A 57671-nucleotide genomic window follows, 5' to 3' on the forward strand; every position below is an offset into this window, starting at 1 on the left:
GCGCTTCTACGTATTCGTCGTGCAGGGCAACCTGTGCATCGCGTCATCGCTCGCCAGCAGCGGCGGCACACTGTGGGGACGTCCGCCGACCGCCTATGGCCAGCTCGACGACAGCCCGCACCGCTTGCCGTGGGAAACCGATCCGGGCACCGCGCGGCCCGCGGCCGCCGACCTGCCGCTGCAGCCCTTCCCCGCCTGGCCGCTGCCGGTCCGCGTGCTGCACGCGCTCGGCGCGCCCGGCATGCGCGGCTGGTATCTGCAGGTACGCGAGTGGTATCGCGACAACCTGATGCGCGTGTTCTTCCGCCTGCATCACGCGATGCCGGCCGCCGACCGCGACACCTGGTTCGCGCCGCATCCCGAACGCCGCGACCGCAACGGCAGCTTCTGGCAGGACGGCGGCGAAGGCACCGACGAGGCAGCCGGCTTCATGATCTATCCGGGACACGCGCAGGGCGTGCTCGGTCGAGACATCCTGCTCGAAGACGCGCTCGACCCGGGCCGGCACGCGCAGTACCAGGCCGCCCGCGCGGTGATCGCGCGCATGGGCGGCCGGCTGTCGCACGGCGCAACGCTGCTGCGCGAACTGCGCAAGCCGTCGGCCGTGCTGCCGCGCGTCGATGCGGCGTGGATCGGACGCGAAGTGCGGCTCAGCGACGGCCGGCTGACGCTGGCCGACTGAGCGGCCGGCGGCGTGTTGAAGGGGGTACCCCGGATCGCTACACTGGTCCGGCGAATCCCGGAGACCTCACATGAAAGAAACGCTTGCCGGACTGTCGGCGGACCTCGAGCGGCTGCTCAAGCTGCGCAGCATCCCGTTCGGGATGAAGCTGTTCGAACGGCGCGAGGACATGGAAGCCGTCCCGCGCATTCGCCGCCCGAAGGCGATTCACTCGCTGGACCAGATCGTCGGGCAGACGGCGCGGCTCGGCTTCACGGTCGGCATCACGGCCGACGACCTCGTCGGCGCGCAGTGCCGGTCGGTCGTCGGGCTCGGTCACGCGAAGGACGCGGAGTGGGCATCCGGCCAGCAGATGGCCGGCGTCTGGTACGCGACGCAGGAAGATTCGCGCGCGCACCAGGCCGCGATGCACTGCGTGGCCGACGGCCAGTACGAAGCGCTCGTCGTGTCGCCGCTCGCGGCCGGCCGCATCGTGCCCGACATCGCGCTGTTCTACGCGACGCCGGGCGCGATGATGTACTTCATCAACGGGCTGCAATGGTCCGGATACAAGCGCTTCGACTGGAGCGTGGTCGGCGAATCGGCATGCGCGGATTCGTGGGGCCGCGCGCTGTCGACCGGGCAGCCGAGCCTGTCGATTCCGTGCTACGCGGAACGCCGCTACGGCGGCGTGCTCGACGACGAGATGCTGATGGCGCTGGCGCCCGACGCGCTGGAACAGGCCGTTGCCGGAATGGAGGCGCTGTCGCGCAACGGGCTGCGCTATCCGTTCGCGCAGTACGGCATCCAGCAGGACGTGCGCGCGGGCATGGAAGTCAGTTACCCGAAAGCGACGTGACTTGACGCGTCGCCGCTGCGGCGCGCTGGAAGCAGCACTCAGCGCAGCGGCGTACGGACCTTGCCGTCGACCTTCAACGTGCGCCTGTCGCGCGCGGCCTCGTATTCGACCGTCTGCGCGGGCGTGACGGCGCCGTACGACCGTCCGTTCACATAGACGATGCCGTCGCGCAGTTCGATCCGGTCGCCGTTGACCGTCGCGGTGGCGCGGTCGCCCTGCAGCACCGCGCCCGAACACCCGGCGGTGGAGAAGCCGCGGACCGACGCGCCCGGCATCGCCGCGTTCCCGCCCGGGTCCGCCGCATGCGCGGCACTGCACGGCGGCGCATCCATGCCGCCGGCGGCATGGAGCGGCCCGGTACTGATGCCGCATCCGGCAAGCAACCCGATCGTCATCGGCAACAGCTTGTTCATGGTGGCCTCCGTGGTCCGCGAACCTGGATCGATGCCCGGGCACGCGCTCGCCCGTCGCCCGATACGCGCAGTATGCGTCCACGTGCCGGCACACCGCCATCCGCGCCAATACCACTTCTACTCGCCACACATTCGCCTTGACAAGTTGCGATCCGCAACTATTATCGATTGCGATACGCAACCATTTGGGGCAAACCATGGACCTCATCGACGCGCCCGCGAAGCCTCGCGACGCGACCATCCTCGAATTGCGCGACTTCTCCCGCAAGCTGGTGCGCGAGCTCGGCTTCATGCGCGCGACGCTCGCCGACAGCGACTGGGCGCCGTCGGCCGTTCACGCGATCCTCGAGATCGGGATGGCGCCCGGCATCAACGCGAAGGATCTCGGCAACATCCTGCGGCTCGACAAATCGAACACGAGCCGGCAACTCGCGCGGCTCGAGGCGGCCGGTGTCGTGGAGCGCCGCGTATCGAGCGAGGATGCGCGGGCGATCGAGCTGTACCTGACCGCCGAGGGGAAAAAGCTGCAGAAACGAATCGACACGTTCGCGACCGACCAGGTGTCGAATGCGTTGCGTCGCATGATTCCCGCCGACCAGCAGGCGTTGCTGCGCGCCCTCGCGCTGTATGCCGATGCCCTCGCGCAAGACAACGCCGCCAGGGCGCCCGCGACGACCCTCGATGCGCCGCCGATCCGCGAAGGCTACCAACCGGGTTGTATCGGCGACATCGCGAGCCTGCATGCACGCTTCTATGCGGAGCACTGGGGGTTCGGCGTCTTTTTCGAAAAGCGGGTGGCGACCGAGCTGGCCGAGTTCGCGGGCACGTTGCCGGCCGACGGCAAGGCGCTGTGGCTCTGCCAGGAAGACGGGCGGACGCTCGCGTCGCTCGCGATCGACGGCGATCCGGCGACCGGCGTCGCGCACCTGCGCTGGTTCATCGTGAACGACGCGCTGCGCGGGTCCGGCATCGGGCGCCAGATGATGACGCTGGCGATGCGCTTCGTCGACGAGCACCGGTTTCGCGAGACCTACCTGTGGACCTTCAAGGGACTGGATTCGGCACGCCACCTGTACGACGCGTTCGGCTTCACGCTGACCCACGAGTCCGCGGGCACGCACTGGGGCACCGAGGTCGTCGAGCAGCGGTTCAGCCGGCCGGGGCCCGCCGCCAGCTGACGTTCGACGCACCCGATTCACACTGAAGGGCGTCATCACGCTCACCACGACAAAGGACGCTGCCCATGCTCGAACGTCTCGCGGCCCTCGCGCTTTGCGCGGTCGTCACCGCGCCTGCCGCCGTTGCCGCGCAACCCGACGCCGCGACCGGCATCGATCCGATCGACCGGACGATGACGCAGTGCCTGAACGATCCCGAACATGCGTCGACGGCAGGCCAGGACGAATGCGTCGTCGACGCGGGTCGCGCATGGGACGCACGGCTCAACGCGAGCTATCGCGCGCTGCAGGCATCGCTGCCGGCGGCGGACCGGCCCGCGCTGCTGCGCGCCCAACGCGCGTGGCTCGCGCGCCGGGATGCCGACCTGAAGCTGATCGGCGCCGTCTACGCGACGACACGCGGCACGATCTACGCGCCGATGAATGCAAACGACGTGATGGAACTGACACGGCAGCGCGCGCTGTCGCTGCAACGGTTCGAAGCGGATCGCGCGGCGCACGGCTTCAGCCTGGCCACACGCCTGCCGCCCGCGACGGACGACCGTCCCGAACGCGTCGACGCCGTACCGCGACGCGGCGCACGCTTCGAACGGGCGCACTGCGCGGCGCTCGCCGATCTCGACGCAAAGGGCCGCTGCGCGGCGCAGGCCGCGCCGCTGTACCTGCAGGATATCGACGACGTGACGGCCGCGATCGAACGCCGCCTGCCGCGTGCATCGCGCGAAGCGATGCGCGCGTCGTCGCAGAAATGGCGCGCGTTCATCGCCGCCCAGCCGCCGCTGATCGGCGCGCTTTACGCGCCAGCGGATGTTTCCGGCGTGCCGCCGCAGGTTTCGATCGAGATGCGCGATGAAGCCGCCGCGCGCCTGCAGCAACTCGTGTACGCCGAAGACAAGATCGGCGCCGATTGAGGCGGCGGTGCACGGCCGCCGCGTTCTTCAGCGCCAGCGTCGCGGCATGGAGGGCTTCGGCCGTCATCGGGTCGCTGCCGAATTGCTCGGGCAGTTCAGCGGGAATGGCCGGTAGCTCAACCGGCGGGGTCTTCGGTTGACGAGGCTTATTCAATGAGCGCCACCGATACCGGGATCACCCCGGTGGCGCTCGTTCATCGCGATCGGCCCCGAAAAGTCAGCACCGCGTCCCTACCGCTCCCCCAACCCGCTCCACCAACTTCACGAAATCACTCGCCCCCACCGGCAGCGTTGTGCCGACGGCCAGACCTCCTGCGTCGAGAAACACCCTCTTCACGCTCACAGCTCACGCGCTGGCGATGCCTGGGGCGCTGACGTCACAGCGGGCGGCAAGGGACGATTCGCAATCTCCATCGCTTCAGTTCGCGGCACACCGAGCGTCTGCAAAAGGGATGACGCTGCGCGCTCGGCAAAGCCGTTCTGACTGTACCCGATCATGTTCAACATGTCGGTGACGGGCTTCTCGTCTGCATCGAATCGTAATTCGATTGCAATGGCGGTCAGTACCGCGCCGCCGACCGTGACAACGCTCATCAGCGGGTCATTTGCCGAGAATCTCCCGGCGAGGATCCCTTTCTGGATATCCCTCAACAACCGAGGTCCGAGGCCGCGGCTGAGTGCTCGCATCGACAGCCCTTCGCGGAGGAGAAATTGTCCCCAAACCGGTTCACCTCTGGCTCGCAGCAAAGTATGACGCAACGACACCGAAATGATCTCGGCAGGGTCGGTGAGGTTGGCGGCGATGCGGTCCAGGGTATCCGCGAACTCCTCGAACACGATTTCCAGAACCGCGGCATGAATCGCTTCTTTCGATTCGAAGTGGTTATAGAACGAGCCGAACCCCACGTCCGCGGCTTCAGTAATTTCATTGATCGCGACGCCTTCCATCCCCTTTTGCGCCATGAGTACGAAGGCGGCATCCAGCAGGCGCGCCCGCGTCTCGCGCTTTCGACGCGCGCCTCGAGGCTCGCGAACCTCGGGGCCTGACGGCGCTTGCCCGTTCGAGACGGCCGGCGACGGTGTTCTGGTGCGACGGGAAGAAGTGCTGGGCATCGGCGTGCGCGTAGGTTCGATGTTTCGAGTATACGTTCGAACATCAAAATTGACAAAATAATCAGTTATGATTTTAATGTCATCAAAGCAGTCTGCAGCGGCCTGCCTGAAGAATGGGAGACAGAACGGTGGCGGAGACAAAACTGACGTGCGAGTCGGGCGTCCATGAAGGCAACGACACCGCGAGCCGTGCCGGCGGGCGCGACTTGCCGTCGGACGTCGACGTGCTGGTCGTGGGCTGCGGTCCCGTCGGCGCGACGATCGGCGCGTTGCTTGGCCGGGACGACGTGCGCGTGCTTGTCGTCGACAGGGCGGCGGAGATCTTCATGGCGCCGCGTGCGATCGCGCTCGACAACGATGCGCTTCGCATCCTGCAGTACGTCGGGGTGAACGAAGCCGACCTCGATACGGTGGCGATTCCGTACGTCCGGATGCGCTCGCCGTGGTTCGGCGAGTTCGGGCGCATCAATACGCTCGGGAGCATCGATGGCCATCCGAAGCTTGTGACGTTCTATCAACCGGACCTCGAGCGATGCTTGCGTGCCCGACTGACCGCACACCGCACCGCCCGAATGGCGCTCGGTGTGACGCTCGTCTCGCTCGACGAGAACGCCGATCACGTCGCCGCCACGCTCGACAGCGCGCAGGGCGTGCGGCACGTCGTGCGCGCCCGCTACGTCGTCGGTGCCGACGGTGCCAGCTCGATCGTGCGCCAGTTGATCGGACAGGAGTTCAAGGGCAAGACGTTCGCGGAAGACTGGTTGATCGTCGACGCGCGAAACGTGCGCCGACCGATCGACCATGTCGAGTTCCTCTGCGACCACCGGCGGCCGACGCCACATATGACCGCTCCCGGCGGGCGCGAGCGTTGGGAGTTCATGCTCCATCCCGACGAGACGCGAGAGGAGATGGAATCCGACGAACGCATCCGCGAACTGCTCGCACCGTGGGGCGGCATCCAGGACATGGTGATCGAACGCAAGGCCGTGTACCGTTTTCATGCCCGAACCGTCAGGACCTTCAGCAAAGGACGCGTTTTCCTAGCGGGCGACGCCGCCCACATCACTCCGCCGTTCGTCGGCCAGGGGCTCGTCGCCGGCCTGCGCGATGCCGCGAATCTCGGCTGGAAACTGGCGTGGGTCGTCAAAGGCCACGCAACCCCTAAAATTCTGGACTCCTATGATCAGGAACGCCGACCTCACGCCAAGGCAATGATCGGCGTCGCGAAATTCATGGGGAAGCTCGTGATGCCGCGAAATGCCGGGATCGCGTTGTTCACGCACGGTCTGATGCGATTGACGCGGCTCGTTCCGCCGCTACGGAATCACTTCGACGAGCTCGGGATCAAGCCGAAGAATGCGTTCCGCAGAGGCCTGTTCGTCCCCGGCTGCTCGACCACGCGGCTCGTGCGCGGCGCCGTGCTTCCGCAGGGATGGCTGCGCAAGCACGATGGGGCGATCCGCCTGAGCGACGACGTGTTCGGCAGCGGTCTTGCGTTGATCGGATTCGGGCGGGATCCAGACGTCGAACTCGACGCCGGCGCGCGAGCCGCGTTGATTGCGGCGGGTGGTGTCGTGGTGCAAGTCGTGCACCGCGGGCAGCGCCTTCATCGCATCGAGAACGACGGCTGGGAGGACCTGGACGGTACGTTCATGCCGGGTGTCGTGCGGTTTGGCTGGGCGGCCGTGATTCGGCCGGACAAAACGGTCCTGCACGAAGGCCCGGTGGCCAACTCGACCCGCCTCGTTCTCGAATCCCTGCAATTGCTGGGTGCGCGCACCTCCTTGTCGTCGCTATCCGGTCACATTGCCCAGCCGACTTCCTGAGGCCCCCATGAAGCTCACGACTGCACAACCCGCACGGAACCCCCGACCAACGACGAAGGCTCGGGCACTGTCCTATTTGATGTTCGAGCGTCCCGATCTCGAACGGGCCGAACGATTTCTCAACGATTTCGGCCTGCGGACCGTATCCCGTGACGGCGAATATCTGTTCCTCCGGGGCACCGCCGCCACGCCGTTCTGCTACGTCGTCCGGCGCACTGAAAAAAACCGTTTCGTCGGCTTCGGGCTTGAAGTTGACGACATCGACGCACTGCGAAAGCTTGCCCACGTGCCGGGCGCATCGGACGTGGAGCCGTCACCGTGGCCCGGCGGCGGGCATCGAGTCACGCTCGTCGATCCATCGGGTTTTCGTGTTGACGCAGTCGCGGGACAAGCGCGGGCCGGCGCCCTGCCGCACCGGTCGGCGTTACCGTTCAACTCACCCGATTCCATCGTTCGTGTGAACGATACCCAGCGTCCGCCGCCGGAGGTGCCGGAAGTGATTCGCCTCGGTCATGTCGTGCTCGAACTCGCCGACTTCCAGGCGACCTGTGCGTGGTACACGTCTCACTTCGGCTTCATCCCGAGCGACGTTCAGGTGTTGCCTGATGGATCGCCCGCCGTCGCGTTCCTGCGACTCGATCGCGGGGCGATACCCGCGGATCACCATACCCTCGCGTTGGCACAGGGATTCGCAGCGCTCTACAGCCACTCGGCATTCGAGCTGGTTGACGCGGACGCGGTGGGGATCGGGCAGCGTCTGCTGAGCGAAAAAGGATGGACGCACGCATGGGGGATGGGGCGCCACATTCTCGGTAGCCAGGTCTTCGACTATTGGCAGGATCCTTGGGGCGACAAGCACGAACACTATTGCGATGGGGACATGTTCACGGCGGACGTGGCCACGGGCATCCACGAAGTCAGCCGCGAAGCGATGTCGCAGTGGGGCCCCCGGATGCCGCGCAGCTTCACCAAACCGAAGATCACTGCCGCAAGCATCGCATCGCTCATCCGAAACCTCCGGACCAGTCCGGACGTCACCTTCGCGAAGCTGCGCACGCTCGCGAAACTGTTTGCGTGACTTTCATCTTCACTCAGACCTGTTCGAGGCATCTTCATGGCATTGCACGTCTTGCACTATCGGCATCAGGGGCGCGCCCAATGGGGCGTGGTGAGGAATCACCGGATCACACCGATACCGGGCGACTACCCGACGACCGGCGAATTCGTGCGGGCACATCGGATCGATGAACTCGCCGCGCTCGGCGGAGAAACGATTCCCGAGTCGGACGTGGAGTGGCTGTCGCCGGTCACGCACAATCAACAGTTCGTTTGTCAGGGCGCCAACTATCGCCAGCACATGATCGAGTCCGGCATGAATCCGGACGCGAAGTCATTCAACATGATCTTCACGAAGGCGACCAACTGCATCGTCGCCGCCGATTCCGACGTCATCCGGCCGCAACATGTGCAGTTTCTGGATTACGAGATCGAACTGGGGCTCGTGCTTCGCCGCGATATCACGTCCCGGCAAGCCATCACGGAACAGAACCTGCACGAGTACGTGGCCGGCCTCGTGATCGTCAACGACTATTCCGCACGCGATATCCAGATTCCCCAGATGCAGTTTTACAAAGGGAAAAGCTATCGAACGTTCGGGCCGGTGGGGCCGTATCTGTGCCTGCTGGAGGCAAGCGATATCGCACGGCTGCGCACGCTGACGCTGACACTGACCGTGAACGGGGAAGTCCGGCAGAGCGATTCGACCGGGAACCTCGTATACGGTCCAGCCGAAACACTCACCGAGCTTTCGGGTGTTCAGGATCTGAACGCCGGTGACTTGCTTGCAACGGGCACGCCTTCCGGATGCGCGCTCAGCATTCCGTCGCCGGCGAAGCAACGAATTGCCGCGTTGCTGCCCGAGCACGTGAAGTGGCGGATTTTCACGAAGGTTCAGGCCGCGCGTCCGCAGTATCTGAAGGCCGGGGATCTGGTCGAATCACGGATCCGGAGCAGGGACGGGGCGATTGACCTCGGTGTGCAACGCAACCGAATCGTGGACCAGCTCGCATGAACGCCATCGCAACCGAAGCGGACGTGCTGCGGATCGAAAACCAGGGGCCGCCCGCCGACCTCCCGGCCAGCACCTACGAGATGATCGGCCGTGGTGCGACGATCGACCCGACCGCGCCGGCCTTGTCGTTTTTCCTGCGCGCCGACGATCATCGCAAGCCATCGCGCTGGACTTATTCGGAGCTTATGCGGGATATCACCCGGACCGCGAACATGTTTTCGCGCCTGGGCATCGATCGCCACTCGGTGGTTGCCTACGTGCTGCCGAACTTGCCGCAGACGCATTTCGTCATCTGGGGAGGCGAAGCGGCCGGGATCGTATGCGCCATCAATCCGTTGCTGGAGGGGCCGGCAATCGCATCGCTGCTCAAGGCCGCACACGCAAAAGTGCTGGTGACGCTGACGCCCTTTCCGGGAACGGATATCTGGTCGAAGATCCAGCCCATCCTGAGCCAGGTGCCGTCGCTGCAAAGCCTCGTCCTGATCGATCTGGCCGAGCGCGTGCAGGGTTGGCGCCGAATGGCGGCGCGCGTGATGGGGCGCCGCGAATGCAAACGGCTGCACGGGCGCGCGGGTCTGCGCGGCGCCGTTCCGCGCCACATCGCGATCCACGATTTCGACGCTGCGATGGCGCGCGAATCCGGTGATGCGCTGCTGGCCTCACGGCGTTTCGAAGCCGACGACATATCGTCCTACTTCTGCACGGGCGGCACGACGGGATTGCCGAAAATCGCGATTCGCCGGCACGGCAACGAGGTGGCCAATGCCTGGAGCGTCGGGCAGGTCGTCGGTGCCGGGATGGGCCCGGGGAAGACCGTTTTCTGCGGACTACCGCTGTTCCATGTCAATGCCGTGCTGGCAACCGGCCTGGTGCCGTTCTCGCGCGGCGCACATGTGGTGCTCGGTACGCCACAGGGCTATCGCGGCGACGGAGTCGTCAAACGATTCTGGGAAATCGTCGAGCAACACCGGATCAATTTCTTCAGCGCGGTACCGACCTTGTATTCGGCATTGCTCGACGTGCCCGTCGACGGCTGGAATATCGACTCGCTCGAGTATGGGCTCTGCGGTGCCGCGCCGATGCCCGTGGAAGTATTCCGCACGTTCCAGGATCGCACCGGGGTCCGGATCCTCGAAGGTTACGGGCTCACCGAGGGCGCATGCGTAAGCAGCGTCAATCCGCCAGGCGGCGAACGGCGTCTCGGTTCGATCGGTTTGCGCATCCCCGGCCAGATGATGAAGGCGGTGATACTCGACGACGCCGGCCGCTACATGCGCGATTGCGTCGAGAACGAAGTCGGTGTGCTGACGATTTCCGGGCCGAACGTTTTCGCGGGCTATCTTCAGGAAGATCAGAACAAGAGCTTGTGGCTCGATCTCGACGACGGCCGGCAGTGGCTCAACACCGGGGATCTCGCGCGGCGCGATGCGCAGGGCTACTTCTGGCTCACGGGCCGCCGCAAGGAACTCATCATCCGGGGCGGTCACAACATCGATCCGGCGACGATCGAAGAGCCGCTGCACCGCCACCCGGCAGTGCAAATCGCTGCGGCAATCGGACGTCCCGACGTGCATGCAGGCGAGCTGCCCGTCGCGTACGTGCAGTTGAAAGCCGGCGCAACCGCAACCGAGACGGAGCTGGACACATTCATACGCGGCTTGATCGGCGAGCGTGCCGCGCTACCGAAGCGGATTCATATCGTCGAGGCAATGCCGCTCACGGCGGTCGGCAAGATCTTCAAGCCCGAACTCAAACGACGGGAGACGCTCGACGCGCTGATCGCCGCGCTGAACGATGCCGGCATCGAGGGTGCCCGAGTGAGCATGGCGGACGACCCGTCGTGCGGGCTCGCCTTGCATGTGGCGCTGAGCGATCGCGCGCAGATAGCGAAGACCCATACGGTGATGGGTCGCTTCCCGTTTGCCTTTTCGACGTCGGTCGAACCCGAACATCAGTGACTGTCGATTCTCGGAATGCTTGACGTTGGATTAAACAAATATGTTCGGAATCCGAAATTACTGAAAGATCTTTTGATTACCGAAGAAGAACCCGATGCCCTTGGCGTCGCGCTTCATCCGCGCAGGACCCGCCCGCGCGTCACGTCTGGCGCACGGGGATGAAGACAGGTTTCACGATTCCTGAACACAAACACCAAAATCTGGAGACAATCATGAAACGAATGAGCGCAGGAACCGTCGTACTGCTCGCGGCCATCTCTGGCGCGCACGCGCAATCAGCCGGCCAGTGGGTAGTCAATGCCGGCTGGTCGCACTTTGCCCCGCAGGGGTCGGCTGATCCGCTGACCGTCAATGCGCTCGGCCGGTCACAAGTGATGACCGGCAGCGGTGGGGAGATCGCAAGCGGCGATACGTTCGGGCTGACCGCAACGTACTTCTTGACCGACCATATCGCGGCGACGATGGTCATGGGCGTTCCGCCGACATGGCGCCTGAACGGTGCGGGCACGCTCAGCGGTATCGGGGAACTGGGCACTGCACGCGCGTGGAGTCCCGCGATCCTCTTCAACTACTATTTCGGCCAGCCGAATGCGCGGTTCAGGCCGTATCTGGGCGCCGGCGTCACCTATACGTGGTTCAGCAACATCAAGCTGAGCAATCCTGTCTCCACCGGGCAGATCTATTTTTCGCCGACCGCTGGGACAGCGCTCGAGGGGCCGACGTCCGTGTCGCTCAGCAAGTCCTTTGCGCCCGTCGTCAGCGGCGGCCTGACCTACAACATCGACTCTCGCTGGTCGATCAACGCGTCGGTGGCGTATTCGTGGGTATCGACACGCGCCACGCTGACGACCCGGTCGTCCGTCGGCACGGTCACGAGCACCAGCAAATTCCGGGTCAATCCGATCGTGACGTTCCTTTCGGTCGGATACCGCTTCTGATCGCGGGCGACGTCGGCGGCCGAACGCGTGCTCCGGTCGGTACCGGCCTTACCCGACTTCACATTGCGGAACACGGCGGCCTTGTCGCTGTGGAACGCCCCAGATTTGCCGTGCCATTCGATGTACGCTCGTGTCGCTTCGAAGTAGCCGAAGGTCGATTCGGTTTGCGTAAAGTGCAACATCGTCAGCCGGCTCGTCGCGTCGTCGACGTACACCAGCAGCGTGCAGGCCGGCGCCCGTTCCTCGCACCATCGATGATCGCAGCCGTCGATCTGGATCAACGCCCCCAGGCACCCGCCGATAGCCGCTCGGGATTGGACACTTTCTCCCCTCGCACTGGACTCGGCGACTGCATATTGAGCCGCCCCATCATCATCTTGCCAGGCAAGGTCGAGCTCTTTAGGACGTCGCCTCACGCGCAAGCAAGTCCTGCCGCGCCGCGCGCCAGTCAGAGCAGCTGCGGCGTGCCGGCCCAGACCAGCACGGCTTCGTCGTCGCGCGTGTTGGTCCAGAGATGCGGAATTGTCGATTCATAGTGCGCGCTGTCGCCTGCGCCGAGCACGAACGATTTGCCTTCGAGCGTGATCGTCACTTCACCACTGAGCACATGCACGAATTCCTCGCATGCGTGCGTGGTCACTTTGCTTGGTCGCTCGCCGGGCGGCATGCGCACGAGAATCGCTTCGAGTTGGCGGCCGCCCGACTGATTCGACAGGCGCGCGAGCAGATCGGCTGAACCGGCGAAGGCGAAGTACTGCAAATCCTTATGGCGGCGCACACGGCCTTCCTCGGTCGGCGTATCGACGAAATAGCTGACGGACACGCCCAGCGCTTTCGCGATGCTCGCGAGCGAAGTGATCGACGGGCTGGCGTGATCTCGCTCGACCTGAGAAAGAAAGGATTTCGAAAGATGTGAGACGATCGCGATGTCATCCAGCGTGCGGCCCTGGCGCTGGCGCAGCGATCGGATCTTGCTTCCGACGGAGACGACGCTCCGAGTTTCGACGGGTTTCGATGCCATGACCAGCCTCATTTCTTCGGTGACCGTATCGCCGCTTAACGCGTTGCCGTCCACCGATACCGACCGCCCTCAGTTAGTCGGGCCTAGTGCGACCATGCATCCGTTTGCTCGCCCAGCAACAACCTCCGCGCCAGGGCCAGCGCCTCGTCTTTCGTCGCAACCGTGAGCATGGGATAGCCCCAAAATTTTTCGTAGACCAGAGCGAACGCCTTGGCCGCCAGTCGCTTGGCGGTATTCGGTTCGATGTAGATCCCTGCCTTGACGAAGGTTCGCAATTCGCTCTTGTGGCGTTTCATCCAAAGCGAGGTTTGCTTCCTTTCTTCCGGCGAATGTTCGTGTTCGCCTTGATCAAGCCCCTCGTCGTTGAGTAAAACGAAAACTTCCTTCCGTGCGAGCAATCCCTCGAACTCGGCAAAAGGCGAGGCTGCGGGGTCGGTGCCTGGCGCGTTCAGCCGCATCCAGACCAAGGGGAACTTCGAGGCGTCAATCAACATGCCAATACTCCTTCGGCGCTTCACGGGAAATAGCTGGCGGCCCTACCTCGTCAAGAAAATGGGATACCCCTCCGGACCGGAAGCGCAATAGCCCTGGCGAGCAGAACGACCAGCATGGTCAATCACACGATACCGACGGAATGGCTGGACGTCATTGCACAAGTTGGCCATAATGTTTTTCAATTAGGCCAGCGCCTCATCTTGGATCCGAAGCCCGATACGCATCATGTCAAGCATTGCCATCACCGATCCGACCGTGGCCAAGGACGTGGACAACCTGCCCCGTCCCGTTGTCGCCCTGAGTGCCATGTCGGTAGCCAAGGGCTGGGAACATGCGAGGCATCGGCACCGCAGGGCGCAACTGCTTTACTCCGTCCGTGGCATCCTCAACTGCGAAATCGAAAACGGTGTCTGGATCGTGCCGCCGCAATGCGCGGTATGGATACCGGGAGACTTGCCCCACTCGGCACGGGGATCCGGTGAAACCGAATGTCATTGCCTGTTCGTGGAGCCTGATGCCGCACCGGATCTTCCGAAAACCTGCTGCACGATCTCCGTCTCGCCATTGTTGCGCGAGTTGCTTCTGAAGGTGGCCGGCTTCCCCGCGTCATACCCGTCGGGCGGCCGGGAGGACCGACTGATTGCCGCGTTGCTAGATGAGTTGGCGGCGGCGCCGGTAGAAGACCTGCATTTGCCGATGCCGCGTGATCCGCGATTGCGCCGACTCGCGGAAATGCTGTTGGCCGATCCTACCGACAAAACCTCAAAGGGCGATTGGGCTACCCGCATTGGCATGAGCGAACGAAGCATGAGCCGGCTTCTGCTGCACGAAATCGGCATGAGCTTCGGACGCTGGCGCCGGCAATTGCATGTGATCCTTGCGCTTCAACGCCTGACCATCGGCGAAAGCGTGCAAACGGTGGCGCTGGAACTGGGCTACGAAAATGCCAGCGGATTCATCACCATGTTCCGCAAGGCGGTAGGCAAGCCGCCAGCACGATACCTTTCCGATCGAACGACAACCGCGCAGTCTGCCGCCGTACGCGGCATCATGCTTCCCGATTAAGTCTCACCTTGACGGGAGCGTGCCGTCGTCCACCGAGCATGGACGCTTGGCAGCAAAAAGCGGCGAGCCGCCGTCAGATCGGGCGACCTCGGTTTAAAGTCGCCTACTCTCTTCTCCTGCGGAACGACCGACATTCCGCACACGTCACGGTGATGGTAAAAGCTGGCTCCTTGTCGAGATCGAAGCCTTCCTTGGTCGCCAGCGATCGAAGATGCTCGTGCAAAGCCCGGTCCTCGATAAAAACCAACCGCGCGCCACAGTGGCAGCGCACGGTGTCGTTCTGAAGGTTCTTCCTGTCCGGCTTGAGCGCGTAGAGTGCGCGGCCTTGTGCGCCCTCCGTACGGACCAGCAAGCCGGAGGTCCATAAATCATTCAGCGCACGGTAGATCGAGGCCGGTTTGAGGCTGTCGAGTTGCGTGCAGAGGATGCGATACATTTGACTGGCATCGAGACAGCGCGGCGCCGCCTGTTCCAGTACGGACAGGACACGGGTACGAGCGATCGTCGGTCGCAGTCGGCTGGCCGCCAATCGTTGTTCCTGAGACGACATCGGCGGTGTGGTCGCCGGACAGGCTGCTGTGGTGTGCTTCATCGTGTGTTTGCCAGACGGCGGGCTCTTGCCGCCGAATGATGTAATCAGGTCAATGATCCGAGGCGGGTCGTCGTGCGGGTCCATATCCGTCTTCCTTCGCTATGCCGGACCTCCGGTCGTTCGCGACAACGCGGAGCCGCGTGGCTAATGGTTGGCATCAGACATCGGCGCGACGGTGAGATCGCCCACGCGCCGATGCCCTCGAGCATTACTGCGTACTGGCCTGTTCCCAGCCACCGCCGAGCGCCTTGAATACGCTGACTCGCGCAGAACCGACTCGCTGGTCAGCAGCGGCCACCTGGGCTTTCGCGTCGATCAGACCGGTCTGTGCCACGATCACGTCGAGGTAGCTGATGGAGCCGGCGCGGTAACGCTGGTCGGCCAGCCGGAAGGCATTCTCGGCACGGTCACGCGCCTCTGCCAGCGCATCGCGCTGCTGCATCGCCGCGCCATAGGCGCTCAACGATTGCTCCGACTCTTTCAGTGCATTCAGCACGGCACCGTCGAAGCTGGCCAGCGACGCCGCGCTTTGTGCCTTCGCCTGCGCAATGCGACTGCGAGCCACCATCATGTTGGGGAACGTCCACGAGATGAGCGGCCCGAAAGAGAAGGACAAGGTGCGATTGCCTTTCAGGTAGTCGTTGCGCAGGTAGTTACCCGAGGTGCCCAGCGTGACACGTGGATAGAGATCCGCCACGGCCACGCCGATGCGGGCGGTATCCGCCGCCAGTTGGCGCTCGGCCTGCCGCACGTCGGGACGACGGCGCAGCAGCGCCGTGCCATCGCCGACCGGCAACGCACCGGAAATCTCGGGAGCCTTGGTGCAGGCACGCGCCGGTTCCGGCACTTGCGAGGGCGTGCGCCCCGTCAACGCGGCCAGCTCGAACAGTGCGGCTTCGCGCTGGCCTTGCAAGGGCGGCAAGGCGGCCCGGGCCTGGGCCAGCGTGACACCCGCCCGTTCGACATCCAGATACGACGCCGAGCCCGCGCGCGCCTGGCTGTCGATGAGATCCAGGCTGCGCTGTGCCAGTTCGACGGACGAGCGCGCCACGCCGATGGACTCACCGTAGCTGCAGGCGTCCACATAGGCCCGCGTCGTCTCCGCAACAACAACTACCCTGGCGGCATCGTAGGCGGCGGCGATTGCATCGGTGTCGTCGCGAGCAGCCTCGATGTCGCGCCTGACCCGACCGAACAGATCGAGTTCATAGGAGACGTCGAGGCCGGCGCTGTAGCTCCATTGCGCGGGGGCCTGGCCGGTGCCGGACCACGCGGTCTGATCGCGCCCGTATCCCACGCCTCCTGACATACGGGTCGAAGGGAATTGCCCGCTGCGCGCTTCCGTGTAGATGGCCCGCGCGCGATCGAGGTTGGCCATCGCCACGCGCAGGTTGGGATTGGCCGACAAGGCCTCCTGCACCAGCTTGTCGAGCGCGGGGTCGTCATACAGCTTCCACCAGTTCGCGGGCAGTGCTTCGGCAACATCCGTATTGGACGGGTGACTGACGAACGGGCCTGCTGCGGTTTCCGGTAAGGCCGGCGCGTGGTAATCGGGGCCGCTGGCGCAACCTGCGGTGATAAAGGCAACGGCCATCGCCATGAAGGCTGCGCGTGGAGAGAGAAGCGTCGCCGGACGCGACACAACAGGCATCGCGGGAACCGGTTTAAAGAGCGACATCGGGAGCCTCCGCAGTAGCGAGTTCACGGGCGCGAGAACTTTCCGCTGTTCCCCGGTGATCCTTGGCGATGAAACTGTAGATGGTGGGGAGTACGAACAGCGTGAAGAAGGTGCCGACCATCATGCCCATCACCACCACGATGCCGATGGAGAACCGGCTGGCCGAGCCTGCGCCGTCTGCAAACAACAGCGGCACAAGGCCGGCGACCATTGCCGCGGTGGTCATCAACACGGGACGCATCCGCACCGCCGCCGCCTTCTCGATCGCCTCGATGCGGCTCAGGTTTTCGTGGTGCTGGATATGGTTGGCGAAAGTGACCATCAGGATGCCGTGCTTCGAGATCAGGCCGATCAAGGTGACCAATCCGATCTGCGTGTAGATATTGAGCGTGGCAAAACCCAGCCACAGCGGCACCAGCGCGCCGCAGACCGCCAGCGGCACCGTCACCAGGATCACCAGCGGATCGCGCAGGCTCTCGAATTGCGCGGCCAGCACCAGGAAGATCACCACCAATGCGAAGCAGAAGGAGACCAGCAGGCGGTTGCCTTCCTGCACGAACTGGCGGCTGTCGCTGAGCCAGTCCACACTGGTGCCGGGCGGCAGCGGCTGCGATTGCAGGAACTTCACAGCCTCGCCCATGCTCACGCCCGGCGCCGGCAGCATTTCGAGCGTGGTCGAATTCATCTGGCCGAACTGGGTGAGCTGGTTCGCTTGCGGGCGCATCTCGACATGCGTCACGGTCGACAATGGCACCAGTGCGCCGGAGGTCGTTTTGACATAGAAGCGCCCGAGGTCTTCCGGTGTCATACGCTCGGCGCCGCGCACTTGCGGGATCACGTCGTAGGAGCGGTCGTGGAAGTTGAAGCGATTGACGTAGTTTTCGCCGACCAGCACGGCAAGGGTATCGGCGACAGACTGCATGGTCACCCCCATTTCGCTGGCCTTCGCATTGTCGATCGTGATGTGTGCCTGCGGGCTGTCGTAGGACAGGTCGTTCTGCACGTAGAGGAACAGACCGCTGGCATAGGCCGCTGCCTTGATCTTCTCGCCGGTCTCGTACAGCGTCTTGAAGTCGTCAGGCGAGCGCAGCACCATCTGCACCGGCAGGCCGCCGCTGGAACCCGGTAGCGGGGGCAACTGCACGGCGGTCAACGTCTCGCCGTCGATGGCGCCGCCGGCGGCTTGAATCTGCCCCTGGATCTCGGTGGCCGACCGCTTGCGCTTCGACCAGTCCTTGAGGATCGCGCCACCGAGCATCATGTTCTGGCCACCGGCGGAGTCGCCGATGTTCATGAAGCTGCTGTCGAACTCGGGAATCTGCTCGAACAGCTTTTCGATCTGCTGAGCATAGCGGGCGGTGTAGCCGACGCCGGCATATTGCGGGGCCTTGGTGACGACGATGACGGCGCCCTGGTCCTCGGTCGGCGCCAGTTCGCGGCGGGTGCCGGTGAACAGCACCGCGATGGCGGCCAGCACGGCCACACCAACCAGCAGCACCGCACCGCGAGCGGCGAGCGTGCGGGCCAGCAGGCGCCCGTAGAACGCCGTCAGCCCTTCCATGTAGTGTTCGACCCGCTTCGCCAGCCGCCCCTCTCCCTGCCTGGAACTGAGCAGCATCGAGCTCATCACCGGCGAGAGCGTCAGCGCGACCACGCCGGAGACGATGACCGAGCCGGCCAATGTGAAGGCGAACTCCTTGAACAGCGCGCCGGTCAGTCCACCCATCATGCCGATTGGCGCATAGACCGCCGCCAACGTGATAGTCATGGCGATCACCGGCCCGACGATTTCGCGTGCGCCGAGCAGGGCCGCGCGCACCGGCGTCAGCCCCTCCTCAATGTGTCGATGGATGTTCTCCACCACGACGATGGCATCGTCCACCACCAGACCGATCGCCAGCACCATCGCCAGCAGGGTCAACAGGTTGATCGAAAAACCGCAGACCAGCATCAACGCAGCGGTGCCGACCAGCGACAACGGAATGGTGACGACCGGAATGATCACCGCGCGGAACGTGCCGAGGAACAGGAAGATCACCGCGATCACGATCACGATGGCTTCCACCAGCGTGTGTTTCACTTCCTCGATCGAAGCATTGACGAAGCGCGCTACGTTGTAGTTCGGCGCTACCGTCAGTCCCGGGGGCGCCATTGCACGAATCCTGGTCAGCAGTTCGTTGGCCTGCTTGACGATCTCCAGCGGGTTCCCGGCCGGCGTGGGCTGGATGGCGACGAAGATCGCGGGTATGCCGGTAGCGAACGAGAGGCTATTGTAGTTTTGGCCGCCTATTTCCACGGTGGCGACATCCGACAACCGCACGACGCCACCGCCGGGGCTCGACTTCACGACCATCTGGCGGAAGTCCTCGACGCCGCGCAAATCGGTGGCGGCGCTGATGTTGGTGACGGTCAGCGCGCTCTTGAGCTGGCCCGGCGCGGCCTGCACGTTGTTGGCGCGCAGCGCGGCCGATATCTCGCCGGCCGACAGCCCGCGCGCGGCCAACCTCACCGGGTCGATCCAGATGCGCATGGCCAACGTCTGGCCGCCATAGACGTCCGCCGAGGCCACCCCCGGAATGCTGGTGAGCAGAGGCTGCGCAACCCGCGATGCGAAATCCGTCACTTGCGGGATCGACAGCGTCTTGCTGTAGAAGGCGATGTACTGCACCGCTGTACCGCCCTCGGTGGACTTGCTGATGACCGGATCGGTAATGCCCGCCGGCAACTGGTACTTGACCTGCTGCACCTTGGCAAGGATTTCGGTCATCGCGCGATCGGCGTTGGCGTTGAGCACCAATCGCGCCTTGATCTCGCTCTTGCCTTGCGTGGTGGTCGAACTCAGGTATTCAATACCGCTGGCCGTGGCGATGGACCGCGCGATCGGCGTGGTCACGAAACCCTGCATCACGTCCTGGGTTGCCCCGGGCAGCGTGGTACTGACCGTGATGGTGGCGTTTTCGAGATAGGGGTATTGCCGCACCGGCAACAGGAAAATCGACGTGGCACCCATCAGCAGAATGAGCAGGCTGACGACCAGTGCCAGGATGGGTCGACGGATGAAGATGTCTGTAAAGCGCATGGCGTGGTTTCCTTTACCGCGCGCTGGCGCTGGAGGACACAACGGCCGGGGCGTCAGGTGTCGCCGTTGCCGAAGGGGGCGTGCCGTTGATTTTTACGGTCGCACCGGGCGGAAGACGGTTCTGGCCAGCCATCACCACGATGTCGCCAGGCTTGACGCCTTGGGATACGAGAACCTCCTCCCCGAGCCGGCGGCCGGTGACGACCGGCACGGCAACCGCCTTGCCGACTCCCTGCGCGTCGGCCCCTTTCACGACCACCACGCTGTCACCAGAGGCCGAAGTCTGGATCGCCGTCAGCGGCAATACGATATTGTCGGTCGTGGCAGGCAATACCAGCCGCGCCGTCACGTACATGCCGGGTTTCAGCACCCGGTCGGCATTGGGCAACAGCGCCTGAACGGCCACATTGCGGGTTTCTCCATCGATACGCGGTTCGATGGCGCTGATCCTGGCGGTGAACACCCTCCCCGGCACAGCATCCACCGTGACCTGAACCGGTGCGCCCGACGTCAGCCTGGGCATGTCCTGCTGCGGCAACGTGAAGTTGACATAGAGCGGGTCGAGCTGGGTCAGCGTGGCGATCGCGTCACCGGCATTGAGATACTGACCCAGGTTGATCCGTCGGATACCTAACTGACCGGAGAACGGCGCGCGAATCGCCTTTTGCCGAATGCGTGCGTCCAGTTGCCGGACTGCCGCGGCAGTCTGGGCAGCGTCCGCCTTATGTTGTTCGAGCAATTCGCGCGGTTCCGCGCCGGTAGGTGCCAACGCTTGCGAACGCCTGAGTTGCAACTGGGCGAAATCGGCTTTGGCCACGGCGGCGGCACGATCCGCTTGTTCGGGGGCATCGTAGAGCTGAATCAGCACCGCCCCTTCCTTCACGGACTGGCCTGCGTTGAAATTGACGGCGGTCACCCGCCCCGAGGTATCGGGAGCCAGCAGCACTTCATGCACGGCTTGCAGGCTGCCAACGGCCTGCCACTCGTCGGCCACACTGCGTGGCGCTGCGCGGATCGTCGAGACAGGCATCGGCGGCATGGCCTGTTGTTCCGCGCCGCCGCTTCGAACAGCGCGCCAGGCATACAGCAGGCCGAAGACCACGGCCAGCCCAACAACGCTTATGACAATGGGTTTGGTACGGGAGAGAGCGGCGGTGCTCATGCGCGCCCCGCTTGAGCAAAGGGGCTCGAGATGGCGCTTGAACGGCCGCGCATGGCCGATCTACCGATGATATGTGAGTGCACGGGTATTCCTCGGGAAGGACGAAGTACTCGGCCGGCCAGAGAACAGGCATGGCAGGCCACGATGAGGCGCAGCCTACCCGTGCAGCCACACTTCTACATTGCGAAATCTAGTCAATTTATTTCGCAATACGGCCATCTCGATGGAAAGACATCCACTTGGCCTGATTGAACAAGGAATTGGCCAAATCTCGCTACGGAGGTGTGTCGGCGAATCGGTAAATTGACGGTCCCGATAATGCAAATGAGTCTCGTTTAATGTCTAGCACGCCTCATATTGAAGGGCAATGCGCGGTACGTCGCTCTCCCTTTCATCAATCCCTTGGCAGAAGTTCAGGCTCGATCGACGCGATGCGCGAAAGGCTCCCGGCGTGTGGCTTGCGTACCGTCCGACATACATTGCTCAACGCAACGATTGCCGCAGCCGTCGCCGTCGCTGCTCCGGACGTGTTCGCTACCGAGGGAAAGCAAGCGCAATCAACCACTGAGTCGCCGGATGGCGGCACGTCGGCATCGAGCGCAGAGAGCACCGTCCTTGAGCCCGTCACGGTCACCGCCCGGAAAACGACCGAACGCCTTCAGGATGTGCCTGAAAGCATCACGGTTCTGCAAGCGAAGACCTTGAAGGAATCGCCCTTCGATCCAGGTGTGGCTATCGCCGGCCATTCGCCCAATGTGCAATGGGTCAGCCGCGCCACAGGCTCCCAGTGGTTCTCGATTCGCGGTGTCAGTTCACTTGGGACGCCTGCCAACTACGCCGATGGCACGATCGCATTCAATGTCGATGGTGTGCCGAACAGCATGATGAGCGCGTCGAACATGTTGCTCGACGTCGACCATATCGAAGTGCTGCGCGGTCCCCAAGGCACGCTATGGGGAACCAATGCGCTGGGTGGCGCCATCAACGTTGTCACGAAGCAGCCTGACGGAACTCGGGATGTTCACGTGACAACCGAGGTCGGCGAACACGGCTATCGCATGGGCGAGGCAGTTCTTGGCGGCAATATCGTGCCCGGACAACTTGACGGACGGATGGCGATCCGTTACGGCCACGAGAATGGCGATATACGCAGCCTATACACCGACAAGCTGGGCAAGCGCGACATCGGTGCATTCCGTGGAGGACTACGCTTCACGGGGCTGGACGACACGCTCATCACAGTGACGGGCAACTATCTGCATGATCAGGCCAACTCCCCGCTCTATATCCTGCGTAGCGCCAGTCAGTTTCCGACCAGTGGCATCCTGACCGAGCCGGACTTGAAGACAACGCAAGCGGGCGCCACCGTGACGGTCGAGCATTTTTTCAAGAATTTCCAGCTCACGTCCATCAGTTCCTACCAGCACAACAAGCTGGAAAGCGAACTCGATCTCGTGGACAAACTTGTCTATGACGCGATCGGGTTTCCCGCATCCAGTAACGTGGGCCACTCGACGGATCAGGAGAACATCTTCAGCCAGGAGATTCGGCTGAATTCAATCGAGGGTGCCCCGGTTCGCTGGGTCGTCGGTGCCAGTGCCATGCGAACCAACGGCATACGCTGGTGCAGCAGTACGCAGTGCGCGCCGCCTCCGTATTCCGGCTCAGTCGCGATGAAAAGCAATCTCGACACGACCAATCTAGGACTGTTCGGGGACGTTTCGATCCCCTTTGCGAACCGCTGGGAGTTCTCGATCGGCGGTCGGGTAAGCCATGACAATATCGAGATGAAGCAGGACAACTCCCTGGGCTTCGCTTCGCTGACCGGCTCCAACTCCACGTCGCAAACCTATCCGACAGGTCGGGTAGCCCTGTCCTTCAAGTGGACGAACGACATTCAAAGCTACGTGTCGGTGGCTCGTGGTCACGCGTCAAGGGTGTACCCGCTCTTTAGCTATCCGGTCGACGGCATCGTGGGCAACCCCTATCCGGCCGCTTTGGGGTGGACTTACGAAGCGGGCGTCAAGGCCGATCTTCTTGACCATCGTCTTCAGATCGATGCCAGCGTCTATCACAACGACATCAAGAACGGTGTCATGTCCTATCTCGATCCTTCGCTTGGCGCCTTTCGGACGACATACCAGGACTACAAGACCAGTGGTTTCGAGTTGCAGGCGCGCGCGCTCGTCGCTGAAGGCTTGAGCTTCTCCGGGGGCGTCGGCTACATCCATAGCGAACTCGGCGCCAACGGCGCCGCGGTCAATACGGTCACCGGCAATCCCGTTCCGAACACACCGAATTGGACGGCGACGGCCGGGCTGCAATACGAAACCTCAGCCAAGGCAATTCATTTGCCGGGCACGCTCTCCGCCGACCTTCAATACCAATATACAGGCAAGCGCACCGCAGATATCGACAAATCTTATTACCTTGACGCCTATAGCCTGGTGAATGCCCGGATTGGATGGAAGAACAAGGATCTCGAAGTCTATCTGTTCGGCCGCAATCTTTTCGACAAACGCTATGAAACCTTCGGCAACCTGTTCAACGGCATGCAACTGGTTTCGGTCGGTCGCGGCCGCACCTTGGGGGCAGGCCTGACAAAAAACTTTTGATTGCCGCCAGGATGGGCATCTCGTCATCTAGCCGCCGCAGCTCATCATCTGAGTACGTTACTGACCTGATCTTGAAACGCTCACCTCGGATTGGAACCATTCCGAATCTTTCCATGGCATATCTCGCCGATTTGTTGATTCCTTCTCGCGACCGGACCCGTTCAATCAGGTCTCTCGTTGTTGATGCCCAAGCAGAACTGATCCACCTCGACGCGGCGCTGAAATGGATCAACTTACGGCAGGATCCGAAGGTCAACGCGGGCATCCCCAACGCGGCGTTCTACGCGACCGCGAACAAGGCTGCCCGCCAGTACGTCAAGCCGGCCGTCGCGCGCGATCCGTTGGTGTATCCGGCCGACGAGGTGCCGGGCAGGATGACGCGGCTCAAGCCGATGCCGCACGAGATTCGCCGGCTGCGGAACCGGCTGTGGGCGCGGTTGAAAACGGGACGTGGACGGCACCGAACCGTGCCTGCGGCCGCATGCGCCGCAGGCACGCCCGCATCGAAAGCGCAACCCGCCGCCGTCGAAGCCGCTCGCGCGAGCTATCTCGTCGCCCGCGCGCGCTCCGCCGCAAACGCCGCCTCCACGAACCGGATCACGTCGTCGAGCGACGACGTGCATACGGCATCGACCGCGAGCGCCTGAAACGCGCCGTCCGGCCCGAAGCAGACGAGCGGCTTGCGCCAGTGTTGCGCCAGCGAGATTTCCTGCGCCGTGCCGGGCCCACCCGGCAACGCGACGATCAGGTCGCTGCTCAACACGTTCACGTGGTTGCGGTTGATCGTGTGCGGATCGGCATCGGGTTCGCGGCGCGGCAGCGGCGTGAGGATCGGGATGTCGACGAATGGATGCGGATAGCCGTCGAGCGGCACGAAACCCGCGACCGGATCGGCCTGCGTCGGCAGGATGCCGATCGACCGGCCGGCCCGCCCCGGCACGCCGGCGAACGCGCGCGCGACGGCCAGCATCACGCCCTGCCCGCCGCCCGTCAGCAGATTGAAGCCGGCCTGTGCGAGCCATGCGCCGAGCGGCTCCGAAAACGCCAGCCACGGCTCCTTGCCCGAGCCCATCACGCCGATCGTCCTGTTCTTCTGTTGCATCGTGGTTTCCGGTGAAATCGTCGCGGTGCGCGCGAGCGCCACGCTCATTCGAGTTCGACGCCCTTGAGCTCGGGAATCAGGAACAACGTCGCGACCATGTCGAGCACGTAGAGCCCGGCGAGCAGCGCGATGGCCGTCTGGAACGAGTAGTGCGCGGCGAGCGCGCCGACCGCGACCGGGCCGAAGCCGCCGACCGCGCGGCCGATATTCCACAGCACGTTCTGCGCGGTGGCGCGCGCGGCCGTCGGATAACCTTCCGACATCAGCGTCCCGTAGCCGCCGACCATCCCGTTGACGAACAGGCCCATCAGCGCGCCGGCCCACAGCATCGCCGTCGGGTCCGTCAGCCGCGCATACGCGATGACCGTGACGACTGAACCGAGCTGGTACAGCAGGAACGTCGGCTTGCGCCCGATGCGGTCGGCCAGCTGCCCGAACACCCACACGCCGATCATCATCCCGACGACCGTCGCCGCCGTCCACAGCCCCGACTTCGTCAGCGAGAAGCCCATCTGCTTCGACAGGAAGGTCGGCAGCCAGATCATGATTCCGTAGTAGCCGAAGTTCTGGACCGAACAGAGGATCACGATGCCGAGACTCGTGCGCGCGGTGCGGCCGTCGGCGACGAGCATGCGGAACGCATTGGACGTCGGCTGCGTCGCGCGCTGCACGAACGCTGCCGGCTCGTGCAGCTTGTTGCGCATCGCCCACGCGAGCAGCGCGGGCAGCACGCCGACCAGGAACATGCCGCGCCAGCCGAGGTGGAGCAGCAGGAGTGGCGTCAGCAGCGCGGCCAGCAGCACGCCGGCCTGCCAGCCGAGCGCGACGTAGCACGACACGCGGGCGCGCTTGCTCGCCGGCCACGCTTCCGCCGCGAGCGCCATGCCGATCCCGAACTCGCCGCCCAGCCCGATGCCCGCGATGGTGCGGTAGGCCAGCAGATCCCAGAAGCCGCGCGCGAACGCGCACAGGCCGGTGAAGATCGCGAACAGCAGGATCGTCCAGGTCAGCACGCGCACGCGCCCGTAGCGGTCGCTCAGCGCGCCGAACAGGATGCCGCCCGCGACCGCGCCGATCAGCGTCCACGTGACGAGCGCGCCGCCCTGCCCGGGCGTCAGTTGCAGCGCCGCCGTGATCGCCGGCAGCATGAAGCCGAGGATCAGCAGGTCGAAGCCGTCCATCGCATAACCGATCGCCGACCCGGCCAGCGCTTTCCACGCGTACGACCCGACCTGCTCCACGCGCGGGGCCGACGGGCCGTCGAGCGTCGAAGATTTCATGTTTGCTGCCATGGTGTCCTGCCACGAATGTCCGGCGACATTCTAAGGCCTGTGTGCGCCGACGACGGGCGCGGGCGCGCATCGGCGCCGCTGCCGCAACGGCAAGCGGGACATGGCAGGCAAGGCGGGAAAACGGAGGAAACGTCGATCCGGTGTCGGCGGCGAGGCCGGCGATGTCGCGGCCAGGCCGGACACCGGATGAAAAAGATTGACGGACGGGGGTTACCGGCGGGCCTGCCGGCCCGAGCCGGACGGCGCCGCGCCGCCGGGCGGCTCGACCGGCTTCAGCCCTGGTCGTCGCCGGGCCACCAGGCCTTGGCCTCGCGGTCGACGGCGAGCGATTCGAGATCCTTGCCTTCGAGCCATTTCGGCCGCGGGCCGCGCCCCGACCACGAGCGGCCGGTCGTCGGATCGTAGTACTTGGCAGGCGCCTTGCGTTTTCGCTGGACGATGTAGCCGAGCGCGCTCAACACTTCCTGCTGCGAAATGCCCAACAGCTCGACTTGCTCCTTGAATGCCGCGAGCGCGGCCTGCTTCTCCTTCTGCTTCGCATCCGACAGCTTGATGTTCAGGTCCCGAAGTTGTGCTTCGAGTTCCTGCAGGGCCTGGGTCATGTATTCATCCTCTTTGGGCATGTTTTTGCAAAAAACTCCGATGGTCGAACCTATCACGAAGTTCCGCCGATCGGTGCTGTCAAATATGTGAATCGTCCGCCCGAGCCGGCATGCTTTGCGCGATGCGCACTAAACGACGTCGCGCGTCATTGACAGGCAGGACCGGGCCGGCGTCGCGCACGAACAGGCACGGCGAACGGCTGCGGCAAGTCAGGCGCCGCCCCTGGCACGGGTGCGGCATGGCGCGAATGATAGCAGTGCGCGACATCGTATTGCAGAAGTCGCGTAACGGAATCGATGCGCAGCGAGCGGCTTACCGCCCGGCGTCGTGCGCATCCCAGGCGATCCGGTCGAACAGCGCGCGCAGCTTCGCGCCGCGTGCCGCATTCAGCGCGGCGGCATGCGCGACGCGCCCGGCGAGATGCGCGCGGAAATCCGGATGCGCGTCCCGATTCTGCGAGGCCGGGCCGTGCCGGATGCAGTTGGTCAGGATGGCCTTCAGCCGATCGAACTCGTCGCGCGCCAGATTCGGATGACGATTGACGACCACGCCGGCCAGTTGCTGTCGCGCCCCGCGCCGCATCACGCGCGTCTTGCGCAGTTGCAGCGCGAAGCCCTCCTCGAGCGCGATCGCGGCAACCCTGATTTGCAGCCGCTCGATGTCGCGCGCAAGCGCGCCGCCGCCCGAGAACGCGAGATCGTCCGCATAGCGCGTGTAGGTCGCGTCGAGCGAACGCGCGAGCGCGGCGAGCCGCATGTCGAACCGGAACGCGCTCAGGTTCGCGAGCGCCGGCGACGTCGGCGCGCCCTGCGGGAGATGCCGTTCGCGATAGCGCTGGCGGCCGATCCAGTCGAACCGGTCGCGCAGGTCCGGCGCGAGCAGCCGCGCGGAGGGCACGCGATTCGTGCACAACCCGGTGAGCGTGCGCGCGACTTCGACCGGATACCCGAGCGTGGCGAACAGCGCATGGACGCGTGCGGCGCGTACCGACACGAAGAAATCCGCGAGATCGAAGCGGACGACGACATCGCGGCCGGCATGCGGCGCCGCGAACGACACGATCCCGTGCCCCTTGCGAAAACCGTGCACCGCGCCGTGCGGCGCGATGCGATCGAGCAACCCGTGCAGGATGCGGCGCTGTGCCTCGCGCAACCTTCCCTTCGGGATCTCGACCAGCCGGCACCCGCCGCTGCGCTTGTCGACCGCGACGTACGTGTAGTGATGCAGCGGCGTGGCGCCGCTGCGCGCGTCGACGCGCCAGTGATCGGACAGCCAGTCGAGCGCCGGCACGCTCACGCCGAGCCAGTCGGCGAGATCGCCGGGCGTCGCCCATGGCGGTACCTCGCAGCCGGCGAGCGGCGCCGGCAACGGCCGCTGGACTGGCGGCCGCCGCACGACGCGAATCACGGCCGGCCGAGGGTCGCCATACCACGCGCGCACGAATCCGGGCGCCTCGGCCACGACGGCCGCAAGTGCATCGATGGCGGTGTCGGCCCAATGCGCGCCGAAGCGCGCGAGCGATGCATCCGCGACTTCATCTGCCCAGACCGGCGCGCCGCCGAGCACGGCCGCCACCCGCGCGACGACGCCGTCGCGTTCGGGCGAACCGGCGAGCATCGCCTCGGCAATCGTGCGGGTCGTGTCGCGCAGGGATGCATGCATGGCCGGGAATGGGCGAGAATGGGCGGGACGATGAGTCAACGTGGCTGGTGCTGCGAGGGGAGGCGTTGCGCCGCGCGCAACCGGGCCCCTTGCGACGCATCGGTGTGTCGATCCGATCCACGGGGTAGCCCCGTGGTCCTGGAACATCGGCTGCCTGTTCCGGGTGTGTGCTTGACCCACCGGCCCGCGTCGCGACTGTAATGGGCGCACGCGCCGGGTGTCAAATCAGGGGGACGACGCGCGATAGGCGGCGGGCCGAGCACGTCGCCGGCCCGCGTGCCTCACTCCGTTGCCGCGCTTACACGCCCCGCGCGAACAGCGCGCTGTATGCGATCGGCGCCACGCCGATACCGGCCATGCCGTTCAGCATCGTCGCCCAGGTCGCGTCGGCCACGCTCACCGGAAACGACCGCACGTGATTGGCGAGCAGCCAGAAGGTCCGCGTCATGCCGTCGCTCATCGCGACTTCGTACCCGCTTCCCGCGGGCCAGTAGCCGACCGGCGGCAGCGCCACCGGCGCCTCTCGGCCGCCCCTGAACCCGGCGGCAGCCATTGCGAACTTGCCGTCGAGCGGCATGGCCCGGCGCGGTACGCAGTCCTGCGAATCCTGTTTCGGGAACGCGGGGCTCGTTTCGAGCCAGCGGCGATAGAACGCGTCGGCGTCGAGATGGACGACGAAACGCTCCACCCCGGCCGGCTCGGCCGCCAGATAGCAGTCGGCCTGACCGGGCACGGGAACGCGCCAGATCGCGCGTTTCGCGCTCAGGTCGACCAGTTCGCACGCCGTCGGCCGGTGCGCAAGGGTTGAAGCGGGTCCGGATCCGCGCAAGTCGCGCGCGCGGTCGAGTCCGTTACGAAGACGTGTCAGCATGGGCCCTCTCTTTCTCTCTCTCTCGATTTGTTCGAATGAGTCAGGGAATGTGGCGCGATCCGCGCCATCGCTGCCGGTTTGCCCGGTGCCCCGACGCTCCCGGCTGGGTCGGGAACCCGCGCAGTGTATCGCCTTTCGATGACGGCACGACAGCGCATGCCGCCCTCTGCCGGTGGGTGCGGAACCCGCCCCGTCGAACGAAAACCCGCTTCGTCCCGGGCTTTCCGCGCCGGTGGCACGGCCCGCCGCAGCACATCGTCGACGGCCTTACGGAATCGGCGGCGCGCCGCGCAGGACCGTGCGCAAGGCCACGTCGAACGGCGTCGCGTGGTCGATGCCGAGCGCGCGCAGGCTCGACGCGTCCAGATGGCAATCGTATGGGCGCGGCGTCGCGTCGGTCGGCTGCTCGATCGGCGTGAGCGACGCGGCGACGCCGAGCGCGGCGGCGATCCGTTGCGCGATCTCGTATTTCGTCATCGGCTCGTCGCCGGACCAGTGACGGATGCCCGTGACGGTCCGGCCCGACAGGTGACGCAGCGTCAGGTCGCGGATCACGTCCGCCACGTCCGGCGTGTAGGTCGGATAGCGGATCGCCCAGGCGTCCATGCCGACCGCTTGCGCGCCCGTGCGCGCCGACGCCGCGGTCGCCGGAACCAGGCTCGTGACCGCCGATTCGCTCCAGTCGGCGATCGGGCCGTAGAGCAATGGCAGGCGCAGCACGCAGGACAGCGACGACGCGGCGAGCAGCGCCGCCTCGCCTTCGAGCTTGGTGCGGCCGTAGATGTTCAGCGGGTTCGGTGCCGCGTCTTCACGGTACGGGGCGGCCTTGCCGTCGAACACGTAGTCCGTGGAAATGCCGAGCGTCCATGCGCCGTATCGGGCAGCCAGCGCGCCGACGCGGGCCGGCGCGTCGACGTTGATCGCGCGGGCGGCGGCCGGGTCGCGTTCGCAGATGTCGGGCCGGCGCTCGGCCGCGCAGAGGATGACGGCGGCCGGCCGATGGGTCGCGAACGCCTGCTCGAGGGCCGGCTGGTCGAGGACGTCGAGCAGCGCGAGGTTTTCCGGCGGCAGCGCGAGCAGTCTTGCGCCAGCGGTGTGCGGGTTACGGCGGGTCGCGATCAGGTTCAGCGACGGTTCGCGGGAGAGGGAGGCGGCGACGGCTCGGCCGAGCAGGCCGGAGGCGCCGATGAGGAGGATGGTGGGGAGTTCGGTCGGTGACGTCGTGCTTGGCATCGGATACGAATGGCTTGGAGGTTTGGAAGCATGAGGTTACAACGAGTACCCGGATGCCATTCTCGAAAATTCGGATGCCTGCGCTGCCGGCCCGCGGTTTCGTGCAATGCCTGCGGCCGCGAACGGGGGCCGCAAAAGTCCGCAACAAACAAGGCCCGGCGCACCTCGGTGCACCGGGCCCATGAGACCGGGCAAAACTTCGCCCTGCGTTACTTCCGGTCCACCGAGTACCGCCCCGGCCCGGTCAGCGCGAGCAACAGCAACCCGCCGATGATGCTCACGTTCTTGTAGAAGTTGATCATCGCCATGTACTGCTCCATCCCCTGCAGCGCCCAGTAGCGATGGCCGATCAGCGCGGTCGCGAGCGTATAGGCGGCGAACACCAGCGCGAGCGGACGCGTGTAGAAGCCGATCGCGATCAGCACGCCGCCGGCCAGTTCGACCGCCACCGCGATCGCGGCCGCCAGTTCGGGCGCCGGGTTCCCCGTCGACGCCATGTACGCGACCGTGCCCGAGAAGCCGGTCAGCTTCTGCCAGCCGAACAGCACGAACAGGATCATCATCAACACGCGAGCCGCCAGCAGCAGCTCGTCCTTCTTCGACTCCAGCGAAACGTAACGCATAACAATCACCCTTGAATTGACGGTTTGATGCGGCCGCCGCCGATGCACGCCGAAGCGGCGCGCGTGGCCGGCAACGGACCACGCCTCGCCCGACCGGATCGCCGGCCGATACCGTGGCCGGTTGCCGAAGAATCCGTCCGGTCGCGCCGTTCGCGGCGCGCTGCGAACCGGTTCTGGCGAAGCACGGGTGCAGTCTACTGTCTCGCCGCAAATCATCAATCTGTCAAAATATGATTCGCTGTCTCGATTTAGTGGACAATTGAGTCAAACAAGGGCTTGTTAAGCATCAAGGTGCGTGCAAAACGGCACGGCAAGCGGTGACGCCGGGCCGCACATGCGGCCCGAATGCATCGTCCGACCCGCCACCCCGGGCGCCTACGCCGCGATCCGCCGGCGGAAATGCTCGGTTCCCGCGACGATCTTGTCGAGCACCGCGTCGAGCGCCCAGAATCGCTCGCGCACGTCGTAGTCGATCGCACGGCACTTGATCGACCCGAACGTGCCGATCCGCTGATGGTAGAGCTTCGCGAGTGCCGGGTAGCCGAGCGCCTCCGACACCGCCGACACGACCAGGAACGTCGACAGTTCGTCGGCCAGCGCCGGATTCGTGTCGCCTTGCGTGCGCAACCACCGGTAGAGGTCCGGGTGGAAATTGGTGAACACGCCATTGAAGCCGGCGGACCCGGCCTTCATCGCGTCCCACGCAATCGCGGCGTTGGCGTTCAGGATCTTCAGCGGCGATCCCGCAGCGATCCCGACACGCCGCTTCACCGTCTCGAGATCGCAGCTCACGTCCTTGAGCATCACGAACCGGCCCGTGTCGATGCACGCACGCAGTTCGTCATCCGAGAGGAGCCGCCGGTAAGGCGCCGGACATTCATACAGGCCGAGCGGAAGATCCGACGGCAGTCGCGCGAGCAGCCGGTGCAGATGATCGAGCAACGCGGCGCTGCCCTTGCGCTGCGGATCGAGGCGGTTGGTCACGAGCACGACGCCCTGCGCGCCCGATTCGGCCGCCGCGCACAATTCGGCGACCTGCGCATCGAGATCGTCGCTGATGTGCCCGGACGCGACGACGGGCACCCGGCCGGCCACCCGATCGACCACGAAACGCGCGAGTTCCGCGCGTTCGGCCGGGCTCAGGAACTGCATCTCGCTCGATTGCGCGACCGCGAACAACGCATCCGAGCCGTGTGCCAGATACCATTCGATGAGCCGTTCGAGCCCGGCGTAGTCGATCGCGCCGGCGTCGTCGAACGGCGTCAGCATCACCGGCACGATCCCCTCGATGGTCACGTTCGATTGCTGCGGGTGTTGCATCTGTTTCTCCTTGCTTCAGTGAATGCGGGGGGCAGGCCGCGGGTCATGCCGGCAACGGTCCGGGCGCGGCGTTCGCGGCCTGCTCGGGAATCGGCTTGCGCACCAGCAGCAGGTACGCCATCGCACCGGCGAACGCAATCGCCGCGGCCGTCAGCAGCGCCGGCACGAACGACCACTTCTGCGCAATGATGCCCGTCAGGATCGGCGCAAGCGCGCCGCCGATGAAACCGCCGAAATTCTGGATCGCGCCGAGCGACGCGATGCGGCTCGGCGGCGCGGCCGCCGTCGCGAGCGCCCACGAGCTGGCCGACGCGGCGTTCGCGAGAAAGATCACGACCGATATGCATGCGAGCGCAACCGTATTGCTCTGCACGAGCGCGGCCGGGATCGTGAACGCGACCATCCCGAGCATCGCGACCACCACCGCGTTGCGTCGGCTCACGACCGGCGAACGGCTGCGGCGCGTGACCAGGTCCGACAGCCAGCCGGCGACCAGCGAACCGACGAACCCGCACAGAAACGGCACCGACGCGGCGAAGCCGGTGCGGATCAGGCTCATGTGCCGCTCCATCGTCAGGTAGCCCGGCAGCCAGGTCAGGTAGACCCAGTTCAGGTACACGGATCCGAAGAAGCCGATCAGCATCCCCCAGGTCGTGCCGTGCGAGAACAGGCTGCGCCAATCGGCGAAGGTCAGTTTCGGCGCCGCGGCCACGTTTTGCGCGTCGGCATCGAGATAGCCGCGCTCGGCGGCGGACAGTTGCGCACGCACCGGATCGCGATACAGCGCGAACCAGACGACCGCGACGACGAGACCGAGCGCACCGGTCACGATGAACGCCCAGCGCCAGTTGAACGATGCCACGAGAATCGACAGCAGCAACGGCGCCAGCGCGGTGCCGAGCGGCGACGCGGCGTTGAAAATGCCGGTCGGCGTGCCGCGCGCACGCAGCGGAAACCAGTTGCTCACCACGCGCGCGGCCGACGGAAACTGCGGCGCCTCGCCGATACCGAGCACGATGCGCGCGACGATGAACCAGCCGAAGGTCGACACGATGCCGCCCGCCGCCTGCGCGAACGACCAGACGATCAGCCCGATGCCGAGCAGCCGGCGCGGGCCGATCCGGTCGACGAGGCCGCCCACCGGAAACTGGCACAGCGCATAGCTCCACGAGAACGCGGACAGCAACAGCCCCATCTGCGCGAGCGACAGGCCGAGATCGCCGCGGATCGCCGAACTCGCGACGGCCAGCGTGCCGCGATCGAGGTAGTTGACGATCCCGCTCGCCATCAACAGCGCGAGCGCGATGCGTTGTCCGCGCCGGATGCGTGGCGGTGCGGGCGGAACAGGTTGGTTTTCGTTCATGTCGGTTGTCTCCATGTCACTGGTGTCGGCCGGTGATGGCCGTTCCGTCGTGTGCGGAATTCAGGTATCCCCGCGCATGACTTCGTCACGCGTCGGGATCGAGGTTTGCGCGCCGTGGCGCGTGACGCTGATGGCCGCCGCGCGCTGGCCGAAGCCGATCGCATCGTCCATCGATGCGCCGCCGGCGCGGGCGGCCGCGAACCCGCCGACGAACGTGTCGCCGGCCGCGGTCGTATCGACGGCCACCACCGTCATCGCCCGATGCCGGCCGTTCCCCGCGCTGCCGCGCCAGCAGACGCCGCGCGCGCCGAGCGTGACCAGCACGTTGCCGACGCCCTTCGCGCACAACGCATCGGCGGCGCGCACGGCCGACGCGTCGTCGCCGACGGCGATGCCGGTCAGCGACTCGGCCTCGGTTTCGTTGACGACGAGATAGTCGACCCGTGCCAGCAACGCGTCGGACAGCGGCTGCGCGGGCGCCGGATTGAGCAGCACCGGTGTGTGGTGCTCAGTGGCACAGGCAATCGCGCACGCGACGGCGGCAACCGGCACTTCGAGCTGACACACGAGGAGTGCCGCCTCCGCGATCGCGTCGCGCGCCGCGTCGATCCGGCCGGCATCGAGACACGCATTCGCACCGGGCACGACGACGATGCTGTTCGCACCGCCGTCGTCGACGGTGATCGCCGCCACACCGGTCGCCGCCCCGCCGATCCGATGCAGGTGCGTCACGTCGATGCGCTCCGCCGCGAGCGCGCCATGCAGGCGCGCGCCGAACGCGTCGTCGCCGACGCAGCCGATCATCACGACCGATGCGCCCAGGCGCGCGGCCGCGACCGCCTGGTTCGCCCCCTTGCCGCCGTGAACGGTCTGGAATGCCGTGCCGAGCAACGTTTCGCCCGGCACCGGCAGGCGCGGCGTGCGTGTGACGAGGTCGATGTTGACGCTGCCGACGACAGCGATACGCGACGAGGCGATGTCGTTCATGCTCGAATGTAATCGCTTACATTTGAGATCGACATAATGGCCGAACAGGCCGTCGTCTCTGAAAATTTCGCGATGCGGGTGAAATCCATGTCTGACATAATACGAAGCAGCAATAAGATAGCGCTTACATTCTCACAGGATCGGATGAGGATGCAAGCGGGACCACCATGAATCGAGGGTAAACAATGACGCGACTGGCAACGCATGCCGCAGGCAGGCCCCGCCCGCCGGGAGACGGCCGATGAGCACGCCCCCGTCCCGCGGCGGCGCGTCGCGCACGCGCCGCGGCAGCGGCCGCTCGGTGCTCGGCGACGTCGCGAAGCTGGCCGGCGTGTCGACCGCGACCGTCTCGCGCGTGTACAACGATCCCGGCAAGGTGTCGGCCGACGTGCAGCAGCGCGTGCGCGACGCGGCGCGCACGCTGAACTGGATTCCGAATGCGGCCGGCCGCGCGCTCGCGTCCACGCGTACCCACATCACCGGCGCGATCATTCCGACGCTCGACGACCAGGTGTTCGCGTCGCAGGTCGCGGGCATGCAGGCGGTCATGGCCGAACACGGCATCACGCTGTTCCTCGGCTGCTCGAACTACGATCCCGCGCAGGCGCTGGCGCAGGTGCGCGCGATGCTGTCGCGCGGCGTGGAAGCCGTGTCGCTGGTCGGCGAAGCGTATCCGCCGGAACTGTTCGAACTCCTCGCGATGCATCGCGTGCCCTACGTGGTCACCTACGCGTATCGCGACGACAGTCCGCACTGCTGCATCGGCTTCGACAACCGCGCGGCGTTCGCGCGGCTCACCACCCACCTGCTCGACCTCGGTCACCGCGATTTCGCGATCATCATGCAGCCGTCGGCGGACAACGACCGCGTACAGGCGCGCCTGCGCGGCATTCACGACACGCTGGCCGCGCACGGCCTCGCCGTGCGCCCCGTGCATCAGCATGAAGGCGCGGCCACGATCGCGTTCGGGCGCGCGAGCCTGCGCGCGATCGCCGGCAGCGACGCGGCGACGCGGCCGACCGCCGTGATCTGCGGCAACGACGCACTCGCGCTCGGTGCGCTCCTCGAGGCGCAGGCGCTCGGCATCGACGTGCCCGCGCAACTGTCGATCACCGGGTTCGACGACATCGCGCTCGCGCGCGAGATCCAGCCGCCGCTGACGACGATGTGGGTCGATACCGACGCAATCGGGCGCCAGGCCGCGCATGCACTGCTCGACGCGCTCGAGAACGGCGCCACGGGGCCCGGCCGGGCCGTGCTGCCCGAGTTGCGCACGCGGGAATCGGTCGCGCCGCCGGCGCCCGTGCGCGCGGCGCGCCGGAAGTGAAGACGTGCCGCGCGGCGGCGCCCGCTCACGGCATCACGTCGATCGGCAGCGCCTTGTCGAGATTGTCGTGCCAGGCCTTGATCGTCTTCGGCACGGTTTTCTTCCACGCCGGCACGTTCGTGTAGTAGCGCATCCGGACGGTGTTCTTCGCATCGAACACGAGCAGCCCGATCCACAGATCGGCGCCGCGGCGCATCACGATCGCCGCGTTGGTCGTCGCGATGCCGCGCACCCAGTAGGATTTCACACGCGCATCGAGCCCGTCGAGATCCTTCTCGTCGGCGCTGTAGTTGACCATGTCGACGAGCGTCTGATAATCGCCGCCGAGCAGTTTGTGCGCGGCCGCATTCTGCGTCGCGTCGGTCACGACCTTGAGGGTCAGCAGGTCGGCCGGCGGTTTGGCCTGGAACTGCGACGCCGTCACGTAGTCGCCCGCGTAGACGACACCCGCGCCGGCACCGCAATCGAAATCCGCGCCCTGCTGCGTGACGCGGATGCGCCCGCCCTTGCGGTCGAAATCGAGCCGGCATGCGTCCCGGCGATAGGTGCCGCTATCGCCGTGCAGCACGATGTCGCCGTCGAGGCCGCCGTCATTCGCGCCGTTGTTGCCGCTCAGTTCGAAATGCAGGCGCGGCGCCGTGCCGGTGAACGTCAGCACACCACCGAACGACGGGTTGTCGCTCGTCAGGTACCACGTCTGCTGCCAGCGGTCGGCGGCGAGCGGCGTGCCGTTCAGGCTCGCGAGCCGTTCGCGGTAGCGGTCGCCGAGGCAGGGTGCATCGCTGCCGCACTGGTCGCGCTGCTTCAGCCACTTCAATTGCGCGGCCTTCAGCGCGGCCGTATCGCCGCCTTTTGCGAGCGCCCGCTTCCACGCGGCCGACAGGTCGCCGTCCAGCTTCGACAGGGCGGTATCCGCACAGATCGTCTTCTCGGCCGGCGAGGCGGCCTTCGCGCAGTCGAAGCCGGCCGCCTGCGCGGCAATCGGCAGCAGCGTCAGCAGCGCGGCCGCCGCGACGAATGGCAGAGGCGTGCGTCGCACGCTGGATGCGGAAATCGCGGCGTGTTCGCGCGGATTCGATCGGTTCTGGATAGTCATCGGCTTGATCGTCGCTGGGTCGCGCGCCCGTAGAAGCTACCTGCACGCGACATTCGAGGTAAAAACGCCCGGCCCGGCATGCGGCGCATGCCGCCGCCCGCCGAAGCGTAACCCGGATGCGCGACGCCGATCAATCGACGTTCGATGTCATTGCAACCGTTCCGGCAGCCACGCTGCGTTGCACGATGCCGTCGCGCAATACGGCTTGCGTCGCGCGATGGAAGATTCCGATGAACACCATCGCGCCCGCCGCTTCGCGCGGCGACTGCCCCCCCCGCGCACGATCCAGCGCGCAAAAGGCATCGTGCGCGGCGACGCCTTCAGCCACGCGCGCAGCCGGACCTTGTCGAGCACGCCCGGCGCGGCGACGGTGATGCTTGCGAACGCCGGCAATCAGGAACAGGATCGATGCGCACGCAACGACCTGTTCGAGCGCGCGGCTACAACAGTGGCCCTTGAACAGGTCGGGTCGCGTGATCGCGTTGTGGCGCTTGCCGGCCTCCCGGATCCTCGGTCCGACGAAATAGCCGATCGGATTGGCCCGCGGGATGAGCCGAGAAACCACACGCCATAAGTCGGCCTTTTCGCGTAGATGCCGTGCCGTCGAGCGCGCGAACGGGTATCAGCCGTCGAACGGCGCCAGCTCGTAACTCGTGCTCCGGCCGCCGGACGACGAACGGCGCAGCACGCCGCGCTCGACGAGTTCCGCGATGTCGCGCAGCGCGGTGTCCTGCGAGCACTTCGCGAGGGCCGCCCACTTGGTCGTCGTCAGCTTCCCCTCGAAACCGTCGAGCAGGCGATTCATCACCTTGGCCTGGCGCGCGTTCATCGCGAAGCCCGCACAGCGCTGCCAGAAGCGCGCCTTCACCAGCACCGCGTCGAGCGTCGTGTGTGCGTGATCGATCGCCCTGCCGAGGGTATCCAGGAACCACGCGAGCCATTCCGTGACGTCGAGCGAACCGCGCTGCGTGCGCTCCAGCACGTCGTAGTACGCATTGCGCTCGCGCTGGATCTGCGCCGACAGGCTGTAGAAACGCTGCGGACTCCGGTCGGCGCGCGCCAGGACCAGATCGCCGAGCGCACGCGCGATACGGCCGTTGCCGTCGTCGAACGGGTGGAGCGTGACGAACCACAGATGGGCCAGGCCGGCCTGGATCAGCAACGGCTCGGCCGGTTCGGCATTGAGCCACGCGAGAAAGCGCGCGATCTCGTGCGTCAGGCGCGCGGCCGGCGGCGCCTCGAAATGCACGCGCTGCCGGCCGATCGGGCCGGACACCACCTGCATCGGCCCGCTCGCATCCGTGCGCCATCCGCCGACCGTGATTCGCGACAATCCCGAATAGCCGGTCGGGAACAGCGCCGCATGCCACCCGAACAGGCGCGCCTCGGTCACCGGCGCCGCCGCATGGATCGTCGCGTCCAGCACCATGTCGACGACGCCCTCGACGTGGCGGTCGACCGGCGCCAGCGCACCGATGTCGACCCCGAGCCGGCGCGCGATCGACGAGCGGACCGATGCGACGTTCAGGGTTTCGCCCTCGATCGCGCTGGTCTTGACGACGTCCTCCGTCAACGCGGCCAGGCTCGCCTCGTCGCGCAGCGCGAGGCCGATGTCCGCCAGCCGCCCGGCCAGCATGCCTTGCGCGCGGCTGACGTCGGCCAGCGGCGTGGCGAGTGCCGGAAGGTCGAAGCGCCACGCCGGCCAATCGGCCGATTCCCAGATGAAAGTGTAATCTCCGCTCATGATGCGGAGATTATCCCACCGATTCGCCGCATGGCTCAGTATTCTCCGCATATTTTGCGGAGAATATGCGCGCTATTCACCGCACGGTGGCCTGCTATCGCGTCCGGCCCGCGTCGCGCTTCCCGGGCGGCGGCGCGTCGCCGAGCCGCTCGGCAAGAAATCCGATGAACGTGCGCAGCGTGACGAACCCTTCCCGATGCTGCGGGAACACCGCATTGAGCGTGATCGGCGGCGGCACGTACGCGTCGAGCACCGGCACGAGCGCGCCGCTGTCGAGCGCCGCGCCGACGATGAAGTGCGGCAGCAGCGCGATGCCGAGCCCCGCGATCGCCGCGTCGCGCACCACTTCGCCGTTGTTCGCGACGAGCGGCCCCTGCACGTCGAACGTGCGTGACGCGCCGTCGATGCGGAATTCCCAGCCGACGCGCCGCTCGCGCCCGTACAGCAGGCAAGTGTGACCGGCGAGATCGGCCGGTGTCTGCGGCATGCCCTGCCGCTTCAGGTACGCGGGGCTCGCGCACGCGATCATCCGCCATGCGCCCAGCGGGCGCGCGATCAGCGTCGAATCCTCGAGCGAGCCGATACGCAGCACGAGGTCGAACCCTTCGCCGATCAGGTCGACGCGCCGGTCGGTCAGGTCGAGGTTCAGCCGCACGGCCGGGTGCGCGGACAGGAATTCGGCGATCAGCGGCGACACGTGGGTGATCCCGAACGACAGCGGCGCGCTGATCTTCAGCGAGCCGTGCAGCTCGGTGCTGCGCACCGACATCGCCTGCTCGGCGTCGGCGATCTCCGCCAGGATGCGCTGCGCGCGCGCATAAAACTCCTGCCCCGATTCGGTCACCGCGAGATTGCGCGTATTGCGGTGCAGGAGCCGCACGCCGAGCGACGCCTCCAGCGCCATCGTGCGCCGGCTGACGAACTGCTTGGACAGCATCAGCTGGTCGGCCGCCGCCGTGAAGCTGCCCGCATCGACGGTCGCGACGAAGATCCTCAGGTCGTTGAGTTCCATATTGTCCACTCCATAGCGACAGTCATTATCTCTACAGCCATTTATTTGTCAAATCGATTGACCTAAGATTCATCTCAACGAACGGCCGGGCCCACTTCCGAGGTCCGGCGACTTCAAGGAAAAAATCATGATCGAAATCCGTGCAGCAAACCAACGTGGCCGTGCGGAGCATGGCTGGCTCAGCTCCCGTCATACGTTTTCGTTCGCGAATTACTACGATCCGAAGCAAGTCGGCTTCTCCGACCTGCTCGTGATCAACGACGACCGCGTCGCGCCGGGCCGCGGCTTCGGCACGCACCCGCACCGCGACATGGAAATCCTGTCGTACGTGCTCGACGGCGCGCTGGAACACAAGGACTCGATGGGCACCGGTTCGGTGATCGTGCCGGGCGACGTGCAGTTGATGAGCGCGGGCACGGGCGTGCGCCACAGCGAGTTCAACCACTCGCCGGACACGCCGGTCCACTTCCTGCAGATCTGGGTCGGGCCGGCCGAAAAGGGTGCCGAGCCGCGTTATCAGCAGACGAATGTCGCGGCCGACGACAAGCGCGGCAAGCTCGCCCTCGTCGTGTCGCCGAACGGCGACGCCGGTTCGCTGAAGATCCGGCAGGACACGCGGATTTACGCGGGCCTGTTCGACGGCGATGAGCGCACGACGCTGGAACTTGACCCGAGCCGCTTTGCTTACGTGCACGTGGCGCGCGGCAGCGTGACGGTCAACGGCGTGACGCTCGGCGAAGGCGACGGCGCGCGCATCCGCGGCGAACAGGCGCTGACGATCGCCGACGGCCAGGATGCCGAAGTTCTGGTGTTCGACCTGCGTCCGGTCGAAGTGACGGCCGAGTGGGCATGACGCCCGTTCGGGAAACCGGGCCCCGCTGAATGCGGGGCCTTTTTAATCGGAGATTCGCAACATGGCCAAGGTTCTGGTTCTTTACTACTCGTCCTACGGGCACGTCGAAACGATGGCGCAGCACATCGCCGAGGGCGCGAAATCGGTGCCCGGCGTCGAGGTCACGCTCAAGCGCGTGCCGGAAACGATCCCCGTCGACCAGGCCCGCGCGATCGGCGTGAAGGTCGACCAGGCCGCGCCGGTCGCCACGGTGGACGAACTCGCCGACTACGACGCCATCATCTTCGGCACGCCGACCCGCTTCGGCAACATGGCCGGCCAGATGCGCACGTTCCTCGACCAGACGGGCGGCCTGTGGATGAAGGGCGCGCTCGTCGGCAAGATCGGCAGCGTGTTCGCATCGACCGGCACGCAGCACGGCGGCCAGGAAACGACGATCACGTCGTTCCACACGACGCTGCTGCACCACGGGATGGTGATCGTGGGCGTGCCGTATGCGTGCAGCGGGCTCGTCAACATGAACGAAATCACCGGCGGCACGCCGTACGGCGCGACGACGCTCGCGGGCGCGGACGGCAGCCGCCAGCCGAGCGCGAACGAACTCGACATCGCGCGCTACCAGGGCAAGCACGTCGCGGAAATCGCCAGCAAGCTCGCGTCGTAACGCGGCGGCCTCGCGCCGCTGCCGTTGCGCGCACGAACGAACGGCGCCGGTTCGACCGGCGCCGTTCGTCCTGTGCAGGGCTGGCGGGCGTTACTGGCCCGAAGCCGGCGCGGCCGGCGCCGCCTTCGTCGCGGGCGCCTTCTGCACGGCGTTCTGCGGATAGTTGCTCTGGTCGTTGGTCAGCCGGTAACCGCTGCCGGTGCCGATCGCCTTCAGGTCCGACGCGTGCCGCGCACGGGCCGCCTTGCGCGCCGCCTTCTTCTGCGCCTTGTCGAGCTGCTTCTGCGTCGGCGCGGACGCCGGATCCTGCGCGTATGCCGCCGGCACGGCGGTCAACAACAGACCGCACGACGCCGCTACTGCTGCTGCCACCGAAACCACGCGAGACTGCTTCATGGCCGGATCTCCTTGTCGAGTGTTGATTGTGGATTATCGGACACCGGCGCGCACGCGACGGCTTGCGACAACGGCGCCGATGCAACGTTAGCCGATCGCCGCGCAAATGTCCGTGTGCGTTCCTGAATTCTCCTGATAACGACAACGATACGTGCAAGCGGCACGGGCCGTCCTTTCGGCCTGCCATCCGCGCCATCAGGGAAACCGATAGCCCGCGGCCGACCGGCGCGCGTTCAGATCCAGCGCGACAACACCGGCAGCAGGATCGGGACGACGAAGGCCGTCAGCACGCCGTTCAGCCCCATCCCGAGCCCGGCGAACGCGCCGGCCTCCTCGCTGACCTGGAACGCGCGCGCGGTGCCGATCCCGTGCGACGCGACGCCGAGCGCGAAGCCGCGCACGGCCGGCTCGTCGACCCGCAGCAGATTGAGGATGCCACGCGCGCACACCGCGCCAAAAATCCCGGTCGAAATCACGAGCACGGCGGTGAGCGACGGAATGCCGCCGATCTCGGCGGCGACCGCCATCGCGATCGGCGTCGTCGCCGATTTCGGCGCGAGCGACGCGATCGTCTGGCCCGACGCGCCAAACAGCGCGGCGATGCCGACCGCCGACACGATCGCGGTCAGCGAGCCCGCGAGCAGGCCGACGAGCAGCGGCAGCGCGGTGCGCCGCAGCTTCGACCACTGGCGGTACAGCGGCAGCGCGAGCGCGACGGTCGCGGGGCCGAGCAGGAAGTGGACGAACTGCGCGCCTTCGAAATACGTCGGATACGGCGTATGCGTGATCGTCAGCAGCACGACGATCAGCGCGACCGCGATCAGCACCGGGTTCGCGAGCGGGTTGAAGCGCGCCCGCGCATAGACGGCCTGCGCGAACAGATACGCGACCAGCGTGATGGTCAGGCCGAGCAGCGGGGTCGCGGCGAGATAGACCCAGATCGCGCCGAGTTTCGGGAAGGCCGTCATTGCACGCCCTCCGCGTTGCCGCCCGCGCGGCGCTGGCGCCGCAGCAGCGCACGCGTGACGAGCGCCGTCACCGCGATCGCCAGCGTGGTGCTGACGGCCAGCGCGACGACGACCGCGACCGCATCGCCGCGCACGCGATCGGCCGACACCATGATGCCGACGCCGGCCGGCACGAACAGCAGCGACAGGTGGCGCAGCAGCTCGAGCGCGGTCGGCTCGATCGCATCGGCCACCTGCGGGCGCAGCATCACGAAGCCGAACAGCAGCAGCATGCCGATCACGGGGCCCGGCACCGGCAGGCCGAACAGATAGGACACGCCTTCGCCGAGACACTGGAAAATCAGCAAGACCGCGAACGCCTGCAACATGAACCGCTTCTCCCGAATGGTTGCGCCGGGCCGGCGGCTTGCCGCGCCGGCATGGACGATACGCGCGATCGTACCAACATTGCCGGCCGCCAGTCGCGACTGGCGCAATCGCCCGATCCCGGCTCGACCGTGTCACCCCTGCGGACACCGTCGTGCTTCACCGCCCCAACCGCGCGCCGGTCGCATGCAAAAAAGGCGGGCATACGCCCGCCTTCGTTCCGTTCGCACACGCACCGCGACGCTTGCGGCGCGCGTACGCGCCCGCCGCGTTACTTCAACCGCGTCGCGATTTCGTTGGCCATCGCCTTCGTCGCGGCCTTCGTCGGTGCATCGTCGGCCAGCGCGTTCAGCAAACCGAAATCGTGGATCGTGCCGTCGTAGCGCGTGGTCGTCGCATCCACGCCGGCCGCGTCGAGCTTGCGGCCATACGCTTCGCCTTCGTCGCGCAGCACGTCGAACTGCGCCACCTGGATCAGCGCGGGCGGCAGGCCCTTCAACTGCGCGGTGCTCGCGCGCAGCGGCGACGCGTAGATCTCGTTGCGTTGCGCTTCGTTCTTCGTGTAGGCGTCCCAGAACCACTTCATCATCGGCCGCGTCAGGAAGTGGCCCTGCTGGTACGCGTTGTACGAGCCCGTATTGAAGTTGTGGTCCGTGACCGGCCACATCAGCCCCTGGAAGCGGATCGCGGGGCCGCCCTTGTCCTTCGCCATCAGCGCCACGACGGCCGCCATGTTCCCGCCGACGCTGTTGCCGACCACCGCGAGGCGGCTGCCGTCGACACCGATCTCGGCGCCATGCGCGGCCACCCACTTCGTCGCCGCATAGGCCTGGTTGATCGCGACCGGGTAATGCGCTTCCGGCGACGGCGTGTAGTTCACGAACACCGCGACGGCGCCCGACTGCACGACGAGATCGCGCACGAGGCGCTCGTGCGTCGGGAAGTCGCCGAGCACCCAGCCGCCGCCGTGGATGAACACGAAGACCGGCAGCGTGCCCGTCGCGCCTTGCGGGCGCACGATCGTGACGGGTACCGACAGGCCGTCCTGCTCGATCGTGCGGTTCGACACGTCGATGCCGGACAGGTCCACCTTTACGCCGTTCTGCGCATCGACCAGCACCTGACGCGCCTTCGCGGGGCTCAGCGTTTCGAGGCCCGGGCCCTTCTGGCCGTTCAGCACGGCGAGGAACGCACTCGTCTTCGTATCGGGACGGATGGTATCGGCGCCGGCCGCGAATGCGGCGGGGGCGGTGGACAGCGCGGCCGCAACGGCGGCGGCGATCAGCAGCGGCTTGACGATCTTCATGATGGTGTTCCTTGGCGTTCGCGGTTGAATGACGACAAATGATTCGTAGTGCGACTGATTAGAGAAGCGTGAGCGTGACGTCGATGTTGCCGCGCGTCGCGTTCGAGTACGGGCAGACGACGTGCGCACGGTCGATCAGCGTTTGCGCGACGTCGCGATCGAGGCCCGGCAGCGAGATCTTCAGTTCGACTTCGATGCCGAAACCGTTCGGGATCGCGCCGATGCCGACGCTGCCTTCGATGGCGGCGTCCGCGGGCATCGCGATCTTGTCGCGGGCCGCGACGAACTTCATCGCGCCGATGAAGCACGCGCTGTAGCCGGCGGCGAACAGCTGCTCGGGGTTCGCGCCTGCGCCGCCCGCGCCGCCGAGTTCGCGCGGCGTGGTCAGCTTCAGGTCGAGACCGCTTTCGGGCACCGTCGCACGACCGTCACGGCCGCCGGTGGCTTTTGCATGGGCGCGGTACATCACTTTTTCGATCGACATGACAGACTCCTTTGCAGTAAATGAACGAAACAACCTTCGAACCGGGGATCGCGTGCCGTCGGCTTTTTCCGCCGGTCCCGCGCTTGTTTATCTACTCATAGATAGACAAGCATCCCCAAAAAAATACAGAAGCATTACCCTCTGCGCCGATTGTCTATCTATCACTAAATAGACAACAAGAACCAATAAAACGGCGGCGAACCGCCCTGCTACCCGCGCGGTCCGTCAGGACCGCGCCTTCCAGACGGCCTCGACATCCTCGAGGCGCGCCCGCGTATGAAACAGCCGGCTGGCCAGCACGCTACCCTGAAACGCCGCGTACAACGTGCGCGCGGCCGTATCGGGTTCGCCGCTGAACTGCAGCGTACCTTCCTTCGCGCCCTGCGCCAGCAATGCCGCCAGCCAGCTTTCGTTGGCCTTGAAGAACGCCTGCACGGCCTGCCGCACGTTCTCCGGCAGCGTTTCGATATCGGCCGCGAGCATCCCGCACAGGCAGATCAGGTTGCCGTCGCCGAGCGTGCGGCCGAACATCTTCGTGTACAGGCTCAGCTTCACGTCGGCCGGCAATGCCGGATCGATCGTCCGCATGGCCGCGAGGACTTCGTCGCTGTACACCGCCACCGCTTCCAGCACCAGATCGTCCTTCGACGGGAAGTAGTAGTGGATGCTCGACGTCTTCACGCCCACCAGGTCGGACAGGTCTCGATAGCTGAAGCCGTTGTAACCGCGCAGCATCATCAGCGTGATCGCGTGATCGAGAATCTGTTCGCGGACGGTCGGTTTCGTTTCCATGGATCGAACTTTATCTACTCATAGATAGACAGTCAAGGACTTTTTTCGGGGCACCATGAAAAATCTGAAAATCTGGCACCCCGGCGAGCGCACCGGCCGGCTCGTCGCCGCCGGCCCTCAGCCCGGGACGGGTTCGGCCAGCGTCTCGCGGTTCGCGCTTTCCGCCGCGTCGCCCGCCCCGGCCACCGGCAAGCTCAGCACTACCGTCGTGCCCTGCCAGGCCGCGCTGTCCACGCGAATCTCGCCGCGATGCCGATCGACGACCGCCTTGGCGAACGCCATTCCGAGCCCGACGCCCTTCGTGTAGGGCTGCCCTTGCAGGCGAAAGCGCCGATAACGCTCGAACAGATGCGCCTGCTCGCTGGCGGCGATCCCGTAACCGTGGTCGCGGATGATGCAGCGCACCGACGCGCGATCGTCGGTCAGTTCGACCGTGCACTCGATACGAGTATCGGGTGCGCTGTACTCGACGGCGTTACCGAGCAGGTTGGCCAGCGCGCGCGACAGCAGTGCCGGGTCGCCGTACACGAGCGCTTCGTCGCAACGCGGCACGTCCTCGACGGCAATCCGCTTTTCCTGCGCGCGCGGCCAGATTTCATCCCGTGCCTGATTCATCAGGTCAGCGACGTTGACGAGCTCCGACACGCACTCGCCCGCCTCCGCCCTCGAAACCTGCGCGAAACCGTCGGCCATCGCCAGCGTATGGCACGCCAGCCTGCCGATTTCATGCAGGCGCTCGCGCAGGGTGCAGCCGGACGGGCATTCGGCAGGCGCATTCACCAGCACGACGACCGACGTGAGCGGCGCGCGCATGTCATGCGAGAACAGCGTCAGCATGTCGCTGCGCTGCCGCTCGAGCACCGAACGGCGAACGTAGGCGCCGCGCAGCATGTCCAGTGCGTCGTTCACCCGCCCGATCTCCGGGCTCGCGCCCGGCACTCGGGCGATCGGCGACACATCGCCCTGGCTCAGCGCGACGATGCGCCGGCTCAGCTCGGCGAGCGGCTTCGACAGCGTCCGCTGCGTGCCGCGCACGAGCAGGAACAGGATCAACGTGCACAGCGCCGCTTGGGCGACGGATAGCGCCATCCTGACGCGGGCGGCATCGCGCAACTCGACGGTGCGCGCGCTCGTCATTTCGATCACGCGGTCGCGCAGTTGCTCCGACGCCCCGAGATCGCGCATGATCCGCCGCGCGAAGTCCTCGACGCTCATCGCATACGCACCCGTCCGGCTCGCGCGGATCGTCGCCGCGACCAGCGGCAGGAAGCTGCCGTCCAGCGTGTCGTTCAGTCGTGCGAAGTCGTTTGCGAGCGTCGTGTCGGCGAGCAGCGGCGCGATCGCGCCGGCGATCAACGCGCGCAGCTGCATGATGCGTCCGCGCATCTGGATGATGCTCGCGAGCCGCTCCTCGCCGATCGGCTCGCGCTTGATCAGCGACGCGACGAACAGCGAGCCGAGCCGGCCGGTATATTCGCGCAGGTCGCCAAGCAGGTGCGCGAGCATCAACAAACCCGACGTCGCCGGATTGCGCATTGCCGTGCCGGCCATGACGTCGTCGGCCAGTGACGCGAGATCGTCGGCGACCGCGAACATCCGGTCTTGCGCCGCCTGAACCTGCCACACCGTGCGCGCCGTCAGCGGCTGCGCCGCGAGCGCGTCGACTTCGCCACGGGCGCCGTCCAGTTCCGCGCGGATCGACTCGAGCGCACGCAACGCGATCCGCCGCTCGGGTGCCTCGAGGGTCGCCGCCTGCGCGATGTCCGTTCGAAGCGCGTCGAGTGCCAGGTTCGAGCGCATCCGCGCATCGCTTACGGCCTCCACGTCCGCCGCCGGGTCGCGCGGCTGCAACGCAAGCAGCGTGTTGGCCGGCCAGCGTTCGGCCGAAATCAGGTTCGCCGCGACCATCGCGCGCTCGACCCGCCCGAAATCGCGCAAATCGAGGCTCCCCTGCCGGTATTGCCGGTAGCTTTCCAGGACGATCGTTCCACACGCCACGATCGTCAGCATCACGACGAGCACGAAGCCGATGCCCATCCGCTGTTGGATCGAGAGGCCATCGAAGCTCATGGCGCCCGTCCGCTTCGGCTACGGAGCACACCCGATTCGGCATCGCCGGTGGGACATGGATACGTCACGTTCGATTCCTGAATTACGTCATTTCCGTTGACAACACTCATCGCCGGCATCAATTGACGCACAATCGAAATCAATGGCCTCGCCATCGAATGACACATGGAAAAAAATACGCCGTTTCATCATGCTTATTTCATCGTGAAATATCCGATTCAACGGCTCCCGTGCGGCGAATTTCGACGGCCTTCCGCCGCACGCTTGCTTCGCACTGCGATACACCTGGGTTTCAGTCGGCATTCAGCGGCAGACGTACGCCGACGATCGCAGCACGGCGCCGCCTGAATCGCCGGCCATTAGCCACTGCCGCGATGGAGTCTCGACCTTTTCAAACGGAATGTAAACGCGACATTCGACGCAGGGGAAATACCGGATAAGCAGGACGTTAGTATTACGACTTTCGTCTTGTACAATCCTGTTCTTTCCTATCGGATAGGCGTCGGCTTTCCCACAGCCCATCGCGCCCATGAAAATACTGATCGTCGACGATCACGCGCTCCTGCGTGACGGCGTGGAGATGCTGCTGCGTCGGGAAGACGCCGACATGATCGTCGTTCAGGCGAGCAGCGCCGATGACGCGCTGCACCTGCTCAACCTGCACGCAGACCTCGACGCCATCGTGCTCGACTTGAAGCTGCGAGGCATGGACGGGATCGACGCGCTCGCCGAGTTCGCGAAGATGCGCCCGGGGCTGCCCGTCATCGTGCTGTCGTCGTCGGAAGATCCGGGCGCCGTGCGCGCCGCATTCACGCAAGGCGCGATGGGCTACGTGCCGAAATCGGCCAGCCCGCATACGCTGCTGTCTGCCATCCGGATCGCGCTCAGCGGCGAGCGTTACGTGCCACCGCTCGTACTCGACGAACACGCGACACAGCAGCCGGACAGCGCCGGGGCGACGACGCTTTCGCGCGACGAGTTGCTGACGCACCGCCAGATCGAAGTGCTGCGCTATCTTGCGGAAGGCATGCCGAACAAAGTCATCGCCCGCAAGCTCGGCCTGTCGGAAAAAACCGTCAAGGCGCACATCACTGCGATCTTCAAGGCGTTGAACGTAATCAATCGCACGCAGGCGGCTGCCGTCGGCAGGAAGGCCGGACTCATCTGACCGGAAGCGCGAATTGCGTTGCCGGCGGGGATCGCCTAAATTTTTTCTGCATCCTCAACGCAAACGGGGGCGTTGATGACAACCCCGCCCCGAGACACGAAGCGTGGCGCGATCCTCCGACTCCCCGATGCACCCGCGTGCGACGCGCGCGATTGCAATTCGCCTCACACGCAATGAACGACACTTGGCGGACATTCATGTGCATTCACGTGGCAATGAACGGGCGCGGCACCGACGCCGACCGCCGGGCCCGGTCGCGATACCGCATGCGGGCTCCGGGTCCGGGGCGTGATACCCGAGGAGCCTGCGCATGACGCGCGCCGACGAATCACCCGAAGCCCCGCCGCCGATCGTTTCGGCAGCCTCGGACGTCCCGTTCGACCTGGCCGCCGACGTGATCGCGCGCTGGCAGCGTCTCGTCGACCTGATGGCGGAAATCGTCGGCGTGCCGGCCGCGCTGATCATGCGCAACGTCGGAAAAGACATCCGCGTGCTGGTGGCGAGCCGATCCGAAGGCAATCCGTTCTATCCGGGCGAATCGGCCGAGCTGCACGGATCGGGGCTTTATTGCGAAGCGGTGATCGAGAGCGGCCGCTCGTTGGTCGTGCCGAACGCGCGACGATCGGAACGCTGGCGAAACAATCCTGATCTGCGCGTGAATATGGTTTCGTATCTCGGCCTGCCGATCCGCTGGCCGGACATGACGACGTTCGGCACGATCTGCCTGCTCGACTGCAAGGAAAACGCCTATTCGGAGCGGTACATCCGGCTGGTCGAAGAGCTGCGCAACCAGATCGAGATGCAGTTGCAGCTCATCCATGCGCAACGGACCGCCGAACACGCGCGCCAGCAGGCCGCTCAACTGGCCGAAAACTTCCGGCAGCAGAAGGATCTCGCCGCGGAAGCCGTGCGCGTCAAATCGAGCTTTCTCGCGGCGGCAAGCCATGACCTCCGCCAGCCCGTCCATGCATTGAGCCTGTTCGTCGGCGCATTGCGGCACGTGCCGATGCCCGTCGATGGCGCGCTGCTCGTCGAACGCATCGACCAATCCGTCAATGCGATGGACGAGCTGTTCACCGCGATCCTGGACATCTCGCGGCTCGATGCCGGTGTCGTGCCCGTGCATCGCAGGCCGTTCGCGATCGATTCGGTGCTGGAGCGGGTGTGCCGGGACGTAGCCGTCGACGCGCGCGCGAAGGGGCTGCACCTGTCGTACGTGCCGAGCACCGTGGTGGTCGACTCCGATCCGGTGCTGATCGAGCGGATCGCGCGCAACCTGCTGTCCAACGCGGTGCGCTATACCGACGCGGGACGGATCGTGGTGGGCTGCCGGCGCACACACACGCATGTCCGCCTGCAAGTGATCGATACCGGGCGCGGCATTCCCGCCGATCAGCAAAGCCGCGTGTTCGACGACTACTACCAGTTGCCCCATCGCGACCGCGGCCACGAACAGGGCGTGGGCCTCGGCCTGGCGATCGTGCGGCGCCTGGCGGAGCTGCTCGAGTGCCCGCTGGCACTGCGCTCGGCGCCCGGGCAGGGCTCGTGCTTCGAACTGCGCCTGGTACGAGTGGACGCGGTCGTGAAACCGCCCGCGACCGCCGTCGACGAGTTCGCCTTCGACGAGGCCGCCGCGGCCGCGGCGCACCTCGTCGTGGTGATCGACGACGAAGCGGCCATCCGCGCGGGCATGTCGATCCTGCTCACCCGCTGGGGATACCGCGTCGTCGTGGCGCCGTCGGTCGACGACGCGATCGCGCTTCTGGCGACCGGCGACGTACCCCCGACGTTGTTGATCTGCGATTTGCATCTGCGCGGCGACGAGAACGGAATCGGCGTGATCGCACGGATTCGCGAAGAATTCAACGCGGCCATTCCCGCGATGCTGATCACCGGCGACACCACCGCGCGCCGGCCCGGCCGATCACAGCACGGCGGCTTCATGCTGCTGCACAAGCCGGTGCCGAGCGACAAGCCGCGCTCGGCAATCATGCGCTGCCTGGGTGCGCCGAAGGGCAGATGAGACCAGGACCGAAACGCGCGACGACGAGGGTGCCGCGCGGTATCGGGACAGCGATCGTCACTGCGGCCGCAGCATCCGCCGGATGATCGTCCGCAGCATCGCGCGATGCGCGCGCGGCTTGAATCCCGGCTCGAATACGACCCGCCCGACCGCGCCTTCCGTGAGCGCGAGCAACCACGTCGCGACGAGATCCGGCTTCAGGTTCCCGTCGATCGTCCCTTGCGCCACACCGCGCTTGATCAGCGCGACCATCCGCCCTTTCACCTGCGCCTCGTTCGCCGCGAACAATGCCGCGACCTCCGGATTGCGCGTCGCCTCGGCCGCGGTCTCGATGCTGATGCGCGCATAGACGGGATCGCTCGACAGTTCCATCAGCGCCAGCGCGATCTCCTCGATCGCGGTCAGCGCATCGTCGGCGTTCGCATGCCGCGCGAACAGCTCGGCCATCTCGCGCTGGTCTTCCTTTGCGACGGCCTCGACGATCGCCGCCTTGGTCGGGAAATAGTGAAACAGGTTGCCGGGGCTCATCCCGGCCGCCTTGCAGATCGAGGCCGTGGACGTCGCATGAAAGCCGTCGCGCGCAAAACAGTCGATGGCGGCATCCAGAATCTGGCGCCGCTTCGCTTCCACTCTTTCAGGATCGATCTTTCTCACCGGGAACTCCGTGCATGACGATCGCTCTAATATTTATTAGACTGATCAGTCGATCTATTATCATGGCGATGGGCTGCGGGCGTCAAGGCGGCCTGCAATCGGACCGGATCGATGCGACACTGGCCGCCGAGCGCGGCTATCTGGAAGATGCATCGCAGGCGCTCGCGACGAGGCAGGGGCCCGTGCTGGCCGGGTGGGGCGCGCTGGATAGCCACGTCGATCCGGCGCTTCGTCGTGGTGCCGGGCGCGACGCACGGGCTGCCGCGCGCCGGCTGGTTCGATTACCCGCTCGAGTCGGACTGGCCGCGGTGGAAGATCGGTCCGTACACGGCGCTCGGGCGCCATGTGTATGCGCCCGGCACGCTCGGCCCGATCGAAGCATGGATCCGGTCGCAGTGAACACATGTGCAACACGGCAGCGCCGCCAAAGGCGCGCTAGATGAAACGGGCATCAGGCAATATCGGTCGCACCGCCCCGCGCGGCCGCTACAAGGAGGAGTTTCAATGTATTCGTGGTTCGAACGTCGCCTGCCGACTTTCCCGCTCGAAGATCCCGTCACGCCGCCGAAGGGATTCTTCTCGTTCGTCTGGGCGTGCACGAAAGGCGCGCGCGGCTGGATCCTGCTGATCGCGCTGACGTCGGCCGCGCTCGCCGCATACGAAGCCGCGCTGTTCGCGATGATGGGGCACGTGGTCGACTGGCTGTCGACGTCGACACCGGCGGAATTCGGCGGCCGCCACTTCGGCGCGCTCGCCGGCTTCGCGGCGATCCTCGCCGGCAGCACGCTGCTGATCGCGCTGCACACGATGGTCAAGCACCAGGTGCTGGCGATCAACTTCCCGATGCGGCTGCGCTGGCTGTTTCACCGGCTGATGCTCGACCAGAGCCTGTCGTTCTACGCCAATGAATTCGCGGGCCGCGTGACGACCAAGATCATGCAGACCGCGCTCGCGGTGCGCGACGCGCTGTTCATGTCGGTCGACGTCGTGATCGGCGTGACCGCATACCTGATCGGTATCCTCGTGCTGGCGGCCAGCTTCGACTGGCGGCTGATGATTCCGCTCGTGCTGTGGGCGCTCGGCTACGGCGCCGCGTGCGCGTATTTCGTGCCGCGCCTGGGCGCCGTCGGCAGCCGGCAGGCCGACGCGCGCGCGCTGATGACAGGCCGCATCACCGATGCGTATTCGAACATCACCACCGTGAAGCTGTTCTCGCACACGCGGCGGGAAGCCGACCATGCCCGGCGCGCGATGGAGGCGTTCAAGGCGACCGGCGACGCGCAGATGCGGCTCGTCAGCGCGTTCGAGATCGTCAATCACCTGCTGTCGACGCTGCTGCTGGTGGGCTCGGCCGGGCTCGCGCTCGCTCTGTGGATGCACGGCGAGGCGAGCGCGGGCGTCGTCGCGGCCGTGATCGCGATGGCACTGCGACTGTCGAGCTATTCGCACTGGATCATGTGGGAAATGACCGAGCTGTTCGAGAACGTCGGCACGATCCAGGATGGCATCAACACGCTGACGAAGGTGCGCAGCGTGGTCGACGCGCCCGATGCGCGGCCGCTCGCGGTGCAACGCGGCGAAATCGTATTCGACAACGTGCAGTTCGCGCACGAGGACAACGACCGCACGGTGTTCGACGGGCTAAACCTGACGATCAGGCCGGGCGAACGGATCGGCCTGATCGGCCGCTCGGGCGCCGGCAAGTCGACGCTCGTGAACCTGCTGCTGCGCTTCTACGACGTCGGCGGCGGCACGATCCGGATCGACGGCCAGGACATCGCGCATGTGACGCAGGATAGCCTGCGCAGCGCGATCGGGATGGTCACGCAGGATACGTCGCTGCTGCACCGGACGATGCGCGAGAACCTGCTGTACGGGCGGCCCGACGCGACCGAGCGCGAGATGCAGGAGGCCGCCGTGCGGGCGGAAGCGTCCGAGTTCATCGACCGGCTGCGCGACCGCCACGGGCGCAGCGGCTACGACGTCGAGGTCGGCGAGCGCGGCGTGAAGCTGTCGGGCGGCCAGCGGCAGCGCGTCGCGATCGCGCGCGTGATGCTCAAGGATGCGCCGATCCTCGTGCTCGACGAGGCGACCAGCGCACTCGATTCCGAGGTCGAAGTCGCGATCCAGCGCAGCCTCGACACGCTGATGAGCGGCAAGACGGTGATCGCGATCGCGCACCGGCTGTCGACGATCGCGGCCATGGACCGGCTGATCGTGCTCGACGAAGGGCGCATCGTCGAGGAAGGCACGCACCAGCAGCTGCTGAACGCGGGCGGTATCTATGCGGCGCTGTGGGCGCACCAGAGCGGCGGGTTCCTCGGCGAAACGGCGGAAGCGGAAGGCGCGGAGCGGTAGGCGGGGATGCCGCGGCAACGTGGCGGCACGGATGGTTTTGCACGGAAGTGCTCGCCGAAGGCGACGAACCGGGTTTCTCGTTCACGACCGGGTTGTGGGTCGACCACGGTTTCCCGGAAATCATCGTGTTCTCGTTGCCGGTGCGCATCGCCCACGATGTACCGGGAGACGCATACCGGATGGCCGCTTGCCAAACGCCGTCTCCCCTGCACCTCGTGCGTCACGACAACGGCCACGAGCGTGCCACTGTCATGACGCGCGCCGCTTGCGTGTCAGAAACGGTGGCGAATCCCGACGATCGCAAGCTCCTGGGTGGCCTTGCCGCCATCGACATACGCATCCGCAATCACCGCCTGCGCCGGGCCCGCGCCGTTGCTGCCCGACGCGTGCCCGTAGCTCATCGTTGCATAGAGATCGGTACGCTTGCTGATCGCGTAGTCGGCCGCGAGCGTGACCTGCTGGTAGGTGGCCGACGAATCGCCGTGCGATTTCAGATAGTTGTAACCCGTCTCGAACAACAGTGCCGGCGAAGCCTGCCATGCGACGAACACCGAGCCGTTGTTGTAGCGCTCGGCCGCCCCGAACGTCGAATGCCCGTCGCGCAGGTATTCGGCATAGCTATAGTGGCCGCCCAGCGTGAAGGCACCGAGCACGTAGCTCACGCCGGCCCGCGCGATATTCACCGCACTCGCCGTCGCGTATGCATTGTTGACCGGCGACAGGAAGATCGTATCGGCGCTGCTTGCGCCACGCGTCGACAGCACCGCGTTACCGTTGTCCAGATGCGCATAGCCGGCCGCGACGGTCACCGGCCCGGCCGTGTACGACATCGCGGCGTTGTACGCCTGCCCGGAGCCGACCGAGCCCGCCACGCCGCCGAACCCGTACATCGCGGCCACCTGCAGGCCACCCCACGACGGGCTCACCCATTTGACCGCATTGCTGTTGCGGACCGAGCCGTCTGCATTGTCGACGTCGCCGGGCGCCGTGAAGTACTCGAGGAAATTGTTCCCCTGCACCGGCAACACCAGGTCCTGCAACGTATCCTGCTGGCGGCCGGCCGTCACCGTACCGAATCCGCCCGACAGCCCGACGAACGCCTTGCGTCCGAACAGCAGGCCGCCGCTCATCTTGCCGCTGTTCACGTTGAAACCGTTCTGCAGGTTGAACAGCGCGCTCAGGCCGCCGCCCAGATCCTCCGTGCCTTTCAGCCCCCACTGGCTGACCGACATCTGTCCCGATTGCAGCTTGACCTGGTTGCTGGCGCCGCCGGTGTTGTGCGTGTACTGAATCGATTCGTCGATGACGCCGTACAGCGTGACCGAGCTTTGCGCAAATGCACTGCCGCACATACCGGCCGCGCATGCAAGTGTGGTCGATGCGATCCATTTCATTGCCGTGCTCTCCTGTCGTTGCGTGGTTGATCCATCTATTGACATGTTTTTGGCTTCATTCGTCATTCAATTCGGACACCGAATTGATACGAGCGAAATCGATGCCGTTTTCCCGGGCCGCACCGGCGACGCGAATCGCCGGCGCGCCCAGGCCCTACCGCGCCGCGCGAGCGCGGTGCCTGAACAGGCAGACCAGCTCGCTCGCCACGTGCGCGGCGGCCAGCGCGGTAATGTCAGCGTGATCGTAGGCGGGCGCGACCTCGACCACGTCCGCGCCGACCAGGTCGACCGACGTGAGCCCGCGGATGATCGACAGCGCCTGCGCGCTCGACAGGCCGCCCGGCACGGGCGTACCCGTGCCGGGCGCGAACGCCGGATCGAGCCCGTCGACGTCGAAGGTGAAATAGGTCGGCCGCGCGCCGACGATCTCGACGATTCGGGCAATGGTCGCGTTCACGCCGTGCTCATGCACCCACGCCGCGTCGAGCACCGACACGCCCATGAAATCGTCGTTCCACGTCCGGATACCGATCTGCACCGAGTGGGCAGGATCGATCAGGCCGTCCTTGATCGCCTTGTAGAACATCGACCCGTGATTGAGGCTGTCCGGCCGATCGTCCGGCCAGGTATCGCAGTGCGCATCGAAATGGATCAGCGAAAGCGGCCGGCCGTATTTTTCCGCATGAGCGACGAGCAGCGGATAACTGATGTAGTGATCGCCGCCGAGCGTCAGCATCCGTGCACCGGCGTCGAGTATCGTGCGCGCATGCGCGACGATCGTCTCCTTGACGGTCGACGGATTGTGTACGTCGAGCCAGCAGTCGCCGTAGTCGATTACCGCATAGTCGTCGAACGGATTGATCCCCCACGGATACGGCAGCAGCACGCCGAGCTGGCTGCTCGCCGCGCGGATCGCGCGCGGGCCGAGCCGCGCGCCCGGACGGTTGGTCGTCGCGATATCGAGCGGCACGCCCGTCACGGCGAGATCGACGCCGGCCAGTTCCTTCGTATACAGACGCCGCATGAACGACACCACGCCCGCATAGGTATTCTCCTTCGACGAACCGTATGGCGACTCGCGGCGGATCGCGCCGTCTCCACGTACGACCGACTGCTTCTGCATGATGTCATCCTTGTTTCGTGTGCCGACAATGCGGACGCCCGGGTCAGATGCCCAGCGCGCAGCCGTCCTTGCGATGGTCGGACGCGCCGATCAGCGTGCCGGCCTCCCAGTCGATCCGGATCGCCTGCGCGCCGCCGATCGCCCAGTTCGGCGCGACGAGGTTGAAGCCGCGTCGCGTGAGCGCTTCGCGCACCGCCGCGGGCATCGTGCATTCGACCTCCACTTGATCGGTACCCGGCCGCGGAAAGATGCGCGGCAGGTCGATCGCCGTCTGCAGGTCCAGATCGTAGTCGAGCACCTTCGACAGGAAGTGCGCATGTCCCATCGCCTGGTAGTGGCCACCCATCACGCCGAACGTGATCTGCACCTTGCCGTCGCGGGTCACCATGCCGGGGATGATCGTATGCATCGGCCTCGCGTGCGGCGCGATCGCGTTCGGGTGGCCCGCTTCGAGCGTGAAGCTCTGGCCGCGGTTGTGCAGCATCACGCCCGTTTGCGCGGACATGATGCCGCTGCCGAACGGATGAAACAGCGAATTGATGAAGCTCGCGCAGTTGCGGTCCTTGTCGACCACGCAGATGTAGACCGTATCCTTGTGCTCCACCGGCGCCGCGACCGGCGCGCCGAGGGCATGCAGCGCCGCGATGCGCGTGCGCAGCGACTCGACCGACGCCTCGGACAACAGCGTATCGACATCCAGCGGCCGGTAGCGCGGATCCGCGAGCAGCACGTCGCGCAACGCATACGCGACGCGCGCGGCGTCGATCTCCCGGTGCAGGCGCTCGGCGCCGAGCGGATCGTCGTTCGCGTCGAATCCTTCGAGCAGCTTCAGCATCAGCAGCGCGATGACGCCCTGTCCGTTCGGCGGACACTCGTGCACGTCGTAGCCGCGAAAACGCGCGGTGATCGGCGTCACGTATTCGCCACTGAACGCCGCGAAGTCCTCCATCGTATGCAGGCCGCCCATGCTACGCAGGCGAGCCACGATGTCCTCGGCGACCGCGCCTTCGTAGAACACGCGCGGGCCCCCTTGCGCGATCGCGTCGAGCGTGCGCGCGAGCAGCGGCTGCCGATGCACGCTGCCCGCGCGCGGCGCATGGCCGGCAACCAGCATCTGCGCGCGGCTCGTGTCGTCCAGCGACAGCAACTGCGCCTGATGGGCCCAGTCCGCGGCCGCGCGCG

Annotated in this window: 49 protein-coding genes and 6 pseudogenes (2 of these 55 running past the window's edge); 20 read left to right on the plus strand and 35 right to left on the minus strand. The window is 65.9% G+C overall.

Going from position 1 to position 57671, the window contains the following annotated elements; genetic code table 11:
- A protein-coding gene (locus tag HWX00_RS13645) for a PEP-utilizing enzyme (protein WP_175026852.1) crosses the window boundary here: on the plus strand, positions 1–682 show its 3' end. 1754 nt of this gene lie to the left of the window's left edge; 682 of the gene's 2436 nt are visible here — the last part of the coding sequence; its start codon lies beyond the left edge, outside the window; its stop codon occupies positions 680–682.
- 70 nt (positions 683–752) lie between these two features.
- A complete protein-coding gene (locus HWX00_RS13650; protein WP_059562358.1) occupies positions 753–1520 on the plus strand; it encodes a DUF169 domain-containing protein in 768 nt (255 codons plus the stop codon).
- 38 nt (positions 1521–1558) lie between these two features.
- Here the strand turns inward: HWX00_RS13650 and HWX00_RS13655 are convergent, their stop codons facing one another.
- On the minus strand, positions 1559–1933 hold the full coding sequence (locus HWX00_RS13655; RefSeq protein ID WP_034191936.1) for a hypothetical protein: 375 nt from the start codon (positions 1931–1933) through the stop codon (positions 1559–1561).
- A gap of 197 nt (positions 1934–2130) precedes the next feature.
- Between HWX00_RS13655 and HWX00_RS13660 the strand changes: the two genes are divergently transcribed.
- Together HWX00_RS13660 and HWX00_RS13665 are read left to right on the plus strand one after the other, a co-directional pair.
- Positions 2131–3111, plus strand: coding sequence for a bifunctional helix-turn-helix transcriptional regulator/GNAT family N-acetyltransferase (locus HWX00_RS13660; RefSeq protein WP_049036727.1), 981 nt, complete (start codon positions 2131–2133; stop codon positions 3109–3111).
- Positions 3112–3176: 65 nt separating this feature from the next.
- Complete coding sequence (locus HWX00_RS13665) at positions 3177–4022, plus strand: lysozyme inhibitor LprI family protein (protein WP_059562349.1); 846 nt, start codon at positions 3177–3179, stop codon at positions 4020–4022.
- Between the two features lie 19 nt (positions 4023–4041).
- Here the strand turns inward: HWX00_RS13665 and HWX00_RS13670 are convergent.
- Positions 4042–4176: pseudogene (locus HWX00_RS13670) on the minus strand (IS256 family transposase); the annotation flags it as partial.
- A gap of 185 nt (positions 4177–4361) precedes the next feature.
- On the minus strand, positions 4362–5135 hold the full coding sequence (locus tag HWX00_RS13675) for a TetR/AcrR family transcriptional regulator (protein ID WP_049036729.1): 774 nt from the start codon (positions 5133–5135) through the stop codon (positions 4362–4364).
- A 113-nt stretch (positions 5136–5248) separates the two neighbouring features.
- Between HWX00_RS13675 and HWX00_RS13680 the strand changes: the two genes are divergently transcribed.
- The 5 genes from HWX00_RS13680 to HWX00_RS13700 all read left to right on the plus strand — a co-directional run bounded on the left by HWX00_RS13680 (position 5249) and on the right by HWX00_RS13700 (position 11928).
- Positions 5249–6961 carry a bifunctional 3-(3-hydroxy-phenyl)propionate/3-hydroxycinnamic acid hydroxylase gene (locus HWX00_RS13680; protein ID WP_175026853.1) on the plus strand — a complete coding sequence of 571 codons (1713 nt, stop codon included), beginning with the start codon at positions 5249–5251 and terminating at the stop codon, positions 6959–6961.
- Positions 6962–6968: 7 nt separating this feature from the next.
- Positions 6969–8039 (plus strand): VOC family protein, encoded by a 1071-nt coding sequence (locus HWX00_RS13685; protein ID WP_175026854.1) that lies wholly within the window; start codon positions 6969–6971, stop codon positions 8037–8039.
- 36 nt (positions 8040–8075) lie between these two features.
- A complete protein-coding gene (locus HWX00_RS13690) occupies positions 8076–9032 on the plus strand; it encodes a fumarylacetoacetate hydrolase family protein (RefSeq protein WP_175026855.1) in 957 nt (318 codons plus the stop codon).
- Entirely contained in the window at positions 9029–10990 is a 1962-nt protein-coding gene (locus tag HWX00_RS13695) for an acyl-CoA synthetase (protein WP_175026856.1), read from the plus strand. Before HWX00_RS13690 ends, HWX00_RS13695 begins: the two co-directional genes overlap by 4 nt.
- Before the next feature lie 212 nt (positions 10991–11202).
- Positions 11203–11928: an OmpW/AlkL family protein gene (locus HWX00_RS13700; RefSeq protein WP_049036737.1), complete on the plus strand. Its 726-nt coding sequence runs from the start codon at positions 11203–11205 to the stop codon at positions 11926–11928.
- 23 nt (positions 11929–11951) lie between these two features.
- On the opposite strand, the pseudogene HWX00_RS36805 reads toward HWX00_RS13700, so the two are convergent.
- The 3 genes and pseudogenes from HWX00_RS36805 to HWX00_RS13710 form a co-directional block, all read right to left on the minus strand.
- Positions 11952–12221: pseudogene (locus HWX00_RS36805) on the minus strand (ISNCY family transposase); the annotation flags it as partial.
- A 155-nt stretch (positions 12222–12376) separates the two neighbouring features.
- Entirely contained in the window at positions 12377–12949 is a 573-nt protein-coding gene (locus HWX00_RS13705) for a cupin domain-containing protein (RefSeq protein ID WP_034191944.1), read from the minus strand.
- A gap of 83 nt (positions 12950–13032) precedes the next feature.
- Positions 13033–13443: a hypothetical protein gene (locus HWX00_RS13710; RefSeq protein WP_049036741.1), complete on the minus strand. Its 411-nt coding sequence runs from the start codon at positions 13441–13443 to the stop codon at positions 13033–13035.
- A 226-nt stretch (positions 13444–13669) separates the two neighbouring features.
- Here HWX00_RS13710 and HWX00_RS13715 point away from each other — a divergent pair, with 226 nt between their 5' ends.
- A complete protein-coding gene (locus HWX00_RS13715; protein ID WP_034191946.1) occupies positions 13670–14509 on the plus strand; it encodes an AraC family transcriptional regulator in 840 nt (279 codons plus the stop codon).
- A 103-nt stretch (positions 14510–14612) separates the two neighbouring features.
- Here HWX00_RS13715 and HWX00_RS13720 read toward each other — a convergent pair whose 3' ends face one another.
- The 4 genes from HWX00_RS13720 to HWX00_RS13735 form a co-directional block, all read right to left on the minus strand.
- Entirely contained in the window at positions 14613–15185 is a 573-nt protein-coding gene (locus HWX00_RS13720; RefSeq protein ID WP_175026857.1) for a Fur family transcriptional regulator, read from the minus strand.
- Positions 15186–15309: 124 nt separating this feature from the next.
- Positions 15310–16779 carry an efflux transporter outer membrane subunit gene (locus HWX00_RS13725; RefSeq protein WP_244131170.1) on the minus strand — a complete coding sequence of 490 codons (1470 nt, stop codon included), beginning with the start codon at positions 16777–16779 and terminating at the stop codon, positions 15310–15312.
- The gene (locus tag HWX00_RS13730; RefSeq protein WP_175026858.1) at positions 16766–19858 is read right to left on the minus strand and encodes an efflux RND transporter permease subunit; all 3093 of its coding nucleotides are present in this window, start codon (positions 19856–19858) and stop codon (positions 16766–16768) included. Before HWX00_RS13730 ends, HWX00_RS13725 begins: the two co-directional genes overlap by 14 nt.
- A gap of 13 nt (positions 19859–19871) precedes the next feature.
- Positions 19872–21020 carry an efflux RND transporter periplasmic adaptor subunit gene (locus HWX00_RS13735; protein ID WP_059562329.1) on the minus strand — a complete coding sequence of 383 codons (1149 nt, stop codon included), beginning with the start codon at positions 21018–21020 and terminating at the stop codon, positions 19872–19874.
- 479 nt (positions 21021–21499) lie between these two features.
- Here HWX00_RS13735 and HWX00_RS13740 point away from each other — a divergent pair, with 479 nt between their 5' ends.
- The gene (locus HWX00_RS13740; protein WP_175026859.1) at positions 21500–23635 is read left to right on the plus strand and encodes a TonB-dependent receptor; all 2136 of its coding nucleotides are present in this window, start codon (positions 21500–21502) and stop codon (positions 23633–23635) included.
- A gap of 203 nt (positions 23636–23838) precedes the next feature.
- Positions 23839–24084, plus strand: a pseudogene (locus tag HWX00_RS13745) (polyamine ABC transporter substrate-binding protein); the annotation flags it as partial.
- 95 nt (positions 24085–24179) lie between these two features.
- Here the strand turns inward: HWX00_RS13745 and HWX00_RS13750 are convergent.
- From HWX00_RS13750 to rbsK, 10 genes are all read right to left on the minus strand, one after another.
- Complete coding sequence (locus HWX00_RS13750) at positions 24180–24785, minus strand: SLOG cluster 4 domain-containing protein (RefSeq protein WP_034191952.1); 606 nt, start codon at positions 24783–24785, stop codon at positions 24180–24182.
- Complete coding sequence (locus tag HWX00_RS13755) at positions 24782–26029, minus strand: MFS transporter (RefSeq protein WP_059562324.1); 1248 nt, start codon at positions 26027–26029, stop codon at positions 24782–24784. Before HWX00_RS13755 ends, HWX00_RS13750 begins: the two co-directional genes overlap by 4 nt.
- A gap of 272 nt (positions 26030–26301) precedes the next feature.
- Complete coding sequence (locus HWX00_RS13760) at positions 26302–26631, minus strand: H-NS histone family protein (protein ID WP_034191954.1); 330 nt, start codon at positions 26629–26631, stop codon at positions 26302–26304.
- A 313-nt stretch (positions 26632–26944) separates the two neighbouring features.
- Positions 26945–28294, minus strand: a complete 1350-nt coding sequence (locus HWX00_RS13765) for a reverse transcriptase family protein (protein WP_175026860.1) — start codon at positions 28292–28294, stop codon at positions 26945–26947.
- Positions 28295–28592: 298 nt separating this feature from the next.
- Positions 28593–29165 (minus strand): plasmid fertility inhibition factor family protein, encoded by a 573-nt coding sequence (locus HWX00_RS13770; RefSeq protein WP_034191956.1) that lies wholly within the window; start codon positions 29163–29165, stop codon positions 28593–28595.
- A gap of 267 nt (positions 29166–29432) precedes the next feature.
- Positions 29433–30398 (minus strand): dTDP-4-dehydrorhamnose reductase family protein, encoded by a 966-nt coding sequence (locus HWX00_RS13775; RefSeq protein ID WP_175026861.1) that lies wholly within the window; start codon positions 30396–30398, stop codon positions 29433–29435.
- A 209-nt stretch (positions 30399–30607) separates the two neighbouring features.
- The gene (locus HWX00_RS13780) at positions 30608–31021 is read right to left on the minus strand and encodes a DoxX family protein (RefSeq protein WP_175026862.1); all 414 of its coding nucleotides are present in this window, start codon (positions 31019–31021) and stop codon (positions 30608–30610) included.
- 375 nt (positions 31022–31396) lie between these two features.
- Complete coding sequence (locus HWX00_RS13785) at positions 31397–32341, minus strand: dihydrodipicolinate synthase family protein (protein ID WP_175026863.1); 945 nt, start codon at positions 32339–32341, stop codon at positions 31397–31399.
- Positions 32342–32384: 43 nt separating this feature from the next.
- Positions 32385–33704 (minus strand): MFS transporter, encoded by a 1320-nt coding sequence (locus tag HWX00_RS13790; RefSeq protein ID WP_175026864.1) that lies wholly within the window; start codon positions 33702–33704, stop codon positions 32385–32387.
- 60 nt (positions 33705–33764) lie between these two features.
- Positions 33765–34691 (minus strand): ribokinase, encoded by a 927-nt coding sequence (gene rbsK, locus HWX00_RS13795; RefSeq protein WP_124670067.1) that lies wholly within the window; start codon positions 34689–34691, stop codon positions 33765–33767.
- 241 nt (positions 34692–34932) lie between these two features.
- Between rbsK and HWX00_RS13800 the strand changes: the two genes are divergently transcribed.
- Positions 34933–36018 carry a LacI family DNA-binding transcriptional regulator gene (locus HWX00_RS13800; RefSeq protein WP_034191961.1) on the plus strand — a complete coding sequence of 362 codons (1086 nt, stop codon included), beginning with the start codon at positions 34933–34935 and terminating at the stop codon, positions 36016–36018.
- 25 nt (positions 36019–36043) lie between these two features.
- Here the strand turns inward: HWX00_RS13800 and HWX00_RS13805 are convergent, their stop codons facing one another.
- The 4 genes and pseudogenes from HWX00_RS13805 to HWX00_RS13820 form a co-directional block, all read right to left on the minus strand.
- Positions 36044–37114: a lysozyme inhibitor LprI family protein gene (locus HWX00_RS13805; protein WP_175026865.1), complete on the minus strand. Its 1071-nt coding sequence runs from the start codon at positions 37112–37114 to the stop codon at positions 36044–36046.
- Positions 37115–37505: 391 nt separating this feature from the next.
- Positions 37506–37711, minus strand: a pseudogene (locus HWX00_RS36810) (sodium:solute symporter family protein); the annotation flags it as partial.
- Positions 37712–37736: 25 nt separating this feature from the next.
- A complete protein-coding gene (locus HWX00_RS13815) occupies positions 37737–38858 on the minus strand; it encodes a Fic family protein (RefSeq protein ID WP_208456740.1) in 1122 nt (373 codons plus the stop codon).
- A gap of 94 nt (positions 38859–38952) precedes the next feature.
- Positions 38953–39870, minus strand: coding sequence for a LysR family transcriptional regulator (locus tag HWX00_RS13820; RefSeq protein WP_175026866.1), 918 nt, complete (start codon positions 39868–39870; stop codon positions 38953–38955).
- Between the two features lie 127 nt (positions 39871–39997).
- Between HWX00_RS13820 and HWX00_RS13825 the strand changes: the two genes are divergently transcribed.
- Positions 39998–40723 (plus strand): pirin family protein, encoded by a 726-nt coding sequence (locus HWX00_RS13825; protein ID WP_034191964.1) that lies wholly within the window; start codon positions 39998–40000, stop codon positions 40721–40723.
- A 61-nt stretch (positions 40724–40784) separates the two neighbouring features.
- Positions 40785–41387 (plus strand): NAD(P)H:quinone oxidoreductase, encoded by a 603-nt coding sequence (wrbA, locus tag HWX00_RS13830; RefSeq protein WP_034191965.1) that lies wholly within the window; start codon positions 40785–40787, stop codon positions 41385–41387.
- 90 nt (positions 41388–41477) lie between these two features.
- Here the strand turns inward: wrbA and HWX00_RS13835 are convergent, their stop codons facing one another.
- From HWX00_RS13835 to HWX00_RS13865, 7 genes are all read right to left on the minus strand, one after another.
- Positions 41478–41783: a hypothetical protein gene (locus tag HWX00_RS13835; protein ID WP_034191966.1), complete on the minus strand. Its 306-nt coding sequence runs from the start codon at positions 41781–41783 to the stop codon at positions 41478–41480.
- A 233-nt stretch (positions 41784–42016) separates the two neighbouring features.
- On the minus strand, positions 42017–42751 hold the full coding sequence (locus tag HWX00_RS13840; protein WP_034191967.1) for an LrgB family protein: 735 nt from the start codon (positions 42749–42751) through the stop codon (positions 42017–42019).
- On the minus strand, positions 42748–43119 hold the full coding sequence (locus tag HWX00_RS13845) for a CidA/LrgA family protein (protein ID WP_034191968.1): 372 nt from the start codon (positions 43117–43119) through the stop codon (positions 42748–42750). Before HWX00_RS13845 ends, HWX00_RS13840 begins: the two co-directional genes overlap by 4 nt.
- Positions 43120–43388: 269 nt before the next feature.
- Positions 43389–44423 carry an alpha/beta hydrolase gene (locus tag HWX00_RS13850; protein ID WP_049036693.1) on the minus strand — a complete coding sequence of 345 codons (1035 nt, stop codon included), beginning with the start codon at positions 44421–44423 and terminating at the stop codon, positions 43389–43391.
- A gap of 58 nt (positions 44424–44481) precedes the next feature.
- A complete protein-coding gene (locus HWX00_RS13855) occupies positions 44482–44907 on the minus strand; it encodes an organic hydroperoxide resistance protein (protein WP_175026867.1) in 426 nt (141 codons plus the stop codon).
- Between the two features lie 225 nt (positions 44908–45132).
- On the minus strand, positions 45133–45699 hold the full coding sequence (locus HWX00_RS13860; protein WP_034191971.1) for a TetR/AcrR family transcriptional regulator: 567 nt from the start codon (positions 45697–45699) through the stop codon (positions 45133–45135).
- A gap of 117 nt (positions 45700–45816) precedes the next feature.
- A complete protein-coding gene (locus HWX00_RS13865) occupies positions 45817–47769 on the minus strand; it encodes a sensor histidine kinase (protein ID WP_244131171.1) in 1953 nt (650 codons plus the stop codon).
- A gap of 529 nt (positions 47770–48298) precedes the next feature.
- Here HWX00_RS13865 and HWX00_RS13870 point away from each other — a divergent pair.
- Positions 48299–48937 (plus strand): response regulator, encoded by a 639-nt coding sequence (locus HWX00_RS13870; RefSeq protein WP_175026868.1) that lies wholly within the window; start codon positions 48299–48301, stop codon positions 48935–48937.
- A gap of 310 nt (positions 48938–49247) precedes the next feature.
- Complete coding sequence (locus HWX00_RS13875) at positions 49248–50960, plus strand: hybrid sensor histidine kinase/response regulator (RefSeq protein WP_175026869.1); 1713 nt, start codon at positions 49248–49250, stop codon at positions 50958–50960.
- 57 nt (positions 50961–51017) lie between these two features.
- Here HWX00_RS13875 and HWX00_RS13880 read toward each other — a convergent pair whose 3' ends face one another.
- Positions 51018–51614: a TetR/AcrR family transcriptional regulator gene (locus tag HWX00_RS13880; RefSeq protein WP_069704923.1), complete on the minus strand. Its 597-nt coding sequence runs from the start codon at positions 51612–51614 to the stop codon at positions 51018–51020.
- 89 nt (positions 51615–51703) lie between these two features.
- Here HWX00_RS13880 and HWX00_RS13885 point away from each other — a divergent pair.
- The 3 genes and pseudogenes from HWX00_RS13885 to HWX00_RS37550 all read left to right on the plus strand — a co-directional run.
- Positions 51704–52013: pseudogene (locus tag HWX00_RS13885) on the plus strand (alpha/beta hydrolase); the annotation flags it as partial.
- Between the two features lie 105 nt (positions 52014–52118).
- Entirely contained in the window at positions 52119–53972 is a 1854-nt protein-coding gene (locus HWX00_RS13890; RefSeq protein ID WP_124608656.1) for an ABC transporter ATP-binding protein, read from the plus strand.
- Between the two features lie 47 nt (positions 53973–54019).
- Positions 54020–54100 (plus strand): annotated as a pseudogene (locus tag HWX00_RS37550) (hypothetical protein); the annotation flags it as partial.
- Positions 54101–54244: 144 nt separating this feature from the next.
- Here HWX00_RS37550 and HWX00_RS13900 read toward each other — a convergent pair.
- The 3 genes from HWX00_RS13900 to HWX00_RS13910 form a co-directional block, all read right to left on the minus strand.
- Complete coding sequence (locus HWX00_RS13900; RefSeq protein WP_034191976.1) at positions 54245–55366, minus strand: porin; 1122 nt, start codon at positions 55364–55366, stop codon at positions 54245–54247.
- A gap of 154 nt (positions 55367–55520) precedes the next feature.
- On the minus strand, positions 55521–56489 hold the full coding sequence (gene speB / locus HWX00_RS13905) for an agmatinase (RefSeq protein WP_034191977.1): 969 nt from the start codon (positions 56487–56489) through the stop codon (positions 55521–55523).
- Between the two features lie 43 nt (positions 56490–56532).
- A protein-coding gene (locus HWX00_RS13910) for a gamma-glutamyltransferase family protein (RefSeq protein WP_175026870.1) crosses the window boundary here: on the minus strand, positions 56533–57671 show its 3' portion. Its footprint extends 451 nt past the window's final position; 1139 of the gene's 1590 nt are visible here — the last part of the coding sequence; its start codon lies beyond the right edge, outside the window; its stop codon occupies positions 56533–56535.

Origin of the sequence: Burkholderia seminalis DSM 23518 (assembly GCF_902832885.1) — a bacterium.
In the GTDB taxonomy this organism is placed as follows: Bacteria; Pseudomonadota; Gammaproteobacteria; order Burkholderiales; family Burkholderiaceae; genus Burkholderia; species Burkholderia seminalis.

Bases quoted from the DNA above. Each gene is read 5' to 3' on its own strand.
- HWX00_RS13650 (WP_059562358.1), top strand. From the start codon at position 753: ATGAAAGAAACGCTTGCCGGACTGTCGGCGGACCTCGAGCGGCTGCTC.
- HWX00_RS13655 (WP_034191936.1), bottom strand. From the start codon at position 1,933: ATGAACAAGCTGTTGCCGATGACGATCGGGTTGCTTGCCGGATGCGGC.
- HWX00_RS13660 (WP_049036727.1), top strand. From the start codon at position 2,131: ATGGACCTCATCGACGCGCCCGCGAAGCCTCGCGACGCGACCATCCTC.
- HWX00_RS13665 (WP_059562349.1), top strand. From the start codon at position 3,177: ATGCTCGAACGTCTCGCGGCCCTCGCGCTTTGCGCGGTCGTCACCGCG.
- HWX00_RS13675 (WP_049036729.1), bottom strand. From the start codon at position 5,135: ATGCCCAGCACTTCTTCCCGTCGCACCAGAACACCGTCGCCGGCCGTC.
- HWX00_RS13680 (WP_175026853.1), top strand. From the start codon at position 5,249: ATGGGAGACAGAACGGTGGCGGAGACAAAACTGACGTGCGAGTCGGGC.
- HWX00_RS13685 (WP_175026854.1), top strand. From the start codon at position 6,969: ATGAAGCTCACGACTGCACAACCCGCACGGAACCCCCGACCAACGACG.
- HWX00_RS13690 (WP_175026855.1), top strand. From the start codon at position 8,076: ATGGCATTGCACGTCTTGCACTATCGGCATCAGGGGCGCGCCCAATGG.
- HWX00_RS13695 (WP_175026856.1), top strand. From the start codon at position 9,029: ATGAACGCCATCGCAACCGAAGCGGACGTGCTGCGGATCGAAAACCAG.
- HWX00_RS13700 (WP_049036737.1), top strand. From the start codon at position 11,203: ATGAAACGAATGAGCGCAGGAACCGTCGTACTGCTCGCGGCCATCTCT.
- HWX00_RS13705 (WP_034191944.1), bottom strand. From the start codon at position 12,949: ATGGCATCGAAACCCGTCGAAACTCGGAGCGTCGTCTCCGTCGGAAGC.
- HWX00_RS13710 (WP_049036741.1), bottom strand. From the start codon at position 13,443: ATGTTGATTGACGCCTCGAAGTTCCCCTTGGTCTGGATGCGGCTGAAC.
- HWX00_RS13715 (WP_034191946.1), top strand. From the start codon at position 13,670: ATGTCAAGCATTGCCATCACCGATCCGACCGTGGCCAAGGACGTGGAC.
- HWX00_RS13720 (WP_175026857.1), bottom strand. From the start codon at position 15,185: ATGGACCCGCACGACGACCCGCCTCGGATCATTGACCTGATTACATCA.
- HWX00_RS13725 (WP_244131170.1), bottom strand. From the start codon at position 16,779: ATGTCGCTCTTTAAACCGGTTCCCGCGATGCCTGTTGTGTCGCGTCCG.
- HWX00_RS13730 (WP_175026858.1), bottom strand. From the start codon at position 19,858: ATGCGCTTTACAGACATCTTCATCCGTCGACCCATCCTGGCACTGGTC.
- HWX00_RS13735 (WP_059562329.1), bottom strand. From the start codon at position 21,020: ATGAGCACCGCCGCTCTCTCCCGTACCAAACCCATTGTCATAAGCGTT.
- HWX00_RS13750 (WP_034191952.1), bottom strand. From the start codon at position 24,785: ATGAGCGTGGCGCTCGCGCGCACCGCGACGATTTCACCGGAAACCACG.
- HWX00_RS13755 (WP_059562324.1), bottom strand. From the start codon at position 26,029: ATGGCAGCAAACATGAAATCTTCGACGCTCGACGGCCCGTCGGCCCCG.
- HWX00_RS13760 (WP_034191954.1), bottom strand. From the start codon at position 26,631: ATGACCCAGGCCCTGCAGGAACTCGAAGCACAACTTCGGGACCTGAAC.
- HWX00_RS13765 (WP_175026860.1), bottom strand. From the start codon at position 28,294: ATGCATGCATCCCTGCGCGACACGACCCGCACGATTGCCGAGGCGATG.
- HWX00_RS13770 (WP_034191956.1), bottom strand. From the start codon at position 29,165: ATGCTGACACGTCTTCGTAACGGACTCGACCGCGCGCGCGACTTGCGC.
- HWX00_RS13775 (WP_175026861.1), bottom strand. From the start codon at position 30,398: ATGCCAAGCACGACGTCACCGACCGAACTCCCCACCATCCTCCTCATC.
- HWX00_RS13780 (WP_175026862.1), bottom strand. From the start codon at position 31,021: ATGCGTTACGTTTCGCTGGAGTCGAAGAAGGACGAGCTGCTGCTGGCG.
- HWX00_RS13785 (WP_175026863.1), bottom strand. From the start codon at position 32,341: ATGCAACACCCGCAGCAATCGAACGTGACCATCGAGGGGATCGTGCCG.
- HWX00_RS13790 (WP_175026864.1), bottom strand. From the start codon at position 33,704: ATGAACGAAAACCAACCTGTTCCGCCCGCACCGCCACGCATCCGGCGC.
- rbsK (WP_124670067.1), bottom strand. From the start codon at position 34,691: ATGAACGACATCGCCTCGTCGCGTATCGCTGTCGTCGGCAGCGTCAAC.
- HWX00_RS13800 (WP_034191961.1), top strand. From the start codon at position 34,933: ATGAGCACGCCCCCGTCCCGCGGCGGCGCGTCGCGCACGCGCCGCGGC.
- HWX00_RS13805 (WP_175026865.1), bottom strand. From the start codon at position 37,114: ATGACTATCCAGAACCGATCGAATCCGCGCGAACACGCCGCGATTTCC.
- HWX00_RS13815 (WP_208456740.1), bottom strand. From the start codon at position 38,858: ATGAGCGGAGATTACACTTTCATCTGGGAATCGGCCGATTGGCCGGCG.
- HWX00_RS13820 (WP_175026866.1), bottom strand. From the start codon at position 39,870: ATGGAACTCAACGACCTGAGGATCTTCGTCGCGACCGTCGATGCGGGC.
- HWX00_RS13825 (WP_034191964.1), top strand. From the start codon at position 39,998: ATGATCGAAATCCGTGCAGCAAACCAACGTGGCCGTGCGGAGCATGGC.
- wrbA (WP_034191965.1), top strand. From the start codon at position 40,785: ATGGCCAAGGTTCTGGTTCTTTACTACTCGTCCTACGGGCACGTCGAA.
- HWX00_RS13835 (WP_034191966.1), bottom strand. From the start codon at position 41,783: ATGAAGCAGTCTCGCGTGGTTTCGGTGGCAGCAGCAGTAGCGGCGTCG.
- HWX00_RS13840 (WP_034191967.1), bottom strand. From the start codon at position 42,751: ATGACGGCCTTCCCGAAACTCGGCGCGATCTGGGTCTATCTCGCCGCG.
- HWX00_RS13845 (WP_034191968.1), bottom strand. From the start codon at position 43,119: ATGTTGCAGGCGTTCGCGGTCTTGCTGATTTTCCAGTGTCTCGGCGAA.
- HWX00_RS13850 (WP_049036693.1), bottom strand. From the start codon at position 44,423: ATGAAGATCGTCAAGCCGCTGCTGATCGCCGCCGCCGTTGCGGCCGCG.
- HWX00_RS13855 (WP_175026867.1), bottom strand. From the start codon at position 44,907: ATGTCGATCGAAAAAGTGATGTACCGCGCCCATGCAAAAGCCACCGGC.
- HWX00_RS13860 (WP_034191971.1), bottom strand. From the start codon at position 45,699: ATGGAAACGAAACCGACCGTCCGCGAACAGATTCTCGATCACGCGATC.
- HWX00_RS13865 (WP_244131171.1), bottom strand. From the start codon at position 47,769: ATGAGCTTCGATGGCCTCTCGATCCAACAGCGGATGGGCATCGGCTTC.
- HWX00_RS13870 (WP_175026868.1), top strand. From the start codon at position 48,299: ATGAAAATACTGATCGTCGACGATCACGCGCTCCTGCGTGACGGCGTG.
- HWX00_RS13875 (WP_175026869.1), top strand. From the start codon at position 49,248: ATGACGCGCGCCGACGAATCACCCGAAGCCCCGCCGCCGATCGTTTCG.
- HWX00_RS13890 (WP_124608656.1), top strand. From the start codon at position 52,119: ATGTATTCGTGGTTCGAACGTCGCCTGCCGACTTTCCCGCTCGAAGAT.
- HWX00_RS13900 (WP_034191976.1), bottom strand. From the start codon at position 55,366: ATGAAATGGATCGCATCGACCACACTTGCATGCGCGGCCGGTATGTGC.
- speB (WP_034191977.1), bottom strand. From the start codon at position 56,489: ATGCAGAAGCAGTCGGTCGTACGTGGAGACGGCGCGATCCGCCGCGAG.